This window comes from Streptomyces sp. NPDC006487 (genome assembly GCF_042870555.1).
In the GTDB taxonomy this organism is placed as follows: domain Bacteria; phylum Actinomycetota; class Actinomycetes; order Streptomycetales; family Streptomycetaceae; genus Streptomyces.
The window spans coordinates 56,872-114,206 of the sequence record NZ_JBIAHN010000019.1; the positions used below are offsets into that span (position 1 = coordinate 56,872).

Consider the following 57,335-nt stretch of genomic DNA (forward strand, 5'->3'; position numbering starts at 1 on the left):
TTTCTGATATCACGACCAATATTATTCGCGGACCATTGATTGTGTATACGCAACAGATGGCGTCTGTCTTTGGGGTCGACCTAGAAGAAGGTGTGGCCAGCGGTGCAGTATGGAACCCCCATTCGCTTGAATGGGAACATGGCAATGCGCGCCTGCCAATTGCAGGCGGCCGAAAGCTGCTCCTTGTTCCCAAAGTGATTGTTCGCCGGGACATGTACCTGTCTCGGGCAGAGTATTACTTGAATCACCTGGCTCCAGCGCTCCAGGCGGAAGAGTTGGATGACCCGAGCAGTAACCTCGTGCGTACCCTCAAAGATGGTAGTAAGAGGGTTGCCAAGAAGGACATCGGAAGTCGTTACGGCACAACTAAGGGCGACGTGACGCGCGAATCGTTGCTGCGTCCCGATATCTACGCTAACTACAGGCAGCTGAAGAAGGCTGTAGCGCCCGCTCCCATTTCACACGAGGAGCTCAGTGAGGCTGCCGCTACTCCGCTGCCAAATTACTCTAAGCTCCTCTCTGATGTGGTGGATACTCCTGTCGGCCAGGAGCACGCTAACGACTATCATCGGCGAATTGAGGCGCTCTTCACCTCGCTTTTCTATCCCTCTCTTGCGATGCCCGAGATTGAGGATGAGATCCACGAGGGACGCAAGCGGATCGACATCTCCTACACGAATGTGGCGAGCGGCGGATTCTTTTCTTTCTTGAGGCGCAGTAAAATCAATTCCACCTACATTAAGGTCGAGTGTAAAAATTACGGGAAGGAGGTGGGTAATCCTGAGATTGATCAGCTGTCTTCTCGATTCTCACCTCTTCGCGGCCAAGTTGGAATTCTTACCTGCCGATCCTTCCTCGACAAGGATCGCTTCCTCAAGCGCTGTCGGGATACTGCTCTTGACTACCGAGGTCACGTGATCGCCCTGGACGATGACGATCTGCGCGTGCTCGTGGAGGATGCAACCGCGGCCGCTAACTGGGTTCCCGCTGACCCTCCTCCGGTTGAGCCAGAGGTACGGCCGCGAGTTGAGGGCTATCCCCTTCTTTATGCAAAGTTCAAGGCGCTGGTGCACTAGCGTTGAAACACAGGTCGTTGGAGCGGGTTGGCCGGCATCATGCCCGGTTTGGGGCCGAGCATTTTCAGCCCACGTAGCCACCGCAGAGCTCGGTGGCGGCAACGTTCGGGGCTGGCGCTCCACTGTTTGCTCCAGCTGTTCGCCAACGTTCCCCTCGCCCAGGCGAGGGCGCCGCCGCCGGCGGTATCGGCTTAATCGCACGGCCCGTCAGCATGACGACGATCAGCAGGGAGGCGGCCCCACGCCCCGAACCCCCTCGAAGTAGGGTCCCAAACGTCGCGCTCGGTGTCGTGATCCTTGACGCGGCCAGCACATGCGATTTGAAGGTTTCAGGCTCTTGTCCGGGGTCTTCGGGTGGCTCTGCACTCGGCAGGATTCGAACCTGCGACCTTCTGATTCGTAGCTGTAGCCAGAGAGGTCATCGACGGTCATCCCGGCCGCCACGGGGCCTGAGGAAGACGCTAACCAGCGAAGCCTGTCAGTGGGGTTGCGGTACTCGGCTGTGTACCGATGTTCCTGCTGCGTCACTCACCGGCGACTACGACGGTGAGGCATCATCGCCCGACTGCGACGGCAGCGCTCCCCACCAGCAGGGCTGGCACGGGAGACGGTGCAGGCGTCTAATCCCGCCGCATCGCCGGCAAGTAACCCCCATCTAGAGGCCCGGTGAAACCAACCCGCGACGCTAGAGTGGGGCGTGCAGCGTCCAATCAGTCGCGCACGGGTACCCACGGCGCCCGAAAACCCTGAACGAATAACCCAGGGGGGGAATTGTTCGAGACAGTAATTATCTCGGCAGATCAGGCAGCTACGCTCCTTGAGCGGCAAGAGGGACATTTCCTCGACTTCAAGGACAAGAGAATCGCGCCAGCAAAAGTGGCCCGCGCTGTATCTGCTTTCTGCAACGCAGATGGCGGAGATCTCTACGTTGGCGTAGGCGAGCGATCATCAAGCTTCCAATGGGATGGTTTCAGCGATCCCGAAGAAGCAAATCAGCTAATCCATGCGCTTGAGGACGTCTCCCCTTTCGGGACGGACCTTGATGCAGAGTTTCTCCTTGCGGACCAGCTGCCGGGATACGTTCTGCACATCAATGCGAGAAAATCTCGCGCCATCCGAAAGACAGCCGACGGAAAAATATACAAGCGCCTTAGCGCTCAGAACACCCCCGTAACCTCCGAGGAAGCACTTACCGCTCTACGTAGACAAAAAGGCCTCGAATCTTTCGAATCAGAGACTCTGCCAATCGATGTAGACGTCGTAACGAACTCGGAAGCAATTATCGAGTACCTGCTTAGCGCTGTCCCTGTCGCAGAGCCTGAGACTTACCTCAGGAAGCAGCATCTCCTGGTATCAGGGAAACCGGTCGTAGCTGCTGCTCTTCTCTTCGCCGATGAACCCCAGGCGTGCCTCCCGAAGCGATGCGGCATCAAGATTTACAGGTACAGCAGCGAGGAACAGTCACGGGACAGGCTGGTTGAAGACCCGGTCACCGTCGAGGGAGCCCTCTACAAGCAGATCTATGACGCCGTCGACAAGACCGTCGAGATCGTGGCTGCGGCAGCCTATCTTGACGAGGATGGCCTTCGAAGCGTCAAGTACCCGCACGAAGCCTTGCATGAGATCATCACAAATGCTGTCCTGCATCGAGACTACTCAGTAACGGACGACATTCACATTCGAATCTTTGAGAATCGAATCGAGATCCAGAGCCCTGGGCGACTGCCTGGCCACATCACAACCAGCAACATCCTCGACGAGCGCCTCAGTAGGAATCCCTACCTGGTTCGCCATCTAAACCGCTTCCCGAATCCTCCAAACAAAGATGTCGGCGAAGGCCTCAACACCGCCTTCGAATCGATGAAGAAACTGAACCTTCGGTCTCCCATCATCGAAGAAGGCGAAAACTCGGTCCTTGTAGTCGTTCGGCATGAGAGTCTAGCTTCCCCCGCCCAGCAGGTCGTTGAATATCTAAACGGCAGCGAGTCAATCAGAAATGAACAGGCCCGCAAAATGACCGGCATCGGAAGCGAAAGCAAAATGAAGAAGATCTTCGAGAGTTTGATCGAGGCGGGCGAAATCGAGCATAAGCCTGGAACAGCTGGTCGTGGGTACGCGTACCAGTTGAAGCAGAAACGCAGCGATTCGGCCTAGGAAGTGGGGGCACCTTGGCAGGGCCGTCAGAGTCTGGCGGCCCGCTATCGTCGACCACCACCTACCCCAACTCCCCGCCCGGTGCCGTGTCTGCTCGGCTTGTCCTGGGTCGATGGCGGATGGGATGGGAGTTCCCCGCCTCAACCCCCACGGGCCGGCACACGCCAGCGGCGCCCCCGCCATCCCGGAGCCGGAGGCCCCCGCCGGAGGCATGTCGGTGAGTGATGGCGCCGTGGGCCCGTAGGGGACTGCCTCATGCCTTTGGGCCTATCCCGCCTTGCAGGGGCGGGCGTCGGCGCAGCGGGGGCGGAGCGGGCCGCAGGCAGGAGCGTCGCCCCGAGCGCAGCCGGGTGCTTGATGAGGTAGAGAAACCTGTAACAGCTTGCTCTGCCCCCGCGGTCTTGCCGACCTGGCCGCTAGCTGCTGGCATAAGTATGGGGACGGCATGCATGGGGGGCTGCTGATGAGCGATCTGACGGTGCATTCGTGGAAGCGGCATGGCAAGGATCGGCTCTATGTGAATCTGCCGGACGGAACGGCCGTTGCCTGGGCGGATCGCGCGACCAAGGCCGTGACGATCAAGTTACGGCAGTACGAGGGCGAGTCCCTGGCTCTGCTTCGGCGTCACCTTGGGGAAGGGCTTGTCGTCAACGCCCCTCCTCCGCCGGCGCGCCTACCTCGTCCCTCAGCGGCTCCCCCTCGGCAGCCAACACCCCCCATTCACGCAGCCCCGAAACCCCGATCCGAACGGTCGGCGTCTCTCCCACCCCTCAGCCCCAGTGAGGACCTGGCGAGGAATCGTCCCGGCTCCCGAGTCGTAGGGTTGATCGCCGAACGAGGTCCGTCGAAGGTGCAGCGGCTGACGGCGAAGTTATTGCGGCAGTCCTCGGAGTGGGACAGCTGGTACGCGGGCCTGGAAGGCGAGCGTCGGGTAGGTCGTGAGCTGGAGCGTCTTTCCCCACTCGGCTGGCGAGTGCTCCACGGCATCGAGAAGGGGAACGGCGGCGACATCGACCACGTGCTGATCGGCCCTGGCGGCGTGTTCAGCATCAACACCAAGAATCATCGAGGCGCCTCGGTGTGGGTCGGCGACTCCATGGCCAAGATCAACGGCGGAAAGCCGCGTCCCTACGCCGCGGCAAGCCAGGCCGAGGCCGACTTCGTACGGAAGGTTCTGGGTCGGTACTGCGCCTTCGACGTACCCGTCGAACCGGTTCTGGTCTTCGTCGGCATCTCGTCATTGGACCGGGCAGCAACGCAGTATGCCGTCCGCGTCTATCAGGAACGGGAGGTGTCGGTCTTGGGGCCGCTCGCCGGGAAGCTCACGCCCGAGCAGGTGGAGCACGTGTATGGCGTCGCCCGTCACCGGCGCGTCTGGCTCCGTGCCTGACCGGTCGTGTCTCGCAAGAGGCGACTCGTGAAGCCCTGCCGGCACAGTCGTTCGTAAGCCTCGGTCACGTCGTGCGGGACCTGCTGCTCTGTGCGGTCTCCTACATCGGCGGCTATCGCAGAGCACGTGGCAGGCGCCTGGTGGGGCTTTTCGCGGGCATGTACTTCGGGGGCTTCCGGCCGGCGGAAGCCGTGGGCCTGGCTCTGCCGGACCTCACGCTCCCGTCTTCCGGATTGGGCGAGGCGCTGCTTCACCGGTCGCGCCCCAGCGTCGGCAAGCAGTGGACCGATTCCGGCGAGAGCCATGATGACCGCGGGCTCAAAAAACGGCCGGCCGAGGAGGTCCGCCGGGTGCCGATCCCGCCGCAGCTGGTCGCCGCGCTCCAGGACCACGTCGCCACCTTCGGGACTGCCGAAGACGGCCGGCTGTTCTTCAGCGAGGGAGGGGGAGTGGTGTCGTCCTCCACGTACTACCGGGCCTGGAAGGAGGCGCGGGTGCTCGCCCTGCCGCCGGCCGTGGTCGCCTCGCCGTTGGCACGGCGTCCGTACGACCTGAGGCACTCGGCTCTCTCCACGTGGCTCAACGCCGGCGTCGACCCGACCGAGGTCGCGGCACGAGCGGGCAACAGCGTGGAGGTTCTGCTCGGCCGGTACGCCAAGTGCCTGGACGGCAGACAAGAGGTTGGCAACCGCCGCATCGAGGAGCTGCTGCGCGAGTACGAGTAGGAGACGAGTAGCCGCGGTCCGAGGCCCCTGGGCGAATCCCGGGGGCCTTCGCGTTGTCCGGCTGACCTGCGAAGTTCCGATAGGAGCCAGGCCGCGAATAGGCCGCAGAGGCTGTCATACGGCTGCGCAGCACGGCAGTTGACTGAACAAACGCGAAGACCCCGTCTCAGCGAACTCGCTGATGGCGGGGTCTTTGGGCACTTCTTGCGAAGTGCCCCCGGCAGGATTCGAACCTGCGCACACGGCTCCGGAGGCCGTTGCTCTATCCCCTGAGCTACGGGGGCGCTGTCGCTGGTGTTGCGGCGACGGGTTGAACACTACCAGCTTCCCGGCGGTGATCAGGAACGGATTCGGGGGGATCGGGGCGTGGGTCGCTCGGACGGGGTGGAAGTGGCAAAAACCCGGACGCGGGGGCCGGGGCGGACCTACTCTCGAGTTGTGTCAGGCGCCTCGGGCCGGGTGCTTGTTGTCGACGACAACAAGGTCATCCGGCAGCTGATCAAGGTCAATCTCGAGCTGGAGGGCTTCGAGGTCGTGACCGCGAACGATGGTGCCGAATGCCTGGACGTTGTTCATCACGTACTGCCCGATGTGATCACACTTGATGTGGTCATGCCTCGCCTGGACGGGTTCGGGGCTGCCGCGCAGTTGCGGGCCGATCCCAGGACGCGGCATCTGCCCGTTGCGATCGTGAGCGCCTGTACGCAGAACGAGGTCGAGGCCGGGATCGCCGCCGGCGTGGATGCCTTCCTCGCCAAGCCCTTCGAGCCCGCGGAGCTGGTGCGCGTCGTGCGCCGCCTCATCGAGCGCCGGGACCGGAGGGAGAGGAAGGGCGCTCCCGCAGGGAGAGGGAGGGGATGACCACCCCGCAGGGAGAGTAGGAGGGGATAGGGGGATAGCCCTTTCGGTTCTTCAGGTCCCTGAGGGGCTTCCGGGTCTTCCAGGTTCTCCGGGGCTTTTTTCGGGTCGGTTGTTCACATGGCGAAACCGTTCGCGTGACGTGGGGGCTTCTCCCCTAGGCTGGTCACGTGACCCCCGTCGACCTCTCCCGTTCCGTCGTGCGCGCCCTGCGCCGCGCCGTTGAGGACGGGGAGCTGCCCGCCGGTGTGGTCGTGCCCGAGCGGGTCGTCGTCGAACGGACGCGGCCCGGGGGAGTGGGGGACTACGCCTCGCCCGTCGCGTTCGGGGTGGCGAAGGGTGCCGGAGTTCCGCCCCGTGGAGTGGCCGAGGTACTGGCCCCGCGGCTGGCGGGTCTGCCCGGGGTCGAGCGTGTGGAGATCACCGGCGCCGGGTTCCTGAATTTCGTACTCGCCGAGACTTCGGTCGGAGAGCTGGTACGGGGCATTCGAGCCGGTGGGGCGTCGTACGGACTTGCCTCCGGGGGATACGAGACCCCCGAGCCCGGCGGCGTTCCCCGCACCGGACTGCGTGAGCGCGTCGTGTGCGCGGCCGTGCAGCGGATTGCGGGCGGTCGCGGTCAGGGAGTGGCGGCGGGGAGTGCCGTCGCCCGGGTGGCTCCCGTCGCCCCCGTCGCCAAGCGCGACGGGGACGTCGTGGCTCAGTACGGGGTCGGCGCCGCCGTCTGGGCGATGCTCTGTGTTCCCGCCGCCGAGACCCCCGTGTTTTCCGCGGCGCTGCTCGTCCAGGACGAGTCCAGCGAGTTCTTCCGGGTGCGGTACGCCCACTCCCGGGCGCGGGCGCTGACCCGCAACGCCGGGCAGTTGGGGTTCCGTGCGGAACCGGGGGAGGTGGACGGCGCCGACGTCCTGCTCGGGGTTCTTCGCGATCACCCCCTCGTGCTCGAAGCCGCCGCGCACCACCGTGCGCCCGAGCGGCTCGTCCGGCAGCTCGTCGCGATCGCGGACGCGCTGCTCGACTTCCAGTACCACGTCCTGCCCAAGGGGGACGAGAAACCCTCGGCCGCCCACCGTGCCCGGCTGGCCCTTGCCGAAGCCGCCGGGACGGTGCTGGCCGGCGGCCTGGCCCTGCTCGGCATAGACGTGCCCGACCACCACTGCCTGTGATGCCGCGAACCGTATGTGATCCGACGAGACTCATTGTGGTCCGATGTGATGCGCCTGCGTTCCGGATGATTTGCGAAGAGAGAATGCCGAGATGAGCCGTTCCGCACACCCCGCCGGGCCCCGCCACGCCGACGTCATGCCCGAGGGCCACTACGCTCCGCCGGCCGCCGACCTCAACGCGCTCGAGGAGAAGATCTGGGCGCGCACGGTCGGCCGGAACGGCGACGGGGTCGTCACCGTCGGCGGGATCGAAGTGACCCGTCTCGCCGAGGAGTTCGGGACGCCTGCCTACTTCCTCGACGAGGAGGACTTCCGGGCGCGCTGCCGTGCCTGGGCGCACGCCTTCGGGCCGGACGCCGACGTCTTCTACGCCGGCAAGGCGTTCCTCTCCAAGGCCGTCGTGAAGTGGCTCAAGGAGGAGGGGCTCAACCTCGACGTGTGCTCCGGCGGGGAGCTGGCCACCGCGCTCGCCGCCGAGATGCCGGCCGCGCGGATCGCCTTCCACGGCAACAACAAGTCCACGGCGGAGATCACCCGCGCCATCGAGGCCGGCGTCGGCCGGATCGTGCTCGACTCCTTCCAGGAGATCGCCCGCGTCGCGCACATCGCCCGCGAGCTCGGCGTGCGCCAGCCCGTGCAGATCCGCGTCACCGTGGGCGTGGAGGCGCACACCCACGAGTTCATCGCCACCGCGCACGAGGACCAGAAGTTCGGGATCGCCGTCGCCGACGGGTCGGCCGCCGAAGCCGTACGGCGCGCGCTCGGGCACGACAGCCTGGAGCTGCTCGGCGTCCACTCCCACATCGGCTCGCAGATCTTCGACATGGCCGGCTTCGAGGTGTCCGCCAAGCGCGTCGTACGCCTCCTCGCCGCCGTGCGCGACGAGCACGGGGTGGAGCTGCCCGAGATCGACCTCGGCGGCGGGCTGGGCATCGCCTACACCTCCGCCGACGACCCGCGCGAGCCGCACGAGATCGCCAAGGCCCTGCACGAGATCGTCGCCCGCGAGTGCGAGGCGGCCGGCCTGCGCGCCCCGCGGATCTCCGTCGAACCCGGACGGGCGATCGTGGGGCCGACGGCATTCACCCTCTACGAGGTCGGGACGATCAAGCCGCTGGAGGGCCTGCGGACGTACGTCTCCGTCGACGGCGGGATGTCCGACAACATCCGGACGGCGCTCTACGACGCCGAGTACACGGTCACCCTCGTCTCCCGGACCTCCGACGCCGAGCCCATGCTCGTGCGCGTCGTGGGCAAGCACTGCGAGAGCGGCGACATCGTGGTCAAGGACGCGTTCCTGCCCGCCGACCTCGCCCCCGGGGACCTCCTCGCGGTCCCGGCCACCGGCGCGTACTGCCGTTCGATGGCGAGCAACTACAACCACGTGCTCCGCCCGCCGGTCGTCGCCGTGCGCGACGGCCGGGCGCGTGTCATCGTCCGCCGGGAGACGGAGGAGGATCTCCTGCGTCTCGACGTCGGCTGACGCATTCTTCTGGGGGAAGTCCACGGACCCCGGAATAGGTGTCTCACTCAATGGACCGAGGGTGGAAACTGTTGTCCATTGAGTGAGACTGGTTCACACCTGGGGCGCAAACCGCGCAACAGGTACTGATGTGAAGATCGAAAGGCGTAGGTCGAATGATGCGTACGCGTCCGCTGAAGGTGGCGCTGCTGGGCTGTGGAGTGGTCGGCTCGGAAGTTGCCCGCATCATGACGACGCACGCCGACGATCTGACGGCCAGGATCGGCGCGCCCGTCGAGCTCGCCGGCGTGGCCGTGCGCCGCCCCTCCAAGGTGCGCGAGGGCATCGACCCGGCCCTGGTCACCACCGATGCGACCGCGCTGCTCAAACGCGGCGACATCGACGTCGCGATCGAGGTCATCGGCGGCATCGAGCCGGCCCGCACCCTGATCACCACCGCCTTCGAGCACGGCATCTCCGTCGTCTCGGCGAACAAGGCGCTGCTCGCCCAGGACGGCGCCGCGCTGCACGCCGCCGCCGAGGCGGCCGGGCTGGACCTCTATTACGAGGCCGCCGTCGCCGGTGCCATCCCGCTGGTCCGCCCCATGCGCGAGTCCCTCGCGGGCGACAAGATCAACCGGGTGATGGGCATCGTCAACGGCACGACGAACTTCATCCTCGACAAGATGGACTCCACCGGCGCCGGGTACCAGGAGGCCCTCGACGAGGCCACCGCCCTCGGGTACGCCGAGGCCGACCCCACCGCCGACGTGGAGGGCTACGACGCCGCCGCCAAGGCCGCGATCCTGGCCGGCATCGCCTTCCACACCCGGGTCCGCCTCGACGACGTCTACCGCGAGGGCATGACCGAGGTCAGCGCCGCCGACTTCGCGTCCGCCAAGCGCATGGGCTGCACCATCAAGCTCCTCGCCATCCTGGAGCGCGCCGCCGACGGGGAGTCCGTCACCGCCCGCGTCCACCCGGCGATGATCCCGCTGACCCACCCGCTCGCCTCCGTCCGCGAGGCCTACAACGCGGTGTTCGTCGAGGCGGAGGCCGCCGGGCGGCTCATGTTCTACGGCCCGGGCGCGGGCGGCGCGCCGACCGCGTCCGCGGTCCTCGGCGACCTCGTCGCCGTCTGCCGCAACAAGCTCGCCGAGGCAAAGGGGCCGGGCGAGTCGGCGTACACCCAGCTGCCGGTCAGCCCCATGGGGGATGTCGTCACCCGCTACCACATCAGCCTCGATGTGGCGGACAAGCCGGGCGTACTCGCCCAGGTGGCGACCACCTTCGCGGAGCACGGTGTCTCCATCGACACGGTCCGCCAGCAGGGCAAGGACGGCGAGGCCTCCCTCGTCGTCGTCACTCACCGTGCGCCCGACGCCGCCCTCTCCGGGACCGTCGAGGCGCTGCGGAAGCTGGACACCGTCCGCGGTGTCGCCAGCATCATGCGTGTTGAAGGGGAGTAAGGACCCATGAGCAGCAATCGCACCCACCAGTGGCGCGGCATCATCGAGGAGTACCGGGACCGCCTGCCGGTCACGGCCACGACCCCGGTGGTGACGCTCCGCGAGGGCGGCACTCCCCTCGTCCCCGCCCAGGTGCTCTCCGAGCGCACCGGCTGCGAGGTACACCTCAAGGTCGAGGGGGCCAACCCCACCGGGTCCTTCAAGGACCGCGGCATGACCATGGCGATCACCAAGGCCAAGGAGGACGGCGCCAAGGCCGTCATCTGCGCCTCCACGGGCAACACCTCGGCCTCCGCCGCCGCCTACGCGGTGCGCGCCGGGATGGTCTGCGCCGTCCTCGTGCCCCGCGGCAAGATCGCGCTCGGCAAGATGGGCCAGGCCCTGGTCCACGGCGCCAAGATCCTTCAGGTCGACGGCAACTTCGACGACTGTCTGGATCTGGCCCGCGCGCTGTCCGACAACTACCCGGTGGCGCTGGTCAATTCGGTCAACCCGGTACGCATCGAGGGCCAGAAGACGGCGGCCTTCGAGATCGTGGACGCGCTCGGCGACGCCCCCGACATCCACGTGCTGCCCGTCGGCAACGCCGGCAACATCACCGCGTACTGGAAGGGCTTCAAGGAGTACAAGGCCGACGGCCTGTCCTCCCGTACGCCCCGCGTGTGGGGTTTCCAGGCTTCCGGCTCGGCGCCGATCGTGCGCGGCGAGGTCGTCAAGGAGCCGCACACCATCGCCACCGCGATCCGCATCGGCAACCCGGCCTCGTGGGACTACGCCCTGCAGGCCCGGGACGAGTCGGGCGGCTTCATCGATGAGGTGACGGACCGCCAGATCCTGTCCGCCTACCGCCTGTTGGCCGCCCAGGAGGGCGTCTTCGTCGAGCCCGCCTCGGCTGCGTCGGTGGCTGGTCTGCTCAAGGCCGTCGACCTCGGTCTGGTCGACCCCGGCCAGAAGATCGTCTGCACCGTCACCGGCAACGGCCTGAAGGACCCCGACTGGGCGGTCGCGGGTGCTCCGCAGCCGATCACCATTCCGGTCGACGCCGAGGCCGCCGCCATCCGTCTGGGTCTCGTCTGACCGGGCCGCCGGCCGGCCGCCCCGGAAGGGCGGTCGGCCGGCGGCCCCGGCAGTACCGCAGTAACCGAGTTGCCGGATTCCGGAAGTCTTTCGAAGGCTGAGGAATCCGGCAACTCGGGCCGTACGGCACGAAAACCGACGGAAACCCGCCAGATATCGCGGCGGAAACCCGACCGGACCGGCGGGAGCCGGCGACACGCATCGTGCGCCTGCTGTGCGCCCTATGTCGGAGAAGAACCTTCCTTCGATAGGCTGTACTTACATCCGCCGCCGCGCATATGACCGCGGTGCTGCCCACAGGGCCTTCGGGTGTCGTACGTTCTCCAGTACATTCACAGCGAGCCAGCGAAGATTCCGTCTCGCACAGTCACAAGGAGTGTCATCGGAAGATGGCCGGTCCAGCGTTCCGCGCCGCCGCCGTACGGGTGCGCGTTCCCGCCAGCAGTGCCAACCTCGGCCCGGGCTTCGACGCCTTCGGGCTGGCCTTGGGGCTCTATGACGATGTCGTCGTACGCGTGGCCGATTCCGGCCTGAACATCGACATCGCGGGCGAAGGTGCCGACACCCTGCCGCGGGACGAGAGCCACCTCCTCGTACGGTCCATGCGCACCGCCTTCGACCTGCTGGGCGGCCAGCCGCGCGGCCTCGAGGTCGTCTGTGCCAACCGCATCCCGCACGGCCGTGGCCTCGGCTCCTCCTCCGCGGCGATCTGCGCGGGCATCGTGGCCGCCCGCGCCGTGACCATAGGCGGAGAGGCCAAGATCGACGACACGGCGCTGCTTGAGCTCGCCACCGAGATCGAGGGCCACCCCGACAACGTCGCCGCCTGTCTGCTCGGCGGTTTCACCCTCGCGTGGATGGACGGCGGCAGCGCCAAGGCGATCCGTATGGAGCCCGCCGATTCCATCGTTCCGGTGGTCTTCGTTCCCTCCAAGCCGGTCCTGACGGAGACGGCGCGCGGCCTGCTGCCGCGCACCGTCCCGCACGTGGACGCGGCCGTCAACGCGGGCCGCGCGGGTCTGCTCGTAGAGGCCCTGACCAGGCGTCCCGAGTTCCTGCTGCCGGCCACCGAGGACCGTCTCCACCAGGAGTACCGGTCCCCGGCGATGCCCGAGAGCGTGGCGCTCGTGGCCCGGCTGCGGGCGGACGGCATCCCCGCAGTGATCTCCGGCGCGGGCCCCACGGTCCTCGCGCTGGTCGACAACGGTGCGGCCGACAAGGTCGCACGGCTCGCAGGCGAGGGGTGGGCGGCGAACCGCCTCGCACTCGACGCCGCGGGCGCGAGCGTACTTCCGCTGGGAACCCAGGGCGGCTGATCCGCGCAGGAGAGGACACAGCCGGCCAGGGGCGGGCGGCCGGGGCAGGCCGCCCGCGCGGAGCCCGCGCGAAACCCGCGCGGATGGGCTCGAAAGCCGGTGATGGAGAGGGGGAATGTCTGTTGGATCCGGTAGTGTTAGTCTCAAGTGCGCATCCGAAGCCGCCATGGCTTGGTGCTCAGTGTCCCTATCAGGGACCACCTTTCTTCCGGGAGCCTCCCCGACTGCTTTGATCGCTGCCAGCAGTTTCGAGCACGCTCCGGAATCGGCGTGACATTCCCACGCTTTCAGCTCGGGGGCTTCTCGCCGGAACCACCCACGCACATGCACGTTTCTCTCCGCCGTATCTCTATCGGCGGACCACCGCCCCGGCAGCAGTTCGCGGCTCATCGAGTCGTGGCTTGCTGTCGGACAGCACAACCGGTCGCCGAGCCAGACAGGCCGACGTCCGCTCCAGGGAAGGACCCTTCGTGAGCGACACCACCGATCTGATGGGCGCTGCCGACACCAACGTCGACACCAGTGCCCCCGCCGAGGGCGCCGCGCCGACCAAGCGCCGCCGCTCCGGCACCGGCCTTGACGGCATGGTCCTGGCCGAGCTCCAGCAGGTCGCGTCGGGCCTCGGTATCAGGGGCACCGCGCGGATGCGCAAGGGCCAGCTGATCGAGGTCATCAAGGAGGCGCAGGCGGGAAGCAGCGCCCCCAAGGCCGCGGCCTCCGCGCCCGCCGCCGCCCCGGCCTCCGACGCCGGCGAGACCAAGCCGAAGCGCCGTGCCACCAGCAAGGCCCGCACGGGCGAGGCCGCCGCCGAGGCGCCCGCCGAGAAGACCGCCGCGCAGGCCCAGATCGACATCCCGGGCCAGCCGGCCAGCGAGGACGCCCCGGTCGGCGAGCGTCGCCGCCGGCGTGCCACCGCCCCCTCCGGCAGCCCCGAGGGTTCGGCCCCCGCTGCCGCCGTGCAGGTGGAGCAGAAGTCCGAGACCGTCGCTCCGGCCGCACAGGCCGAAGCGAAGGCCGAGGCCGCCACCGCCCCCGCCGGCCAGGCTCAGGGCCAGGAAGGCGAGGGCCGCGGCCGTCGCGACCGCCGCGAGCGCGGCAACGACCGTGCCGACGGCCGCCGCGAGCGCCGTGAGCGCGGTGCCAAGGTCGACGACCAGGGCCAGGGCGCCCAGGGCCAGGCCGGCCAGGGCCAGGGTCAGAACCAGGGCCAGGGCCAGGGTCAGGGCCAGCAGGGCGGCCGTCAGGACCGGACCGACCGTCAGGACCGCCAGCAGGGCGGCCGCGGCCAGGGCCAGGGCCAGGGTCAGCAGGGCGGCCGTCAGGACCGGGACCGTCAGGACAACGGCCCGCAGGACGACTTCGACGAGGACGGCCGTCGCGGCCGTCGCGGCCGCTACCGCGACCGCCGTGGCCGTCGCGGCCGCGACGAGTTCGCGCCGGCCGAGACTCCGGTCGCCGACGACGACGTCCTGATCCCCGTGGCGGGCATCCTCGACATCCTCGACAACTACGCGTTCATCCGGACCTCGGGCTACCTGCCCGGCCCGAACGACGTGTACGTCTCCCTCGCCCAGGTCCGCAAGGCCGGTCTGCGCAAGGGCGACCACACCACCGGCGCCGTCCGGCAGCCCAAGGACGGCGAGCGCCGCGAGAAGTTCAACGCGCTCGTGCGCCTGGACTCCGTCAACGGCATGGCGCCCGAATCCGGCCGCGGCCGCCCGGAGTTCCAGAAGCTGACCCCCCTGTACCCCCAGGACCGGCTCCGCCTGGAGACCGACCCGGGCGTGCTGACCACCCGCATCATCGACCTCGTGTCGCCGATCGGTAAGGGCCAGCGCGGTCTGATCGTGGCCCCGCCGAAGACCGGCAAGACCATGATCATGCAGGCGATCGCCAACGCGATCACGGTCAACAACCCCGAGTGCCACCTGATGGTCGTCCTGGTCGACGAGCGTCCGGAAGAGGTCACCGACATGCAGCGGTCGGTGAAGGGCGAGGTCATCTCCTCGACCTTCGACCGCCCGGCCGAGGACCACACCACCGTCGCCGAGCTGGCCATCGAGCGCGCCAAGCGTCTCGTCGAGCTCGGCCACGACGTGGTCGTCCTGCTGGACTCCATCACCCGTCTGGGACGCGCGTACAACCTCGCCGCCCCCGCCTCCGGCCGCATCCTGTCCGGTGGTGTCGACTCGACCGCGCTGTACCCGCCGAAGCGCTTCTTCGGTGCCGCGCGCAACATCGAGGACGGCGGCTCGCTGACCATCCTGGCCACCGCGCTGGTCGACACCGGCTCGCGCATGGACGAGGTGATCTTCGAGGAGTTCAAGGGCACCGGCAACATGGAGCTCAAGCTCGACCGGAAGCTCGCCGACAAGCGCATCTTCCCGGCCGTGGACGTGGACCCCTCGGGCACCCGCAAGGAGGAGATCCTCCTCAACAGCGAGGAGCTCGCCATCGTCTGGAAGCTGCGCCGGGTACTGCACGCGCTCGACTCGCAGCAGGCCATCGAGCTGCTCCTCGACAAGATGAAGCAGACGAAGTCGAACGCCGAGTTCCTCATGCAGATCGCGAAGACGACCCCGTCGGGCAAGAACGACGACTGACGTCTCCTCGTAGCACCACCTGCGTGACCGCCGACCGCCCCCGCCGCACCCGCGACGGGGGCGGTCGCGTCATGCCCGGGGCTTTCCGGCCTACGGGGCCCAGGGGGCTGTGGGTCCTGTGAGGCTCGTGGGACCTCTGGGACCTCTGGGATCTCTGGGGCCTGTGGGATCTTTGGGATCCATGGGATCTGAGCGGTCTTGTGTGGTCTACGGTGCTTCGCGCGCAGATGCGACCTTTGCCACACCCCGTACACCACGCGACCCCGGGCGGTGGCCCCGCGCGCCCGGTGGAAACCGCAGGTGGGTATGGGGTCACGGGGCGTTCGCGGGGTACCCGTCCCGGCCGGGCGCGGGGGTTCTGCGGGCCGGGACGCACACGGGACGCACAGGCGGCCGTGGAACCCTGGGGGGCGTCCGACCGTCTCTGTCAGAGGGAAACGGGGAACCGGGCCGAACACAGACGGGCAGAGCAGAGCATGAGCCAGGACAACAGGGGCCGCGGCCGCAGGGCCGCCGCGGGCAGACGCCGACGGAAGCCGGCCGCGGGCCGCAGGGCCGTCGTCATCGCCGCGTGGACCGCCGCAGGCGTGCTCCTCCTGGGCGGGGCGGGGCTCGGCTACTTCTACTTCAAGTTCAACGGCAACCTCAAGACGGTCGACATCGACGCCGCCCTCGGCAAGGACCGCCCGCAGAACGTGGACAACGGCTCGATGGACATCCTCGTCCTCGGCTCGGACTCCCGCGGCGGCGCCAACGGGGAGTACGGCCAGGACGACGGCGGCTCCGCGCGCTCCGACACGGCGATGATCGTCCACCTCAACGAGGGCCACACCAAGGCCACCGTCGTATCGATACCCCGCGACACCCTCGTGACCCGGCCCGTCTGCAAGCTCCCGAACGGCAAGAGCGACCTGGGCGGCCCGCGCAAGATGTTCAACGAGTCCTTCACCGTCGGCGGGGCCGCCTGCGCCGTCGCGACCGTGGAGAAGATGTCGGGGATCCGCATGGATCACTACCTCGAAGTCGACTTCACCGGCTTCAAGGAGATCATCGACAAGCTCGGCGGCGTCGAGGTGACGACCACCAAGCCGATCAAGGACGCCTACAGCCACCTCGACCTGCCCGCCGGGACGAACAGGCTGAACGGCGAGCAGGCCCTCGGCCTCGTCCGTACCCGCCACGGCGTCGGCGACGGCGGCGACCTGGGCCGAATACAGCTCCAGCAGGCCTTCATCAAGGCGCTGATCAAGCAGGTCAAGACCATCGGCGTCTTCGACAACCCGAAGAAGCTGCTCGACCTCGCCGACACCGCCACCAAGGCCATCACCACGGACAAGGCGCTCGGCGACGTGAAGTCCCTCATGGGGTTCGCCCAGGGCCTGGAGGGCATCAGCCCCGAGAACATGCAGATGATCACCCTGCCGGTGACCGGAGACACCCGTGACCCCAACCGGGTCGTCCCGCTCACCAAGGAGTCCGCGATGGTCTGGGACGCCCTGCTGGCCGACCAGCCGGTTCCCGCCGCGGCCACCGCGAACTCGGCCGGCGACAAGGGCACGGCCGGTACGGTCGTCCGGTAGCCGGAGGGGCGGACCGCCCGCCCGGACCGCCCGCCCGGAAGGTTCCGCCGGGCCGCGGAATAGATGCCGGACCCCTGCCGTTGAGGGAGGCGGTCCTCAGAATTTTGACAGGCAGCCCGGTCCTGGCAGACTGGTCTGTCGGCCCCGGTTCACGCAGCGCGCAATTCGGCTCCTGCGACCCGGCGCCCTCCCGAATCTAGGAGACACCTTGAAGCGCGATGTTCACCCCCAGTACGTCGAGACCCAGGTCAGCTGCACCTGTGGCGCGTCGTTCACCACCCGTAGCACCCTGACCGAGGGCTCCATCCGAGCCGAGGTCTGCTCCGAGTGCCACCCGTTCTACACGGGCAAGCAGAAGATCCTCGACACCGGTGGCCGCGTGGCCCGCTTCGAGGCCCGCTTCGGCAAGGCTGCACAGAAGTAGCGAGCCTCAGGCGCCGGTCCCCGGCTGCACCCTGTTCGCACGGGGGCAGCCGGACCGGCGCCTTTCTCGTCCCGCAGCCCTTTTCTTCACATTCACCATCTTCAGGAGCCCCCGATGTTCGAGGCGGTCGAGGAACTGATCGGCGAGCACGCCGATCTTGAGAAGAAGCTCGCCGACCCTTCGGTCCACTCGGATCAGGCCAACGCGCGCAAGCTGAACAAGCGCTACGCGGAGCTGACCCCGATCGTCGCGACCTTCCGTGCCTGGAAGCAGTCCGCCGAGGACATCGAGACGGCGAAGGAGTTCGCGGCCGACGACCCGGACTTCGTGGCAGAGGTCAAGGAACTGACCGCACAGCGCGAAGAGCTCACCGAGAAGCTCCGCCTGCTGCTCGTTCCGCGCGACCCCAGCGACGACAAGGACGTGCTCCTGGAGGTCAAGGCGGGTGCGGGCGGTGACGAGTCGGCCCTGTTCGCCGGCGACCTGCTGCGCATGTACCTGCGCTACGCCGAGCGCGTGGGCTGGAAGACCGAGATCATCGATGCCACCGAGTCCGAGCTCGGCGGCTACAAGGACGTCCAGGTCTCCGTCCGCACCAAGGGCGGCAACGGCGCCACCGAGCCCGGCCAGGGCGTCTGGGCCCGCCTGAAGTACGAGGGCGGCGTGCACCGCGTCCAGCGCGTGCCGGCCACCGAGTCCCAGGGCCGCATCCACACCTCCGCCGCCGGCGTGCTCGTCACCCCGGAAGCCGAGGAGGTGGAGGTCGAGGTCAACATGAACGACCTCCGCATCGACGTGTACCGCTCCTCGGGCCCCGGCGGCCAGTCCGTCAACACCACCGACTCGGCCGTGCGCATCACGCACATCCCGACCGGTGTGGTCGCCTCCTGCCAGAACGAGAAGAGCCAGCTCCAGAACAAGGAGCAGGCGATGCGCATCCTGCGCTCGCGCCTGCTGGCCGCCGCCCAGGAAGCCGCCGAGCAGGAGGCCTCCGACGTGCGCCGCAGCCAGGTGCGCTCCGTGGACCGCTCCGAGAAGATCCGTACGTACAACTACCCGGAAAACCGGATCTCGGACCACCGGACGGGCTTCAAGGCGTACAACTTGGACCAGGTGCTCGACGGAGACCTCGACCCGGTCATCCAGGCCTGCGTCGACACGGACTCCGCCGCCAAGCTCGCGTCCGCGCACTGAGTCCCCGCGCAGGACCCCCGCACCACCCCGCAGGACCCCGCACCACCCCCCGTACGACAGCAGCCCGGAGGACCAGCGTGAACTTGCTGCTTGCCGAGGTGGCCCAGGCCACCCAGCGGCTGGCCGCCGCCGGCGTGCCCTCACCGCGTTTCGACGCGGAGGAGCTCGCGGCCTTCGTGCACGGCGTCAAGCGGGGGGAACTCCACCACGTCAAGGACGCGGACTTCGATGCCCGCTACTGGGAGGCCGTCGCCCGCCGCGAGGCGCGCGAGCCGCTCCAGCACATCACCGGCCGCGCCTTCTTCCGCTACCTGGAGCTCCAGGTCGGGCCCGGGGTCTTCGTGCCCCGGCCCGAGACCGAGTCGGTCGTGGACTGGGCCATACAGGCCGTCCGGGCGATGGACGTCGTCGAACCGCTGATCGTGGACCTCTGCACCGGCTCGGGCGCCATCGCGCTCGCCATGGCGCAGGAGGTGCCGCGCTCGCGCGTGCACGCCGTCGAGCTGTCCGAGGACGCCCTCCAGTGGACCCGTAAGAACGCCGAGGGCTCCCGGGTCACCGTCCACCAGGGCAACGCGCTGAGCGCCCTGCCCGAGCTGGACGGCCAGGTCGACCTGGTCATCTCCAATCCGCCGTACATCCCGCTCACCGAGTGGGAGTACGTGGCACCGGAGGCCCGCGACCACGACCCCGAGATGGCGCTGTTCTCCGGCGAAGACGGCCTGGACACCATCCGCGGCATCGAGCGCACCGCCCACCGGCTGCTGCGGCCCGGCGGCATCGTCGTCATCGAGCACGCCGACACCCAGGGCGGACAGGTCCCGTGGATCTTCGCAGAGGAGCGGGGCTGGGCCGACGCCGCCGACCACCCCGACCTCAACAAGCGCCCGCGCTTCGCGACCGCCCGCAAGGCCCTGCCGTGACCGGCCCCGTCATGATCGGCTCGGTCACCGCGCGCATTCCCGCCACCCCCCTGCTGCACGAGGAGGCCCGCTGATGGCCCGGCGATACGACTGCAACGACGCGACGGACCGCAAGACGGGCCTGCGTGAAGCCGCCTCCGCCGTACGCCGCGGCGAGCTCGTCGTGCTGCCCACCGACACCCTGTACGGGATCGGCGCGGACGCCTTCAGCGCCGAGGCCGTCGGCGACCTGCTCGCCGCCAAGGGGCGCGGCCGCAACATGCCCACCCCCGTCCTCATCGGGTCCCCGAACACCCTGCACGGCCTGGTCACCGACTTCTCCGAGCAGGCGTGGGAGCTCGTCGACGCCTTCTGGCCGGGCGCGCTGACGCTGGTCGCCAAGCACCAGCCCTCGCTGGCGTGGGACCTGGGCGAGACCGGCGGGACCGTGGCCGTACGCATGCCCCTGCACCCCGTCGCGATCGAGCTGCTGACCGAGGTCGGCCCGATGGCGGTGTCCTCGGCGAACCTGACCGGACACCCCGCGCCGGAGGACTGCGACGCGGCGCGCGAAATGCTCGGCGACTCCGTGTCCGTGTACCTGGACGGCGGCCCGACCCCGGGCATGCAGCCCTCGTCGATCGTCGACGTCACCGGGAAGGTTCCCGTCCTCCTGCGCGAGGGGGCACTGACCGCCGAGCAGCTGCGGGAGGTCGTGCCCGACCTCGAGGTGGCTCCGTGAGCCCTCAGGGGCGTGGCATAGCCGGGGACAGCACCTTCCGCATACTCCACGTCAGCACCGGCAACGTGTGCCGCTCGCCCATCACCGAGCGGCTGACGCGGCACGCGCTGTCCCACCGGCTCGGGGGCCCCGTCACCGGGGACCTGATCGTGGAGAGCGCGGGCACCTGGGGCCACGAGGGCGCGCCCATGGAGGCCAACGCGGCCGCCGTGCTGGCCGACTTCGGGGCCGACGCCTCCGGCTTCACCGGCCGGGAGCTCCTGGACGAGCACGTCATACGCGCGGACCTGGTCCTGACCGCCACCCGCGACCACCGCGCCCAGGTGATCTCCATGGGGCACTCGGCGGGGCTGCGCACCTTCACCCTGAAGGAGTTCACCCGGCTGGTCCGGGCGATAGACCCGGCGACCCTGCCGCCGCTGGAGGACGGGATGGTGGAGCGGGCCCGCGCGCTGGTCCGTGCCGCCGCCGCTCTACGCGGGTGGCTCCTGGCGCCTTCCCCCGACGCGGACGAGGTGTACGACCCGTACGGGGCGCCGATCACCTTCTTCCGGTCGATCGGCGACGAGATCAACCAGGCGCTGGACCCCGTGGTCACGGCCCTGACGGGCGTCACCGCTTCCCGCTGACCCCCGCGCCCCACATGCCGGCCGGGCCGGACGGGCGCCGCAGGGCGGGATGGGCAGGGGCGGCCTACAGTGGCTGGTACCCGGTACGCGGTACCCCCCTGGAGTCGCGCCATGAGCGTCATCACCCAGCCCCTGGACCTGCTGCGGCAGCAGGATCCGCAGATGGCCGACGTCCTCGACGGGGAACGGCAGCGCCAGGCGACGGGGCTGCAGCTGATCGCCGCCGAGAACTTCACCTCCGCCGCCGTGCTCACCGCACTGGGATCGGTGCTCGCCAACAAGTACGCCGAGGGCTACCCCGGCGCCCGGCACCACGGCGGCTGCGAGTACGCCGACCTCGCCGAGCAGATCGCCGTCGAGCGGGCCCGCGCCCTCTTCGGCGCCGAGCACGCGAACGTGCAGCCGCACTCCGGATCCGCCGCCGTGCTCGCCGCGTACGCCGCGCTGCTGCGGCCGGGGGACACCGTGCTGGCCATGGCGCTCACCTCCGGGGGGCACCTCACCCACGGCTCGCCCGCCAACTTCTCCGGGCGGTGGTTCGACTTCGTCGGGTACGGAGTGGACGCCGCGACCGGGCTCATCGACTACGCCCAGGTGCAGCGGCTCGCGCACGAGCACCGGCCCAAGGCCATCGTGTGCGGGTCCATCTCCTACCCGAGGCACCCCGAGTACTCCGCGTTCCGGGAGATCGCCGACGAGGTCGGGGCCTTCCTGATCGCCGACGCCGCCCACCCCATCGGGCTCGTGGCAGGCGGGGCCGCGCCCAGCCCCGTGCCCTACGCCGACATCGTCGTCGCCACCACCCACAAGGTGCTCCGGGGGCCGCGCGGCGGGATGATCCTGTGCGGGGCCGAGTTCGCGGAGCGGATCGACCGGGCGGTGTTCCCCTTCACTCAGGGCGGCCCGCAGATGCACAGCATCGCCGCCAAGGCCGTGGCCTTCGGCGAGGCCGCCGGGCCCGCCTTCACCTCGTACGCGCACCGGGTGGTCGCCAACGGCCGCGCCCTGGCCGACGCGCTCGCCGCCCGCGGGTTCGCGATCACGACCGGGGGCACCGACACCCACCTGATCACCGCCGACCCCGCACCGCTGGGCCTCGACGGCGCGGCAGCCCGGGGCAGGCTGGCGGCCGCCGGGATCGTGCTGGACACCTGCGCCCTTCCCTACGGTGACCAGCGCGGGATCCGCCTCGGCACCGCGGCCGTGACCACGCAGGGCATGGGGGAGGGGGAGATGGACCGGATCGCCGCGCTGTTCACGGCCGCGCTGGCCGGCGGGGAGCCCGCGCAGATCCGCAGGGACGTCAACGAGCTCGTGGTCAGTTTTCCACCGTATGGGGTTTAAGCCGGGCAAGAGCGACGTACCGCAACCGGGATACCGCCCCTGCGCGTCCCCGACAGTGAGTACTTCGCAGCTAGTGTGTGGGGCTGAGATGGCCGGCGATACATCTGGGGCAGCCCGTGCGTGAATATCTGCTGACGCTTTGCGTCACGGTCGCGGTGACTTATCTACTCACCGGGCCCGTGCGGAAGTTCGCGATCGCCGTGGGCGCGATGCCAGAGATCCGTGCCCGCGACGTGCACCGGGAGCCCACTCCCCGGCTCGGCGGCATCGCGATGTTCGGCGGACTGTGCGCCGGCCTGCTCGTCGCGGACCACCTGCAGAACCTCAACGGGGTCTTCGAGCTGTCGAACGAGCCGCGGGCCCTGCTCTCCGGGGCGGCCCTGATCTGGCTGGTCGGCGTACTGGACGACAAGTTCGAGCTCGACGCCCTGATCAAACTCGGCGCACAGATGATCTCCGCCGGTGTGATGTGCATGCAGGGCCTGACCATCCTGTGGATCCCGGTCCCGGGCGTCGGCTCGGTCTCGCTCACCCCCTGGCAGGGCAACCTGCTCACCGTGGCCCTCGTCGTGATCACCATCAACGCGGTGAACTTCGTGGACGGCCTCGACGGCCTCGCCGCCGGCATGGTCTGCATCGCGACCTGCGCGTTCTTCCTCTACGCGTATCGGATCTGGTTCGGCTACGGGATCGAGGCGGCCGCGCCCGCGACCCTCTTCGCCGCCATCCTGATGGGCATGTGCCTCGGCTTCCTGCCGCACAACATGCACCCCGCCCGGATCTTCATGGGCGACTCCGGCTCGATGCTCATCGGTCTGGTGCTGGCCGCCGCCGCCATCTCCATCACCGGACAGGTGGACCCGGACGCGATGGCGCTGTTCGTGGGCGGCGAGCGCAACGCGACCCACGCGATGCTGCCGGTCTTCATCCCGCTGATCCTGCCGCTCACGATCATCGCGATCCCGATGACGGACCTGGTGCTCGCCATCGTGCGGCGCACCTGGAAGGGCCAGTCGCCCTTCGCCGCGGACCGCGGGCACCTCCACCACCGGCTGCTGGAACTCGGGCATTCGCACAGCCGGGCGGTGCTCATCATGTACTTCTGGTCAGGCTTGATCGCCTTCGGCACCGTGGCGTATTCGGTGCATTCCGCCTCGATGTGGATCGTGCTGGCGATCGCCGCGCTGAGCGCCGTGGGCCTGCTCCTGCTCCTGCTGCCGCGCTTCACCCCGCGAGCCCCGCAGTGGGCGGAGCGGCTGGTCCCGCCGCGCTACCGGCACGCGGAACGGGCCGCGGAGGCAGCCCTGCTGGACGCGTCCGCCGCGGAGCCGGAACCGGCCCGGCCGATCGCGGCAGGTGTGTCCGGCGTCAACGGCGCGACCGCCATCGGCCCCCGTTCGCGCTTCCCCGACCGGCGTAAGGCCGGATCCTCGCGCTGACGCCCGGTGCGCATGTCCGACATGAACGCCCTTTACCAGACAAGACACTTGCCTGTCGCGCACACACGCGCAGGGTCACTCTCATGTGTGACAGTCCGCACACCCTCCGAGTAAAGCTCTCATCAAATACTTTGTGATACCGTTCACTAAACCCGGCGACAGAGCCGAAGGACCGTAGTGCGACGGTCCATTGGCCCGAGGTACTCACTCGGACCGGGCTTACGCTCGTCCTGTACGAGTCCCTGTGCCCCCACCACCACGCGGAGCAAACCGCCATGCGGTCAGATGACGTCCGATCCCTTCTGCAATCCGCCGTTCCCACGGCTGCCGCCGGCGCTCTCGCCGCCGTCATCAGTGGGATCGTCGCCGGTGGCAAGGGGGCGCTGGGCGCTGTCGTTGCGACGCTGTTGGTGATGCTGTTCATGGGCATCGGATTCCTCGTACTGCAACGCACGGCGAAATCGCTTCCGCACTTGTTCCAGGCCATGGGGCTGATGCTCTACACGGCCCAGATCCTGTTGCTCTTCGTCTTTCTCGCCGTGTTCAAGAACACGACGCTGTTTAACCCCCGGGCCTTCGCCATCACGCTCGTCGTCGCCACCCTGGTGTGGATCGGCGCACAGGCGCGTGCTCATATGAAGGCCAAGATCCTCTACGTCGAACCTGACTCGATGAAGGGCGACAAGCCCGGAAATTCGGGCCAGAAGCCGTGAGGGGTAGGGGCGGAATAAGTACGCGTTCGGGATGCTGCTATCGTCCGGTTTCAACTGTGGCAATGCTGGCGCGGGCATCTGAGCTGACGCCTGTCCCATCGCGAGGCTCGATGCCCGAACGCCGCCCCCACATCCGTTACACCAGTCCAGTGCCGAACAGCGGCTGTCCGCCGCGCCGACACAACGAGGTTGCCGTACCTATGCGCCACGCTGAAGGAGCCCGCGGTGAGTGCTGACCCGACGACGGTGCTCGCCTTCGAGACCGATTGCCACATCTTCGACGGTTGTGGATTCCCGGCTCCCGGCCTGCACTCGTTCCTGTTCGAGCCGATCTTCGGGGACGGTGACAGCAGCACGTACTTCAACAAGACGATGTTGCTCGCCCTGCTCGGCTCGGTCGTCATCGTCGCCTTCTTCTGGGCCGCCTTCCGCAAGCCGAAGGTCGTCCCGGGCAAGCTGCAGATGGTCGCCGAGGCCGGCTACGACTTCGTGCGCCGCGGCATCGTCTACGAGACGCTGGGCAAGAAGGAGGGCGAGAAGTACGTCCCCCTGATGGTCTCGCTGTTCTTCTTCGTCTGGATCATGAACCTCTGGTCGATCATTCCGCTCGCCCAGTTCCCGGTGACCGCGATCATCGCGTACCCGGCAGGCCTCGCGGCCATCGTGTATGTGATCTGGATGAGCGTGACCTTCAAGCGTCACGGCTTCGTCGGTGGCTTCAAGAACCTGACCGGCTACGACAAGTCGCTCGGCCCGGTTCTGCCGATGGTCATGGTCATCGAGTTCTTCTCGAACGTCCTGGTGCGCCCGTTCACCCATGCGGTCCGACTGTTTGCGAACATGTTCGCCGGTCACACCCTGCTGCTGCTCTTCACGATCGCCAGCTGGTACCTGCTGAACGGCATCGGGATCGCCTACGCGGGCGTCTCGTTCGTCATGGTCCTGGTGATGACCGCTTTCGAGCTCTTCATCCAGGCTGTCCAGGCGTACGTCTTCGTCCTCCTGGCTTGCAGCTTCATTCAGGGCGCGCTCGCAGAGCACCACTGAGTCAAGCCCTCCCCCAAACCACTATGTCGTCCGGTGGCCAACCCCCACCGGGTCCGTGAAAGAGAAGGAAGAACCGGCATGTCCGCTCTCCAGACCATCGCCGCCGAAGGCGTCACCGGCTCCCTCGGCTCCATCGGTTACGGCCTTGCGGCCATCGGCCCCGGCGTCGGCGTCGGCATCATCTTCGGTAACGGCACCCAGGCCCTCGCTCGTCAGCCTGAGGCTGCCGGCCTGATCCGCGCCAACCAGATCCTCGGCTTCGCCTTCTGTGAGGCGCTCGCCCTCATCGGTCTGGTCATGCCGTTCGTCTACGGCCCGTGATCCTCGGATCCACGACCACTCCCTAGACGAAAGGCACTGAAGTGAACCTCCTGGTTCTCGCGGCTGAGGTGGAGAACCCCCTCATCCCGCCGATCCCCGAGCTCGTCATCGGTCTGATCGCCTTCGTCATCGTCTTCGGTTTCCTCGCGAAGAAGCTCCTCCCGAACATCAACAAGGTTCTGGACGAGCGCCGCGAGGCCATCGAAGGCGGTATCGAAAAGGCTGAGGCCGCTCAGACCGAGGCTCAGAGCGTGCTGGAGCAGTACAAGGCCCAGCTCGCCGAAGCCCGGCACGAGGCCGCTCGCCTGCGCCAGGACGCTCTGGAGCAGGGCACTGCGCTCAAGGAAGAACTGCGCGCAGAGGGCCAGCGGCAGCGTGAGGAGATCATCGCTGCCGGTCACGCCCAGATCGCGGCTGACCGCAAGGCCGCCTCTTCCGCCCTCCGTCAGGACGTCGGCAAGCTGGCGACCGACCTGGCCGGAAAGCTTGTCGGCGAGTCCCTCGAGGACCACGCCCGGCAGAGCCGCACGATCGACCGCTTCCTCAGCGAGCTTGAGGAGAAGGCCGAGGCCGCCCGATGAACGGAGCGAGCCGCGACGCGCTGGCCACCGCCCGCGAGCGTCTCGACGCGCTGACGGACAACACGTCCGTCGACGCGGCGAAGCTCGCCGGCGAGCTGGCGTCCGTCACCGCGCTGCTCGACCGTGAGGTCTCGCTGCGTCGGGTCATCACGGACCCGGCGCAGTCCGGCGAGGCCAAGGCCGAGCTGGCAAACCGCCTGCTGGGCGGCCAGGTGGGCGGGGAAACCCTCGACCTGGTGTCCGGCATGGTCCGGTCCCGCTGGTCGCAGTCCCGTGACCTGGTGGATTCGCTCGAGGTCCTGGCGGCCACCGCCGACCTCACGGCGGCCCAGACCGGCGGAGGCCTCGACGACGTCGAGGACGAGCTGTTCCGGTTCGGCCGGATCGTCTCCTCGAACACCGAGCTGCGCGCAGCACTGACCGACCGGTCGGCCACCGCCGCCGCCAAGAGCCAGCTGCTCCGCAGCCTGCTCGGCGGCAAGGCGAACGCCGTCACCGAGCGGCTGGTCACGCGTCTCGTCACGCACCCGCGTGGACGTAGCCTGGAAGCGGGCCTCGAGTCCCTTTCGAAGGTCGCCGCCGAGCGTCGTGGCCGCATGGTCGCCACCGTGACCACCGCGGTTCCGCTCAGCGACGTCCAGAAGCAGCGTCTCGGCGCGGTGCTGGCCAAGCTGTACGGCCGCCCGATGCACCTGAACCTCGACGTGGACCCCACGGTCCTCGGCGGGATCTCGGTGCGGGTCGGCGACGAGGTCATCGACGGCACCATCGCGGACCGCATCGCCGAGGCGTCGCGCCGCATGGCCGGCTGACCAGCCACACATTAGAAAAAAGTATTGCCAGCGGCCCGGTTGGGCCGTGCAGAACTTGCAGAAGATTCCTGGGGGTCGCCCCCAGACCCCTAAGAAGCTTCAGGCCCAACAAGGAGAGCAGGGAACCCAGATGGCGGAGCTCACGATCCGGCCGGAGGAGATCCGGGACGCACTGGAGAACTTTGTCCAGTCGTACCAGCCGGACGCGGCCTCGCGCGAGGAGGTCGGAACGGTCAGCGTTGCCGGCGACGGCATCGCGAAGGTGGAGGGCCTGCCCTCCGCCATGGCGAACGAACTGCTGAAGTTCGAGGACGGAACCCTCGGTCTCGCCCTGAACCTCGACGAGCGCGAGATCGGTGCGGTCGTCCTCGGCGAGTTCAGCGGTATCGAGGAGGGCCAGCCGGTGCAGCGCACCGGTGAGGTGCTCTCCGTCGGCGTCGGCGAGGGTTACCTCGGCCGCGTTGTCGACCCGCTCGGCAACCCGATCGACGGCCTCGGCGAGATCGCGACCGAGGGCCGCCGCGCCCTCGAGCTGCAGGCCCCCGGCGTCATGGTCCGCAAGTCGGTCCACGAGCCGATGCAGACCGGCTACAAGGCCATCGACGCGATGGTGCCGGTCGGCCGTGGTCAGCGTCAGCTGATCATCGGTGACCGTCAGACCGGCAAGACCGCTCTTGCCGTCGACACGATCATCAACCAGCGCGACAACTGGCGCTCGGGCGACGTGAACAAGCAGGTTCGCTGCATCTACGTCGCCATCGGCCAGAAGGGCTCGACCATCGCGTCCGTTCGCGGCGCCCTGGAAGACGCCGGTGCGCTCGAGTACACAACGATCGTCGCCGCCCCGGCGTCCGACCCGGCCGGCTTCAAGTACCTGGCGCCGTACACCGGTTCGGCCATCGGCCAGCACTGGATGTACGCCGGCAAGCACGTCCTGATCATCTTCGACGACCTGTCGAAGCAGGCCGACGCCTACCGCGCCGTGTCGCTGCTGCTGCGCCGTCCGCCGGGCCGCGAGGCCTACCCGGGCGACGTCTTCTACTTGCACTCCCGTCTGCTGGAGCGTTGCGCCAAGCTCTCGGACGACATGGGTGCCGGTTCGATGACCGGTCTGCCGATCGTCGAGACCAAGGCGAACGACGTGTCGGCGTTCATCCCGACCAACGTCATCTCCATCACCGACGGCCAGTGCTTCCTTGAGTCCGACCTGTTCAACGCGGGCCAGCGCCCGGCGCTGAACGTCGGTATCTCGGTCTCCCGCGTCGGTGGCTCGGCCCAGCACAAGGCCATGAAGCAGGTTTCCGGCCGTCTGCGCCTGGACCTCGCCCAGTACCGTGAGCTGGAGGCGTTCGCCGCCTTCGGTTCCGACCTGGACGCCGCGTCGAAGGCCTCGCTGGAGCGCGGCAAGCGTCTGGTCGAGCTGCTGAAGCAGGGCCAGTACCAGCCGATGCCCGTCGAGGAGCAGGTCGTCTCCGTCTGGGCCGGCACCACCGGCAAGATGGACGACGTCCCGGTCAACGACATCCGTCGCTTCGAGTCGGAGCTGCTGGACCACCTGCGCCTCGAGCGCAAGGAGCTCCTCACCTCCATCGCGGACGGCGGCAAGATGTCGGACGACACTCTGACGTCCATCGCCGACGCCATCGCCAACTTCAAGCGGCAGTTCGAGACCTCGGACGGCAAGCTCCTGGGCGAGGACGTACCGGCCGTCAACGTCTCCAAGTGACGACGGAAGGGACCTGACTCATGGGAGCGCAGCTCCGGGTCTACAAGCGTCGCATCCGTGCCATCACGGCGACCAAGAAGATCACCAAGGCGATGGAGATGATCGCCGCCTCGCGCATCGTCAAGGCGCAGCGCAAGGTGGCGGCGTCGATGCCGTACGCGACCGAGCTCACCCGTGCGGTGACCGCGGTGGCGACCGGTTCGAACACCAAGCACGCCCTGACCACGGAGGTCGAGGCGCCGGTGCGCGCCGCGATCGTGCTCATCACGAGCGACCGCGGTCTGGCCGGCGGCTACTCCTCGAACGCCATCAAGCAGGCGGAGCGGCTCACCGAGCGGCTGCGCGGCGAGGGCAAGGAGGTCGACACCTACATCGTCGGCCGCAAGGGTGTCGCCTACTACGGGTTCCGTGAGCGCAAGGTCACGGAGTCGTGGACGGGCTTCACCGACAGCCCGGCCTACGCCGACGCCAAGCGCGTCGCGGCGCCGCTGATCGAGGCCATCCAGACGGTTACGGCCGAGGGTGGCGTCGACGAGCTGCACATCGTCTACACGGAATTCGTGTCGATGATGACGCAGAACGCGGTGGACGGCCGGATGCTGCCGCTCAGCCTCGACCAGGCTGCGGAGGAGAGCGGTACGAAGGGCGAGATCCTTCCGCTGTTCGACTTCGAGCCGTCGGCGGAGGACGTCCTCGACGCCCTTCTGCCGCGCTACGTCGAGAGCCGCATCTACAACGCACTGCTGCAGTCGGCCGCTTCCGAGCACGCCGCCCGCCGCCGCGCGATGAAGTCGGCTACCGACAACGCCGGGGATCTCATCAAGAGCCTCTCCCGGCTTGCCAACGCGGCCCGCCAGGCCGAAATCACCCAGGAAATCAGCGAGATCGTCGGTGGCGCGAGCGCCATGGCTGACGCGACCGCGGGGAGTGACAAGTAATGACGACCACTGTTGAGACGGCCGCCGCCACGGGCCGCGTCGCCCGGGTCATCGGCCCGGTCGTCGACGTGGAGTTCCCCGTCGACGCCATGCCCGAGATCTACAACGCCCTCAAGGTCCAGGTCGCCGACCCGGCCGAGGACGGCAAGCTCAAGACCCTGACCCTCGAGGTCGCGCAGCACCTGGGTGACGGCCTCGTCCGTACCATCTCGATGCAGCCGACCGACGGTCTGGTCCGCCAGGCCCCGGTGACCGACACGGGCGAGGGCATCACCGTCCCCGTCGGTGACTTCACCAAGGGCAAGGTGTTCAACACCCTCGGTGAGGTGCTGAACTACCCGGAGGAGAACGCCAACGTCACCGAGCGCTGGCCGATCCACCGCAAGGCCCCTCGCTTCGACGAGCTCGAGTCGAAGACCGAGATGTTCGAGACCGGCGTCAAGGTCATCGACCTTCTCACCCCGTACGTCAAGGGTGGAAAGATCGGTCTGTTCGGTGGTGCCGGTGTCGGCAAGACCGTTCTGATCCAGGAAATGATCTACCGCGTCGCCAACAACCACGACGGTGTGTCGGTCTTCGCGGGCGTCGGTGAGCGTACCCGTGAGGGCAACGACCTCATCGAGGAAATGGCCGACTCGGGCGTCATCGACAAGACGGCGCTTGTCTTCGGCCAGATGGACGAGCCCCCGGGCACCCGTCTTCGCGTCGCGCTTGCCGGTCTGACCATGGCGGAGTACTTCCGCGATGTGCAGAAGCAGGACGTGCTCTTCTTCATCGACAACATCTTCCGTTACACCCAGGCCGGTTCGGAGGTGTCGACCCTTCTGGGCCGCATGCCGTCCGCCGTGGGTTACCAGCCGAACCTGGCTGACGAGATGGGTCTGCTGCAGGAGCGCATCACCTCGACCCGCGGTCACTCGATCACCTCGATGCAGGCGATCTACGTCCCCGCGGACGACCTGACCGACCCGGCGCCGGCCACCACCTTCGCCCACCTCGACGCGACGACGGTTCTTTCCCGTCCGATCTCCGAGAAGGGCATCTACCCGGCCGTGGACCCGCTGGACTCGACGTCCCGCATCCTCGACCCGCGGTACATCGCGGCGGACCACTACGCCACGGCGATGCGCGTCAAGGGGATCCTGCAGAAGTACAAGGACCTCCAGGACATCATCGCGATCCTCGGTATCGACGAGCTGGGCGAGGAGGACAAGCTCGTTGTCCACCGTGCCCGTCGCGTCGAGCGCTTCCTGTCGCAGAACACGCACGTCGCCAAGCAGTTCACCGGCGTCGACGGTTCGGACGTTCCGCTCGAGGAGTCCATCGTTGCCTTCAACGCGATCTGCGACGGAGACTACGACCACTTCCCCGAGCAGGCGTTCTTCCTGTGCGGTGGCATTGAGGACCTCAAGGCCAACGCCAAGGAGCTGGGCGTCTCCTGAAGCCGCGCTCATCCGTGAGCACAGCTGACTGACGGAGAGGGGCGGGTGTGTCCCGTCCCTCTCCCCACGCCCATTAGAATTTGACCCAACACCCGGCTTTCCCGCCGGGTGGTGACCCGAGGAGCCACCTTGGCTGCTGAGCTGCACGTCGAGCTGGTCGCGGCGGACCGGAGTGTCTGGTCCGGCGAGGCCACCCTGGTTGTCGCCCGCACCACGTCCGGCGACATCGGCGTCATGCCCGGTCACCAGCCGCTTCTCGGTGTGCTGGAATCGGGCCCGGTGACCATCCGTACCGTCGGGGGCAACACTGTTGTCGCCGCGGTGCACGGCGGATTCATCTCGTTCGCGGACAACAAGTTGTCGCTGCTGGCCGAGATCGCCGAGCTTGCCGACGAGATCGATGTCGAGCGGGCGGAGCGGGCACTGGAGCGCGCGAAGTCGGAGACCGATTCGGCCTCCGAGCGTCGCGCCGATGTCCGGCTGCGCGCGGTTTCGGGGCGCTGAGCCCCGGTACTGGTAAGAGTTTCAAACCTCAGCCGCGGCCTGTTCCGGAATTTTCCGGACCGGGTCGCGGCTGAGGCGATGCGGGTCCGGTTCAGACTCTGTCTGACAAGAACTCTGTCGTGTGGGTTATTCGATGAGCGAGGAGGTCGGTGAAAGATGCTCCTCGCTCTGCTTGTGAGCGGCCTGGTCGTAGTCGCCGTGGTGGTGATCGGGCTGTTTGTCTTCGGCCTGCGCCGCAGGCTGATCCAGCGCTCCGGCGGCACCTTCGACTGCAGCATGCGCTGGGGCGTGTCCGAGGAACCCGACGTCTCCGGCAAGGGCTGGGTGTACGGGGTCGCGCGCTACAGCGGTGACCGCATCGACTGGTTCCGTGTCTTCAGCTACTCCCCGCGGCCGCGCCGGCTGCTGGAGCGGTCCTCCATCGAGGTCATCGCCCGCCGTGCGCCCGAGGGCGAGGAGGAGCTGGCCCTGCTCTCCGACGCCGTCGTACTGTGCTGCGCGCACCGCGGCACCCGCCTGGAACTGGCGATGAGCGATGACGCGCTGACCGGTTTCCTGGCGTGGCTGGAAGCGGCCCCGCCCGGGCAACGGGTGAACGTGGCCTGAGGGCCGCCGTCGCCGGGTCGCCCCCGCCGGACGGAGTCCGGCGCAGCGCCGCGAAGCCGGGGAGGCCCGCCAGGGCCGAGCCGCGCGAGCGGCGCGTGAAGAAACAGAAGCCGGGGAGACGGGGGCGGACCCGTCTCCCCGGCTTCGTCTTTCACCGGGCCGAGCTGTCAGGGGTTACGAGAGGCCGGCGTGGACCGCGCTGGCCAGTTCGCCGTTCGCGGTGTCGCCGCTGAACTCCCAGTAGAAGGCTCCCTTGAGGCCCTGCTGCTTCGTCCAGGCCATCTTCGAGGCGATGGTGGCGGGGGTGTCGTAGCTCCACCAGTTGCTGCCGCACTTGGCGTAGGCCGTGCCGGCGATGGTGCCGGTCGAGGGGCAGGAGCTCTTGAGGACCTTGTAGTCCTCGATGCCCTGCTCGTAAGTGCCCGGGGCCGGGCCGGTGGCGGTGCCGCCGGGGGCGGCCTGGGTGACGCCGGTCCAGCCGCGGCCGTAGAAGCCGATGCCGAGGTTGAGCTTGGAGCCGGCGATGCCCTTGCCCTTGAGCTTGGTGATGGCCGCCTCGGAGTTGAAGCCGGCGATCGGGATGCCGGTGTACGAGGTGAGCGGGGAGTGCGGGGCGGTCGGGCCCTGGGCCGCCCACGCGCCGAAGAAGTCGTACGTCATGACGTTGTAGAAGTCGACGTACTGGGCGGCGCCCGCGTAGTCGGCCGCGTCGAGCTTGCCGCCGTTGGAGCCGTCGGCGGAGATGGCGGCGGTGACCAGGTTGCTGGTGCCGAACTTCGTGCGCAGGGCGGAGAGGACGTTCTTCAGGGAGGCGGCCCCGCTGGTGTCGCAGGACAGGCCGCAGGCGTTCGGGTACTCCCAGTCGATGTCGATGCCGTCGAAGACGTCGGCCCAGCGGGGGTCCTCGACCAGGTCGTAGCAGGACTGGGCGAAGGCGGCCGGGTTCGCGGCGGCCTGTCCGAAGCCGCCGGACCAGGTCCAGCCGCCGAAGGAGTAGAGGACCTTGATGTTCGGGTACTTCTTCTTCAGCTGGCGCAGCTGGTTGAAGTTGCCCGCGACCGGTTGGTCCCAGGTGTCGGCGACGCCCGAGACGCTGGAGGAGGCGTCGTAGGTCTTCTGGTAGTCGGCGTAGGCGTCACCGATCGTGCACTTGCCGCCCTGGACGTTGCCGAAGGCGTAGTTGATGTGCGTGATCTTCGCGGCGCTGCCGGAGGTGACCAGGTTCTTCACGTGGTAGTTGCGCTGGTAGACGCCCCAGTTCGTGAAGTAGCCGAGCTTGACCGGTCCGCCCACGGGCGGGGGATCGACGACTCCGCCGGTGGTGGTCACCGAGAGGGCGCCGGAGGAGGGCCCGGTCTGGTCGATGGTGTCGCGGGCGGTGACCGTGTAGCTGTAGGTCGTGCCCTTGGTCAGGCCCGAGTCGGTGTACGTGGGGCTGGTGACGGTGGCGATCTTGGCGCCGCCGCGGAAGACGTCGTAGTTCTTGACGCCCTTGTCGTCGGTGGCCGCGGCCCAGCCGAGGGTCAGCCCGGTGTCGGTGACGCCGCTGGCCGTGGGGGTGCCGGGGGCGCTGGGCGGGTTGTCGGTGGGGTTGGTGCCGCCGTCACAGCTGCCGCCGTTGATCTTGCAGCCGCTGGGGGCGCCGGAGCCCGTGCCGTTGAAGCCGAAGCTGACGGTGGCGCCCGGGGCGAGGGTGCCGTTCCAGCCGACGTTCTTGCCGGTCCAGTGGGTGCCCGAGCTGGTGACGGTGGCGTCCCAGGCGGAGGTGACGGCGGTGCCGGCCGGGTAGTCCCACTCCACGGTCCAGCTGCTGAGGGTGGTCGTGCCGGTGTTCTTCACCGTCCACTTGCCCTCGAAGCCGGAGCCCCAGTCGGAGACCTTGGTGTACGTCGCGGTGGCCGAGGCGGCCGCCTCGGCGGGACCGGCGATGGCCACCAGTCCGGCGAGGGGCAGGGTGAGGACGGCCAGTGCGGCCGCGACTCTTCGAAACAGCGGTGCGCGTCGTGGGGGTGCTGTGCTCAAGGGTGCTCCTCCGAGGTCCGCAGCGGCCGTGGGGACGGCCGCTGCATGGGGGTGGGACCTGCGCCGCCCGTGAGCGTGCCCGCATGACGCCTTGTCATGGCACGCTCACCACAGTTGTGCGTGAGAGTAGAAAGGTCTGGACCAACCGTCAAGAGGTCCAGACCTCCCGTAGCGACCCCGGAAATATTTCCGGCCGGATTCCGCTAGATCCCCAACTCCTGTGCCAGCACGGCCGCTTGGACCCGGCTGCGCAGCTCCAGCTTGGCCAGCACCCGGCTGACGTGGGTCTTCGCCGTCGCCTCCGCCATCTCCAGGCGCACCGCGATCTCCGCGTTCGACAGACCCCCGCCCAGGCACCCCAGAACCTCCCGCTCGCGCGGGGTCAGCGATTGCACCGTCGCCGGCACGGGGACCCGTACCGGCCGCGGATCCGCGAACTCGGCGATCAGCCGCCGGGTCACCGCCGGGGCGATCAGGCCCTCCCCGCGTGCGACGGTCCGTACCGCCCCGATCAGCTCCGCCGCGTCCGCGTCCTTGAGCAGGAAGCCCGACGCGCCCGCGCGCAGCGCGCCGAAGACGTACTCGTCCAGGTCGAAGGTGGTGAGCACGAGGACGTCGGCCAAGCCCTCCGCGACCACCCGGCGTGTCGCCGACACCCCGTCCAGGCGCGGCATCTGCACGTCCATGAGCACCAGGTCGGGCCGCAGTTCACGGGCCAGGCGCACGGCCTCCTCCCCGTCCGCGGCCTCGCCCGCCACCTCGATGTCGCCGGCACTGCGCAGGATCAGGACCAGCCCGGCCCGTACCGCGCTCTGGTCCTCCGCCACCACGACCCTGATCGTCATGCCCGTACCGCCTCTTCTTCCACGGGCAGCGACGCCCGGACCCGCCAGACCGCGTCCGTGCGGCCCGCTTCGAATGCTCCACCGAGCAGTTCCGTCCGCTCGCGCATGCCGATCAGGCCGGCGCCGGAGCCGGGTGCGCGGGGGCCGGGGCGCTCGCCGTAGGGGGAGTCGACCGCGACGTGCAGCGCGCCGCCCCCGGCCCGGCCACCGCCCGCGGGGCGCTCGCGGGCCAGGCGGACGGTGACCATGCCGGGGGCGGCGTGCTTGAGCGCGTTGGTCAGGGACTCCTGGACGATCCGGTACGCCGCCAGCTCCACCGGGGCGGGCAGCGGCTCCCCGGACGGCCGGTCGTCGAGGAGCGCGAAGTCCAGCCCGCTCGCGGCCCCGTTCGTACGGGCCTGCTCCAGCAGGGCGTCCAGTCCGTCGAGGGAGGGTGTGGCGACGGCTTCCTGCCCGCCGCCCGCGTCCCGCAGCAGGCCGATCAGGCGGCGCATCTCGGCCAGCCCCTGCACGCTGTTCTCCCGGATCACCCCGAGCGCCTCCCGGCTGGTGGCGGGGGAGTCGATGGAGAGCGCGGCGGTGGAATGGATGGCGATGGCGGAGAGGTGGTTGGCCACCATGTCGTGCAGCTCGCGGGCCATCCGCGCCCGCTCGGCCACGACCGCCTGCGACCGGTCCATCTCGGCCAGCAGCGCGGTCTGCTCGGCGCGCAGCCGGGCGGCGATGGCGGCCTCACGGTGGTTGCGCAGCGTGGCCCCGGTCAGCGCGGGGCCGAAGCTCACGATGCCGGTGATCACACCGATCAGCAGGGCCTGCGGGGTGCGCAGCCAGGCCACGGAGGCAATGGTGACGGCGATGGTGATCAGGCCGGTCTGGACCGGGAGGCGGCGGGCCATGGCCGGCGTGCCGTAGACGACGGCCGCGTACATCAGGTCGGTGAAGATCAGGACCGTGGCCAGGTTCCCCACGGTGAACTGGTCGGCGATCACCCCCGCGGTGCCGACCGCCAGAGTCACCCGGGGCAGGCTGCGGCGCAGCAGCTCCATCGCGCCGAGGGCGAGGAGCGGGACCAGGGCGGCCCAGGCCGGGAACAGGTCCCGGGTGGGGGAGCTGTACACCCCGAGCGACCACAGGAGCAGGCCGGCGGCCACGCTGACCACGGCGAGCAGGACGTCGTCGCGGTGCGGTGGCGGGATGCGGAGGGTCACGAGCCCATCCAACAGGGTGCGGCGGGGACGGGCGTCGCCATCACGGCCGAGGCGCCGTACATCGAAGGATGCAGGGCGGCCCCGCGGCATTCGTCATCGGCGACGAGGAACCGGTGCGAACCGGGCGGGAAGCTGGAGGCATCCCCCCACCGCAGGAACGGAGACTCCCGTGCTCGTCACCCTGATCATCGCCTGTGAAGTCGGCTTCTGGGTCCTGCTGACCGGCGGCCTGGCCCTGCGCTACCTCGCGAAGATGCCGAAGACGGGCGCGGCCGTCCTGCTGTGCGAGCCGCTCCTGGAGCTGGTGCTGCTGGTGGCCACAGCCGTGGACCTGCGCGGCGGCGCCGAGCCGGACTGGAAGCACGGGCTCGCCGCGCTGTACCTCGGCTACACCGTGGCCTACGGGCACTACACCGTGCGCTGGCTCGACGGCCACGCCGCGTACCGGCTGGCCGGGGGCCCGAAGCCGGCCGGCGCCGGTTCCGGCGGGGCGCGGGCCGTCCACGAGTGGAAGCTGGTCGCGCGGACCGTCCTCGCGGCGGCCGTCGCGGCCGGCCTGCTGCAGGCCGCGATCTGGTACGTCGGCACGTCGGGCGACACCGCGGTGCTGCGCGGATGGCAGCTCACGTCCCTGCGAGTGGTCGGCATCCACGCCCTGATCGCCGTCACCTACACGCTGTGGCCGAAGCGGGCACCGGCGGAGGCAGCGCTGCGCGACTCCGCCGACGCGCCCTAGGGGCTGTCGTCACCCGCGCTGCGGCAGGCGGCTGGTTCGCGGCCGACTCGGTGGCGCGGGCCGGGACGCCGCGGGCAGGAGCTGATAGGCCATCACCTGTCACCCTCCCGTCGCTCACCGAAAAGGGGCTGGTCCATGCCGGGCAAGCCGATGATCCGCCGACGACTCGACCGCCTGCTCACCGCGTCCCTGGGCGCGCTGCTCGCGGTCGCGGTGCAGGCCGCTCCGGCCCGGGCCGACGTGGGGGACCTGACGGAGTATCCGGTCACGACGCCCGCGAGCTCGCCCACGGGGATCACGGCGGGACCGGACCGGGCGCTGTGGTTCACCGAGTTCGACGGCAACAAGATCGGACGCATCACGACCGGCGGCGCCGTCACCGAGTTCGCCGTACCCACCGAGTCGAGCCTCCCCTACGACATCGCGCAGGGCCCCGACCGTGCCCTGTGGTTCACCGAGAGCGCCGCCGACAAGATCGGGCGGATCACGACCGCGGGTGCGGTCACGGAGTACCCCCTGCCCGTGGCGGGCAGCTTCCCCACGGGCATCGCGCTCGGCGCCGACCGCGCCCTGTGGTTCACCGAGAGCGGTACGAACAAGATCGGGCGGATGCGGCTCGACGGAACCGTCACCGAGTTCGCCGTCCCCACGCCGGACAGCGTCGTCTACCACATCGCGGCCGGGCCCGGCGGAGTGTGGTTCACGGAGCTGCTCGCGGGCAAGATCGGCCGCGTCGATCACTCCGGCAACGTGACCGAGTACCCGCTGCCCACCGGCTTCGAGTTCCCGTCCGACATCGCGGCCGGCCCCGGCGGGATGTGGTTCACCGCGTCCGACAAGATCGGGCGGATCACCGCCTCGGGCACCATCACGCTCTTCCCGCGGCCGAACCCGGGCGGATCCGCCGACGGCATCACCCGCGGCCCCGACGGGAACATGTGGTACGCCGACCAGCTCGGCGTCATCGGGCGGATCACCCCGAAGGGGGAGATCACCGAGTTCCCGGTGCCGGACGGCGGGGACAAGGTGCCCTTCAACATCGCGACGGGGCCCGACCGGAACGTCTGGTTCACCGAGCTCCTCGGCAACGCCATCGGCCGCGTCGACGCTCTCCCTGGCCGGGCGCACGGCCCCCACGCCGGCGCCGCGCAGCCGGGTCCGCGCCGCGAGCGGTCGCGTCACGAGGACTCGCGTCACGAGCGCCCGCGCCACCTGCTGCCCTGCGGCCCCGGGACACCCCCGGGGCCGCCCCCGCTCTGCCGCTGACGACGCATCCGGTGCCCCGCGGCCGCGGGGGCGTTTCGCACCGGTTCGCCCGGTCGGAACGTCCTAGCGGTCGCCGCCCGGGACCCACAGGACGTCGCCGACCTCCTTGTTGGCCGTGCGGGCCAGGATGAACAGGAGGTCGGAGAGGCGGTTGAGGTAGGTGGCGGTCAGCGGGTTCATGACCTCGCCGTGTGCCTCCAGGGCCGCCCACGTGGAGCGCTCGGCGCGCCGGACCACCGTGCAGGCCTGGTGCAGGAGGGCCGCGCCGGGGGTGCCGCCGGGGAGGATGAAGCTGCGGAGCTTCTCCAGCTCACCGTTGAAGAGGTCGCAGTCGGCCTCCAGCTTGTCCACGTAGAACTGCTCGACGCGCAGCGGCGGGTACTCGGGGTTCTCGGCGACCGGAGTGCAGAGGTCGGCGCCCACGTCGAACAGGTCGTTCTGCACCCGGACCAGGACCTTCACGACATCGGCGGACAGCGAGCCGAGCGCGATCGCCGTCCCGATGGCCGCGTTGGCCTCGTTGGCGTCGGCGTACGCCGAGATCCGCAGATCGGTCTTGGCCGTGCGGCTCATGTCGCCCAGTGCGGTCGTGCCCTTGTCGCCGGTGCGGGTGTAGATGCGCGTGAGGTTCACCATGCCGCCAGCCTAGTGCGGGCCAACTGCGGGCCCCTGTCGCACTGCTGGGCCGTCCCGGTGTGATGTCCGTCATCTGAGACGTGACGCGTGTTACTTCGCGGTCACTGCGCCCCTCTCGGACGCTAGTCTCCGCCGGAGAACGAACGAGGCTGTGCCGTATCTGAGGCCGTGTCCTATTGAAGGCCGTGTCCTATTTTTTAGAACGTGGGGTGTGCAGTGGCTGGGAAGCTCGCCGTCATCGGTGCCGGACTGATGGGTTCCGGAATCGCGCAGGTCTCCGCTCAGGCGGGTTGGGACGTCGTGCTGCGTGATGTGACCGATGCCGCTCTGACGCGCGGTACCGACGGGATCAAGGCCTCGTACGACAGGTTCGTCTCCAAGGGCAAGCTGACGGCCGAGGATGCCGAGGCGGCGCTCGCCCGCATCACCACGACCACCGAGCTCGAAGCGGTCGCCGACGCCGACATCGTCGTCGAGGCCGTCTTCGAGAAGCTGGAGGTCAAGCACGAGATCTTCCGCGCGCTCGACAAGCTCGTCCGCGAGGACGCGATCCTGGCCTCCAACACCTCCGCCATCCCGATCACCAAGATCGCGGCCGTGACGGAGCGTCCGGAGCGGGTCGTCGGCGCGCACTTCTTCTCGCCGGTCCCGATGATGCAGCTGTGCGAGCTCGTGCGCGGCTACAAGACGAGCGACGAAACCCTCGCCACCACCCGGGCGTTCGCCGAGTCGGTCGGCAAGACCTGCATCGTCGTCAACCGCGACGTTGCCGGATTCGTGACGACCCGTCTCATTTCGGCACTGGTCGTCGAAGCGGCGAAACTGTACGAATCGGGCGTCGCCTCGGCCGAGGACATCGACATCGCCTGCAAGCTCGGCTTCGGGCACGCGATGGGCCCGCTGGCCACCGCGGACCTCACCGGCGTCGACATCCTGCTGCACGCCACCAGCAACATCTACACGGAGTCCCAGGACGAGAAGTTCGCGCCGCCGGAGCTGATGCGCCGCATGGTGGACGCGGGCGACATCGGCCGCAAGAGCGGTCAGGGCTTCTACAAGCACTGAGCACCAGTTCGAATGCCTGCACCCCACAGGGTGAATTAGGTATCGGTTCGCTCACGGTCGGCAACTTCCCCGCCCCCCGGGCAGTCAGTTGCAGTGAGAGTTGCCGACCACGGACCAGTCGGACCATACGCAATCAGTACCGCTCTGCCGGGAGTACACATGCACATCAGGGGCGACCACGCCGAACTCGCTGTCGGGGGTCGCCTCGACGTGCGCAGCGCGGCGGACGCCCGTACGGTCCTGCACACCGCCCTGGACGACGGTCACGGCGACCTCGTGCTGGACCTCACCGGGCTCGACTCCTGGGACGCGACGGGCCTCGGCGTGATCATGGGAGCCCACCGCCGGGCCGGCCGGACCGGCCGCCGGCTCGTCCTGCGCGGGGTCCCGCCGCAGATGCAGCGGCTGCTCGTGGCCACCCGGCTGCACCGGATCCTCGCGATCGAGGGCGGGCTGGAAGCGGAGTCGCTGCCGCGCGCGTGACGCCCGTACGCGGTTCGCGTGCGCGGGGTCCGCGGAGTCTGCCGTGCGGGCCGTGCGGGTCCCGTGGGGCCCGCTCCAGAGGGCCTGCACAAACGTAACGGTCCGGTGGTGAAGGCACCCCTGCGGTACCGGCCCCGTCGAGCACGGTCTAGGGTTCGGGCGGAAACCGGACCAGTAGCGACAGCGGCGTGTGCGAAGGCCGGGCGGACGACGGCGCACGGCGCGATCGGGGGACTTGGTCATGGACCGCAGCAGCACACAGGGGCAGGCCGATCCGGCGGAGCCGCCGGCGCGGGTGGTGACGCTGACGTCCGGGGACCTCACCCTCACCGTGAACCCCGTCGACGGCAGCGAGATCGTCCGGACGCACCGCCCCGGAGGCGTGCCCGCCCCCACCCCGGTCAAGCGCACCCCCGCCGCCCGCGCCTCCGCCGCGGCCGCCGTACGGCCCCCCGTACCGCCGGGCGCCCCGGGCTCCTCGCGGCCCCTGCTGGGCCGCGAAGAGGAACTCGAACGCCTCGTACGGCTCCTCACGCGCGGCCGCTCCGTACGGCTGACCGGGCCGCCCGGATCCGGGCGCACGGCGCTGCTCGACGCGGTCGCCGACGCCTGCGCGGACCTCGCCCCCGACGGGGTCGTACGGCTCTGCGGGTACGGACACCAGCAGCCCGGCGAGCTGCTCCAGGCGCTGTACGCCACCGTGTACGAGGCTCCGGCCGAACGCCCCGACCGCGCCGGGCTCCTCGCCCGGGTGGCCGAGATAGGCGCCGTCGTCCTCGTCGACGACCTCGACATGGGCGGCACCGCCCTCGACGAACTGCTGCGGGCCACGCCGGAGTGCGCGTACCTGCTGACCGCCACCCCCGACACCCGGGCCCCCTCCGACGACTCGCACCTCGAAGAGGTCTTCCTCGGCGGACTGGCCCGCGCCGACTGCGTGGCCCTGCTCGAAGCGGGCACCGGACGGGCGCTGACGGACGCGGAAACGGCCTGGGCCGGGGACCTGAGCTTCGCCTCCGAAGGACTGCCTCTGCGCTTCGTACAGGGCGCCGCGCTCCTGCGCCAGCGCGACGAGCTCAACCGGACCGGCGACGACGAGGACGACGAGGACGAGGAGCCCGGCGTCTTCCAGGAGAAGCCGCGCGACACCGTCTTCGTGCCGCTGCCGACGCTGGCCGAGGGCGCCGCCCCGGCGGAGCTGCTCGCCTCGCGGGTCAGCGAGTCGGCGCGGGCCGCGCTGCGGATCGCCTGCGCGCTCGGCGGGGAGCTGCCGCACCACGCGCACCTGCCCGCGCTGGTGGGCGACACGCACGCCGACACCGCCGTCGCGGAGCTGCTCGACTGCGGGCTGCTGAGCCCCGTCGGGACGCGCCACCGGCTGGCCGCGGGGGTCGCGCGACAGCTCGAGGAGATCGGCTACGGAGACACCGCGGCCGAGGAGGCCCGTACGGCCGCCCGCCACTACGCCTGGTGGACCGGGCACGCCTCGGTCAACCCCGCGCGGGTCGCGGCGGAGGCCGACGCGGTGCTCGCGGCGCTGGCCGGAGCAGATGTCGTGGCCGCGGTCCTGCTCGCGCGGACGGCGGCACCGGCGTTCGCGGCCTCGCTGCACTGGGAGGCCTGGGAGCGGGTGCTGCGCGCGGGCGCGGAGGCCGCGCGGAAGGCCGGCGAGGTCGCGGAGCAGGCGTACTTCCACCACGAGCTGGGCGTACTGGCCCTGTGCGAGGGCCGGCTCGACCGGGCGCGGGCCGAACTGGAGGCCTCGATCGGGCTGCGCGGCGCGCTGGCCGACAAGCGGGGGACCGTCGCGGGACGGCGCGCTCTGGCCCTGGTCACCGACCGCGAGGCGGCGGGGGTCCAGATATCACCGCCGCTGCGACTGGCTCCGCCGACCGCGTCCGAGTCTGCGTCTGCGGCGGGGGCCGGGGGAGCGGCGAAGCCGGCCGGCCCCGGTCAGCCGGCGGCGGGGGCACCGGGTGATCCGGGTCTGCCGGTCCGGGCCCTGCTCGGCCTGCCGCCGGGGCCGGGGGCTGCGGGTGCTCCGCTGCTTCCTGGCGCTGCTGGTGCTGGTGCTGGTGGTGCCGCCGGGGCTGCTGCACTGACTCCCGGGCTTCCGGCCCTTCCGGCGCCTCCCGGGCTTCCCCGGGCTGCCGGGGCCCCGCCGCTTCCTGCGGTTCCCGGGACTGAGGGGGCTCCGCTCGCTGCTGGAGCTGCTGGAGCTGCCGGTGCTGCCGGTGCTGCTGGGGCTCCGCTCGCTGCTGGAGCTGCCGGTGCTGCCGGGGTTGCCCGGGTCGCGCGGACTACGCCGTTTCCTGAGGTTCGCCAGGGGCCGGGCGTTCCCGGTGCCGTAGGGACTTCGTTCGCTGCGGGTGCGGGTGCGGGTGCGGGTGCGGGTGCGGGTGCTGCTGCTGCCGGTGCCGGTGCCGGTGCCAGGACTCCGTCCGCCCCCGTGGCCCCCTCGGCTCCCGTGACTCCGGCGACCCTGTCGAAGGCCCTCGCCGCCCTGCCCGGGGCGGGTACCGGGGCCACTCCCGTAGCCGAGCACGCGGCGACGCGGGTTCCGGACGGCTTCACGACGGTGGTGCCCGCTGTGGCGCCGCCGGGCTCCGTCGCGCCCGCGACCCTGGCCGAGGTGTTCGAGGACGCCTTCCCGCTCACCCCCGAGCCGGCTCCGGCACCCAGGACGATGCCCCAGCCGAAGCCGGGGCCCCGCCGCAAGCCGATGCTGCTGGCCGCCGCCGGGGCGGTGACCGTCGTGGTCCTGGGCACGGTGGTCGCCCTGGCGATGACCACCGAGGACGAGAAGCCGCCCGCGCAGGCGCCGGCGGTCTCCACGGCCCCGAGCTCGGAGGAGGGGCAGCCGCAGCCCACCACTCCGGATCCGGGCGGAAGCGATCCCTCGCCGGCGCCGGAGCCCTCGTCCCCCACCTCGCAGGCGCCGGGTACGACCCCGCCGCCGCGCAAGTCCCCGACGCCGACGCCGACACCCACGCCGACCCGGTCTTCGTCGAGCCCGGTGACCCCGCCTTCGCCGCCGGTGACGAGCTCGGCCCCGCCGGTCAGCAGTCCGCCGGCTTCCCCGACTCCGACTCCGACCCCGACCACGTCCGTGACGCCGAGTCCCACGAACACGACGTCGCCGGTAGTACCGGAGCCCCCCGCGGACGCCGAAGGCCAGCCGGAGACCGTAGCCCCCTGACGGCCCGTCCGAGCCGCCGGGGCGGTCGGCAGTCGCCGCCCCGCGCGGACAGGTCTCAGAACAGGCGGAGCTTGTCGTCCTCGATGCCGCGCATCGCGTTGTAGTCGAGGACGACGCAGTCCATGCCGCGGTCGTTCGCCAGGACGCGGGCCTGGGGCTTGATCTCCTGGGCCGCGAAGATGCCCTTCACGGGCGACAGGTGCGGGTCCCGGTTCAGGAGCTCCAGGTACCGGGTGAGCTGTTCGACGCCGTCGATCTCGCCGCGGCGCTTGATCTCCACCGCCACCGTCGCGCCGGAGGCGTCCCGGCACAGGATGTCGACCGGTCCGATCGCGGTCATGTACTCGCGGCGGATCAGCGTGTAGCCCTCGCCGAGGGTCTCGATCCGGTCGGCCAGGAGCTCCTGCAGGTGGGCCTCGACCCCGTCCTTGATCAGGCCCGGGTCCGTGCCCAGCTCGTGCGAGGAGTCGTGGAGGACTTCCTCCATGGTGATGATGAGCTTCTCGCCCGCCTTGTTGACGACGGTCCAGACGCCGGCGTCGTCGCCGCTCCCCTCCTTGAGGGTGCACGGCGGCGACATCCAGTTGAGCGGTTTGTACGCTCGGTCGTCCGCGTGGATCGAGACACTGCCGTCGGCCTTCACGAGGATCAGACGGGGTGCCGAGGGCAGATGGGCGGTGAGCCGGCCCGCGTAATCGACGGAGCAGCGGGCAATGACGAGACGCATGGTCGGCAACGCTACTCGACGACAAGGCCTGCACGCGATTCGCCCCTGAAAGCCCCGTTCGAGGATGGCGCGTTGTATGCGCATTCTCCTGGTGCGGTACCCACGGGGCGCCTACCGTGGTGAGCGGGAGGTTGCGACTCGTGCACGCTGCGTCGCGATCTCCTTCCCTGCCCGTAAGGCTCCGGCAACCCAATCGGCCGGAGTCGCGAGAGGAGAACCCATGTCGCTCGACGTCTCACCGGCCCTACTCGAACAGGCCGAGCGAGGCGAGGTCGACGAAGCCGCTTTCGTCGACTGCGTCCGGACCTCCCTGCCCTACGCATGGGAGATGATCAGCTCGCTGGTGGCCCAGCTCAAGGTGGACGGCGGACAGTTCGCCGACAATCAGACGCCGCCGCCGGACGAGCAGGCGCGTGGCCAGCTGCTGCGCGCTCTCGCGAGTGACGCGATACGGGGTGCGCTGCAGCGCCACTTCGGAGTGCGCCTGGCATTCCAGAACTGCCACCGGGTAGCGGTGTTCCCGCTGGACTCCGCGGTGGACGACCGGCTGGCCAAGTTCACTTCGATCCGTGGCCAGCTGCTCAACCAGTCGCCCGAAATGCGTGACTGTTAGCAGGAAGACCGCACGAACCGTACGACCGCACCTCCGCACGACCAGCACGACCGCACCTCCGTACGACCGCACTCCGCACCGCCGTACGACCGTATCGCCGCACGACCGGTACCTCGCTGCCGCTCCGGTGCCAACGGAGCGGCAGCCCTGGTCTCAGCCGAGCCGGGGCAGCACCTCGGCGCCGAGGCGCCGGAGGTTATCCTCGGTCGCGGCGAGGTCACCCGACCCCTCCGTCAGCAGGGCGAACCGCGTGATCCCCGTACGTTCCGAGGTGGCCGCCAGCCGGTCGGCCGCCAGCTCCGGTGTTCCCACGGGGTGGAGATCGCACAGCAGCTCGGTGTACGCGACCGGGTCCCGCATCGCCCGCTGCCGTCCGTCCACCGTGACGTGCGCGTCCAGGCCCTGCTTGAGCCAGCCCGGCATCGCCTTCAGCAGCGTTTCGCGGGCGTCCGCCGTCCGGTCCGCCAGCTGGCAGACCCCGGCCGACACGTGGCCGGCCTCGGGCGAATGCCCCGCGGCCCGCGCCGTACGCCGCCACAGCTCGACCATGGCGGCCTTGTCCTCGTCCCCGCAGTGCATTCCCAGCAGCATCGGCAGTCCGCGCTCCGCGGCCATCCGTACCGAGCCGGGAGAGGTGCAGGCGACGATCAGTTCCGGCCCTGTCCCGTCCCCGTGCAGCGCCTCCGACGCACGCGGTACGACGGCCACTTCGCGGAAGCCGTACCGGCCGCCGCCCGCCGCCCCGGGCGTCCCCACGCGCGGCTCGGCCAGCCAGCGCCGCAACAGGTCCAAATCCTCCGGGAAGCGGTTCTCGTACGCGTCGAGCCCGCCGCCGAAGACCTCCAGGTCCACCCAGGGACCGCCCCGGCCCACCCCCAGGGTGAAGCGCCCCTCCGAGGTCAGGTGCAGCAGGGCCGCCTGCTCGCCCAGGGCCACCGGGTGGGTGCTCGGCAGTACGCTCACGGCCGTGCCCACGCGCAGCCGTCGGGTCCGGCCCAGCATCAGGGCCGCCAGGGTCACCGCGGACGGGCACACCCCGTACGGGACGAAATGGTGCTCGGCGAGCCAGACCGAGTCGAGCCCGGCCTCCTCGGCCACCTCGGCGGTCCGTACCGCCCGGTGCAGTGCCTCGCCCTGTCCCTGTCCCGGGAACTGGGCCGCCAGTACAAATGCTCCTACGCGCATCGCCTTTAGCCTCCTCGCGGCTGACGCGGCCTCCCCCAGGCGGACCGTTTTCCTCATCGGCAACAACGTCTGACACGTGCCAAAGGCACGGCCTGACCGGAAAGTTATTGGGATTGTCAGGCCAGTCGCACCAACCGGCGGCCCGCTCCTACGGTCGTCTTCGGACACCCTGCGGGTACCCGGGCTCGCTGCGCGTAGTCTGGGAGAAAGTCACTGCCGTCCGCCCATCCGTGAGGTATACGTGTCACCGCGCCACAACCGCCCCAGGGGCGGCGAGAATCCAGCCGATCGTTCGGACCAGGGCTCGGGCCCGGGCAGTCTGGACCGGTACGGCCTGGAGCGCACGGAGGAGTACCAGGGCGAGGAGTGGAAGGTCCGGCACGTCGCGGGCGCGAGCGCCGCGGGCAAGCGCTACCGCTGCCCCGGCTGCGACCAGGAGATCCCCTCCGGCACCCCGCACCTGGTGGCCTGGCCCGAGTACGGCGGGGTCGACGACCGCCGGCACTGGCACAAGGCCTGCTGGAACGCGAAGGACCGCCGCACCACCAAGGTGCAGCGGTCCCGCAACGCTCCCAAGCATTAGAGGGGGCGGGGCCTAGACGTCCCGGCGGCCGACCACCACGTACGAGCCGGCGACCGCGGCGCCCGTCACCAGCAGGATCACCGTCATGTGGCTCAGGCTGCCCGGGACGGCCATCTCGCCGGCCGCCGGGTCCGAGGCGTTGGTCGGCATCCCGAACAGCTCCATCATCGCCACCGGAGCGTTGTACTGGAGCAGCACCTGGCCGACCGGGGCGACGGCCTCCCAGATGCTCAGCACTCCGCCTATCACCGGCGGCAGCGTGACGACGCCGAGCATCACGGCGATCCCCCCGGCCGAGTGCCGCACCAGCGCCCCGACCGCCAGGGCCAGTACGCCGAGCAGGGTGACGTACAGGCTGCCCACGAGTCCGGACGCCCACTCGGAAGGCGGGTGGTGCCCGGCGCCGGGGCCGTCGCGCAGGATCGACGCGGCCAGTCCGACCAGGCAGACCGACCCGGCCGTGGTGAGGAACGCGGTGATGCCGAAGACGAGGTACTTCGCGGTGAGCACCCGGTACCGGTCGGGGGCCGCCGTGAAGGTGGTGCGGACCAGGCCGGTGCCGTACTCGGAGGTGATCGTCAGCACCCCGAGCACCATCACCGCCAGCTGACCGACCAGCAGCCCGAACAGGGCGGGGGCGATGAACGGCATCTGCTCGTAGTCCAGCGACCGGGTCTGCACGATGACCGTGCCGCCGATGCCGACGACGAGCAGTACCAGCGCGCCGAGCGTCCACATCGTGGAGCGCACCGAGGTCAGCTTCGTCCACTCCGAGGCCAGCGCGTGCCCCAGGTGCGGCCGGGGGGTCGGCAGCGGCGAGGTGTAGCCCGCCGGGCCCCGGTCCCCGGTGGTCGCGGTCGTCGGGGCGGTCATCGGGTGTCCTCGGGCTTCCGGGCGGGGGTGCGTACGGGATCGGGAGCGTGCACGGGATCGGGGGAGGGCGTGGTGCCGGGGGAGGGCTCGGTCCCGGAGGAAGAGGTCCCGGGGCCGGCGAGCTCGCCGGGGCTGCCGGGCATCAGGAACGGCCGGCCGCCGGTCCCGGGCGGCGGGGGCGCGAAGAAGCCCGCCTGCGGGACCGGGAGGGCCTCGGCCGCCTCGTCTTCCTCCCACTTCGGGACGCTCAGCGGTTCGGGCTCCCAGAGCTCGGCACGCGGGTCCTCGGTGGAGGTGTACTCGACGGAGGACTGGGTCATCCGCATGTACGCCTCCTCGAGCGAGGCCCGGTGCGGCGACAGTTCCCACAGCCGTACGCCCGCCGCGTGCGCGAGGTCGGAGATCCGCGGCAGCTCCAGCCCGGTCACCCGCAGCGCCCCGTCGGGCTCCCGCAGGACCCGGCCGCCCGCCCGGGTGAGGACGGAGCCGAGGGTGTCCCAGCCGCCCGGGTCGGTGTCGGCCGTGCGGACCCGGGCGAATCCGGCCGAATTGTGGGTGATGAAGTCCTGGGTGCTCATGTCGGCGAGCAGCCGGCCCCGGCCGATCACGATCAGGTGGTCGGCGGTCAGCGCCATCTCGCTCATGAGGTGCGAGGAGACGAAGACCGTTCGGCCCTCGGAGGCGAGCCGGCGCATCAGGTTGCGGACCCAGAGGATGCCTTCGGGGTCGAGGCCGTTGACCGGCTCGTCGAAGAGCAGCACCTGGGGGTCGCCGAGCAGGGCGGTCGCGATGCCGAGGCGCTGGCCCATGCCGAGCGAGAAGCCCTTGGCGCGCTGCCGGGCCACGTCCTGCAGGCCGACGACCCCCAGCACCTCGTCCACCCGCTTCTCGGGGATCCCGGAGAGCTGGGCGATCGACAGCAGGTGGGTACGGGCCCGGCGGCCGCCGTGGACGGCCTTGGCGTCGAGCAGGGCCCCGACGTGCCGCTGGGCGTTCGGGAGCTCCCGGAAGGGCAGGCCGTTGATCGTGACCCGGCCGGCGGTGGGCCGGTCCAGGCCGACGATCATGCGCATGGTGGTGGACTTCCCGGAGCCGTTGGGCCCCAGGAATCCCGTCACGTGACCTGGCTTGACCTGGAAAGAAAGGTCGTCGACAGCGGTCTTCGCGCCGAAGCGCTTGGTCAGGCCGACTGCCTCGATCATCTTGCTGCCCCTTGCCAGGCCGGGACGACTCTCGCCCGCGTAAGGGTTAAGAGGATATCCAGTCCCTTGCGGTTCCACGTCGCCCCGGACCCTGAGCTACCCCTGAGAACCGACCCGGGGATCCCCCGTACGACCCGGGGGCCCGCGTCGTACCTCAGGCGTCCCTCTTCTTGAGGACCAGGTAGCCGCCGATGACCGAGGCGGCCACCCACAGGAGCATGATCCCGAGGCCGCCCCAGGGGCCGTAGGGGGTCACCGAGCTGCCCATGGCGTCCGGTACGACCTGCATGACCTTGGAGCCGGCCTTGTCGGGCAGGTACTGGCCGTACTTGCGGGTCGCCTCGAAACCGCTGAGGAGGTTCGAGACGATCAGGAAGAACGGGATCAGGATGCTGATGGAGGCGACCGAGCTGCGCAGCATGGTGGCCACACCCATGGAGAACAGGGCGAGCAGGGCCATGTAGAGGCCGGCGCCGGTGACCGCCCGCAGGACGTTCTCCTCGCCGATGCCGATGCCGCGGTCACCCAGGATCGCCTGGCCGAGGAAGAACGCCACGAAGCTGGTCAGCAGCCCGACCACCAGGGCCAGCGCCGTGGCCACGGCGAACTTCCCCGCGAGGAAGCCGCCCCGTCGGGGCACGGCGGCCAGCGAGGTGCGGATCATGCCCGAGCTGTACTCGGTGCTGACGACCATCACACCGAAGACGATGATGGCCAGCTGACCGAACCCCATGCCGGTGAAGCTCAGCAGGGTGGGGTCGAAGGTCGCCCGTTCCACCTCGCTCAGGTCGCCGTAGGTCGCGTTGACCAGGGCGCAGAATCCGGCACCGAACCCGACGGTGACGAGGAAGGCGAGGGCGAGGGTCCAGATGGTGGAGGCGACCGTGCGGATCTTGGTCCACTCGGACTGGAGGACGGCGGAGAAAGCCATGGTTACTTGCCGCCCTTGCGCTGCGTCTCGAAGCCGGCGCCCCACGCGGGTACGTCGGCCGGCCGGGCCGGGTTGTCGAGCGACCCGGCGCCGGCGGCCGCGCCGGGTCCGGCCGGGAATCCCGCCGCCCCCGGTGCGTGGGCGTGGTACTCGACGGAGTCCGCCGTCATGCGCATGAACGCTTCCTCCAGTGAAGCCCGCTGCGGGCTGAGTTCGTGCAGGACGATCTGGTGCTGGGCGGCCAGTTCGCCGAGCCGCTCCGACTCCACGCCGTCGATCTCCAGTGCGCCGGTGGCCGGGACGCTGATCGCGTCGATCCCGGCTTCGTGCAGGACGTCCTTCAGCCGTTCCTGCTGCGGGGTGCGGACGCGCACGTAGCTGCGGGAGTTCTGCTGGATGAAATCGGCCATGGACAGGTCGGCGAGGAGTTTTCCCTGTCCGATGACGACCAAATGTTCTGCGGTCAGGGCCATTTCGCTCATCAGATGGGAAGAAACGAAGATCGTCCTTCCCTCCGCCGCGAGCCCCTTCATCAGATTGCGGATCCAGAGAATTCCCTCCGGGTCCAGACCATTGACGGGTTCGTCGAACATCAGGATCTCCGGGTCGCCGAGCAGCGCGGAGGCGATGCCGAGCCGCTGGCCCATACCCAGCGAGAATCCCTTCGACTTCTTCTTCGCCACGGCCGTCAGGCCGACCAGGTCCAGCACTTCGGAAACCCGGCTGCGCGGGATCCGGTTCGACTGGGCGAGGCAGAGCAGGTTGTTGTACGCGCTGCGGCCGCCGTTCATCGCCTTCGCGTCCAGCAGTGCCCCGATGTACTTCAGCGGCTCCGGCAGGTCCCGGTAGTGCTTCCCGTCGATCCGGACCGTGCCGCTGGTCGGATTGTCGAGGTCGAGCATCATGCGCATGGTCGTGGACTTGCCCGCCCCGTTGGGGCCGAGGAAGCCGGTGACCACCCCCGGTCTGACCTGGAAGCTGAGGTTGTCCACGGCGGTCTTCGCGCCGAATCGTTTCGTAAGGCCCTCAAGCTCGATCATTCCGCCACGCTAGAACGCCGAAGGGCCCTGCGCCACCTCTCACGGGTGACGAAGGGCCCTCGGTGTCGAAGCGGATTGTTGGCTTCCGTGTACTGGTGCGGGAAACCTTCCGGCGACCGGCGAGACGACCGGCGACTAGCGGCTCTGCTGCGCCGGAACGCCGCGGGTGACCGGCTCGTCGTCGATCGGCGCGGAGGCGGCGGCGACCGCGGCACCCGTCAGCGTCGCCAGCATCTCGCGGACGTTGGTGAGCTGCGCGTTGATCGAGTCGCGGCGGTTGGTGAGCGCCGCCAGCTCGCGCTCGGACTCGCTGCGGATCCGGTCGGCCTTGGCGTTCGCGTCGGCCACGATGTCCTCGGCCTGGCGCTGCGCGGTCTCCACGGTCTGGCGGGCGCGACGCTCGGCGTCCGTACGGAGCTTCTCGGCCTCCAGGCGCAGCTGCTCCGCACGGTGCTCGATCTCCGCGAGACGCTTCTCGGCCTTGGCCTGACGGCCGGCCAGGTCACGCTCGGACTGCTCGCGGCGCTTGGCCAGGTTGGTCTCGAAGTCCGCGGCGGCCTGGGCGGCCTTGGCGCGGGTCTCCTCGAAGAGCGCGTCGGCCTCCTCACGCTTGGAGGCGGCGTCCTTCTGGGCCTCGGTGCGCAGGGAAGCGGCGTCGCCCTTGGCCTTCTCGACGATCCGGACGCCCTCGTCCTCGGCGGTCGACTTCCGGTCGGCGGCGAACGACTCGGCGTCGTTGCGCACCTGCTGGGCGGCCGACTCGGCGAGCTCGCGGTGCTGCTCGGCCGCGCGACGGGCCTCCTCACGGAGGTCCTTCGCCTCCTCCTCGGCCAGGCGCAGGATCTTCTCGACCCGGGCGCCGAGACCGGCGTACGACGGCTCGGCGTCGCTCACCTGAGCCTGGGCGTTCTGCGTCTCGAGGTGCAACTCCTCGATCCGCTTTTCCAGAGAGTTGATACGTCCTAGGGCGCTGTCGCGGTCGGAGACCAGCTTGGTGATGCGGTCGTCCACCTGACCGCGGTCGTAACCACGCCGCACGAGCTCGAAGCCGAAGGGGGAGGATGTGTCGCTCATGGGGTTCCTGTCGAATGAGACCGATGAGGTGCTACGCGGGGTGTTAGGTGTTAAGGGGAATCCTAGGCGCCAAGACGGCGTGTCATCGAGTCAATCCGCGTTTGATCTGGACAATGACACCCCTTTTGAGTGGCAAGGCGACAGAATGCTTGTCACTCGTTCGCCTGAACCTCCATCAGGAGCACAGCATTGAGCGTGCTGACTAGCCCTCTGACGTCTTGCCACCCGAACGAGTGGAACCCGCTGTCGCACCGGCCTTCACGCCCCCCGCGCCCTGGCCGCCGACCCCGGGCTTCGCGCCACCCGAAGGTGCCTCGAATGATTCCAACGCCTCAAGAACGTCCTGGACACGGGAGATCTCCGCCTGAATGTCCTCGCGCCTGCGCACGAGGACCTCCAGCTCGCGCCGGCCCTCGTCGACGAGCCGTTCGGCCTCGGCCTTCGCCTCCGCGAGAGCCCCCTCGGCAGCCCGGACCAGCTCGGCCTTCTTCTGCTCGGCCTCCTTGAGCAGCGCCTCCGCCTTGCGGACCGCGGCGATGCGGACCTTGCTCGCCTCGCTGCTCGCGTCCGACACCAGCGCCTTGGCCTTCGCGTCCGCCTCGACGCTCTGCTCGGTCGCCGCCCGCACCAGCTTGTCCACGCGCTCGCCGGCCGACTTCATCTGCTCGGCAGACTCGCGGCGGGCCCGCTCGTGCAGCTCCTCGACCTCCGCCTCGACGCGGCCGCGCAGCTCCTCCGCCCGATCCCTTATGGCCGACGCGTCGCTGCGCGCCCCGACCAGCAGCTCGTCGGCGTCCGTACGGGCCTTCTCCACCAGGGAGTTGCCCTCCACCGTCGCCTCGGAGGAGATCCTCGCCGCTTCCTTGCGCGCCGCGTCGACCATCGCGTCCGCCTGCTCCTCGGCCGCCGTCGTGGCGGCCAGGGCCTGCTTCTGCGCGTCCCCGGTGAGCTTCTCGGCCTCCGAGGAGGCCTCCGTGATGAGCCGGTCGACCTGGGTCGCGGCTTCGCTGCGGCGCTTGTTGGCCTCTTCGCGGGCCTCGTCCAGCACCCGCTCCGACGCGGTGCGCGCCTCGCCCCGGATCCGCTCCGCCTCGGTGGCGGCCTCGGCCTTGACCCGCTCGGCCTCGGACCGGGTGCGGGTCGCGTGCTCCTGCGCCGAGGACAGTGCCTCGGAGGCCTCGGCCCGCAGCCGCTCGGCCTCGTTCGCCGCCTCGCCGACCGTGCGCTCGGTGTCCTTGCGGGTCTGCTCGGTGAGCCGGTCCGCCTCCGCGATGGCCTCGCCGACCAGGTGGTCCGCCTGCTCGGCGGCCTCGGTACGGATCCGGCCCGCCTCGGCGCGCGCCTCGTCCAGGGTCCGCTCGGACTCCCGCTCGGCGCCCGCCAGCGTCTCGTTGGCCGCGACCGTGACCCGGTCCGCCTCCGCGGTGGCCTCGCCGATGATCCGGCCGCCCTCCGCGCGGGCGTCGTCCAGGGTGCGTGCCGCCTCGGCGCGCAGCCGGTCGGCCTCCGCCGCGGCCTCGCCGACGGTGGCCTCGTTGGCCGTGCGCGTCTCCTCGACGAGCCGGTCGCCCTCGTTGCGCGCGTCGACGAGGATCCCCGTCGCGTCCCGCTCGGCCCCGGCCAGCGTCTGCGCGGCCTGCGCCGTGAGCTGCTCGGCCTTGGCCTTCGCCGCGTCCAGGGCGGCGGCCGCCTCGGCGCGCAGCGCCTCGGCCGCGGCCTCGGCCTCACCGACCGTCAGCGCATTGGCCGCGCGGGTCTCCTCGGTGAGCCGCTCCGCCTCCGCAGCGGCTTCGGAGATCAGGCGGTCCGCCTGCTCGGCAGCCTCCGTACGCAGCCGGTTCGCCTCGGAACGGGCCTCGTCCAGCGTGCCCGCGGCCTCGGTACGGGTCGCCTCCGCGGCGGCCTCGGCCTCGGCCGTGAGCCGCGCCGCCTCCGCCTGGGCCTCGCCGATCGTGGCCTCGTTGGCCGCGCGGGTCTCCTCGGTGCGGCGCTCGGCCTCGGCCGTGGCCTCCGCGACGAGCCGGCCGCCCTCGGTACGAGCGGCCTCCAGGACCTCCGCGGCCTCGCCGCGGATCCGGTTGGCATCGTCCCGGGCGTCGGCCTTCGTGCGGGCCGCGTCGCGTTCGGAGGCGGCCAGCGCGTCGGTGGCCTCCGTACGCACCCGCTGCGCGTACTCCGCCGTGTCCGTGCGCAGCTGCTCGACCTCGGCCGCGGTGTCCGTACGCAGCCGCTCCGCCTCGGCGATCGCGTCGCCGACCGTGCGCGCCGCCAGCTCCTTCGCCGCGTCCGTCTCGGTGCGCGCCTCGCTGCGGATCCGGTTGGCGTCCTCGGTGGCCCGCTCCCGCTCCGCGTACGCGTCGGCGCGGACCCGGCCGGACTCCTCCTCGGCCTCCGTCCTCGTACGCTCCGCCGCGTGCTCGGCGGCGCTGCGCAGCCCCGCGACCTCTTCCTCGGCCTGCTCGTGCAGCCCGGCCACCGCGTCGCGCACCTGCTGGGCGGTGGCCTCGGCCGCAGCGACCACCTCGGACGCGCGCCGCTCGGCCTCCTCGGTGAGCCAGACCGCCTCGGCCGTGGCCTCCTCGGAACGCTTGCGGGCCTGGGCGAGGAGCTCCTCGCTCTCCTCCCGGGCCTGCGCCCGCTCGCTCTCCGCGTCCGTACGCGCCGAAGCCAGCGTCTCCTCGGACTCCCGGCGGCGCCTCGCGGCCTCCTCCTGGGCGGCGGCCAGTGCCTCGGCCGCCTCCTGCGCGACCCGCTCGGCGGCGGCCTTGGCCTCCGCGCGCAGCCGGTCCGCGGTCTCCTGCGCCTCGGAGCGCAGGCGCTCCGCCTCGGCCTCGGCCTCGCCGGTCAGCCGTACCGCGTTCTGCTCGGCCTCGGCGCGGACCCGGCCGGCGTCCTCGGCGGCGTCGGTCCGCAGCTGGTCGGCCTCCGCCTCCGACTGCGCCTGCAGCGTGCGGATCCGCTCCGCCGACTCCGCGCGGAGCCGGTCGCTCTCCTCGGTGGTCTCCTTGCGGATGTTCTCCGCGGCCGTCCGGGCGTCGCGCAGCGTCTGCTCGGCGGTCGAGAGGCGTCCCTCGGCATCGGTGTGCAGCCGGACGAGCTCCTCGTCGGCCTCCGCCCGCTTCGCCGACAGCGCCCGCTCGGTCTCCTCGCGCCGTACGGCCGCCGCGGCGTCCGCCTCGGCCCGTACGGACTCCGCCTGCTCCTCGGCCTCGGCGCGCAGCCGCTCGGCCTCGGCGCGGGTCCGCTCCAGGGTCTCCTCGGCCTGCTTGCGCAGGGTGGTGGCCCGCTCGACGGCCTCGCCGCGGACCCGCTCGCTCTCGGCGTTCGCTCCGGAGCGCACCTCGTCGGCGTCGGCCCGGGACTTGCCCAGCAGCTCCTCGGCGGTGCGGGCCGCCTCCTCGATCTGCTGGACCGCCTCGCGGCGGGCCTCGCCGCGGATCCGCTCGCCCTCGGCGACGGCCTCCGCACGCAGCTGCTCGGCCTCGCCGCGCAGCCGGCGGGCCTCCTCCTGGAGCTCGACCGTACGGGCCCGGTACTCCTCCGTGTCGTCCTTCGCGGCGCCCTTGAGCTCATCGGCCGTGGCCGCGGCCTGGGCACGCAGCCGCTCGGCCTCCGCCTCGGCCTCGCCGCGGATCCGCTCGGCCTCCTCGGACGCCGCACGGGTGGTGGCGCGGGCGTCCTCCGAGGCCTTGTTCAGGACCTCCTCGGCGGTGCGGGCCGCCTTCGCCAGCTGGGCCGCCGTGTCCTCGGCCGCCGCGGTACGGGCCTGCTCGCCGGCCTCGGCGCGCAGGCGCTCGGTCTGCGCGCGGGCATCGGCGAGCGCCTGCTCGGCCTCGGCCTTGAGGGTCTCGGCCTCCTTGTTGGCCTCGCCCACCAGGCGGGCCACCTGCTCCTTGGCCGTACGGGTGCGCTGCTCGTTGACGGATTCCGCCGAGGCGAGCTGCCGCGCGGCGCTCTCCTTGGCCTCCGCCAGCAGCTTCTCCGCGGCCGCGCGTGCCTCCCGTAGGGCACCGTCGGCCTCCTGGGCGCGCTGCTCCGCGACCCGGCCCAGGTCCATCGTCTGCTGGCGGGTCTGCTCGGCCTCGGCGGAGGTGGTGGAGCGCAGCCGCTCCGCGTGCTCGGTGGCCTCCTGGGCCTGCGCGGAGGCGGCGGTCAGCAGCCGCTCGGCCTCCTTGCGGGCACGCAGCAGCGTCGACTCGGCCTCGGCGCGGGCGGCTTCGTTCTCGGAGGCGAGCCGGCGGGTGGCCTCGGAGGCGACCCGGGCGGCTTCGGCGCGGGCGGTGTTGAGGGTCTGCTCGGCCTCGACGCGGGACTCGTCCATGAGCCGGCGGGCCTGCGCTTCGGTGCGGGCGCGCAACTGCTCGGCCCAGGCCACGTTCTCGTTGACGTGGGCTTCCACCGTCTGGCGGCGCTCGCTCAGCTCCTGGTCCAGGCGCTGGCGGCGGTTGACGGCCTCGGCGTGCAGTTCGGCCTGGAGGCGCGCCTGGTGCTCGGCGTGCTCCTGGAGGATGCGCTGGGTCTGCGCCCGTACGTCGCGCAGTTCGCGCTCGGCGTCGGAACGCATCTGGTCGGCCTGGATCTGGGCATTACGGAGCAGCTGCTCCGCCTGGTAGCCCATGTCCGCGCCGTCGTAGGCGGGGCGGGACGCCAGATTGCGGCGTACCTCGTGGAGCTTGGCGCGCAGCACCTCGACCTGGTACCCCAGGTCATCGGCGTGCTGGACGGCCTTCCCGCGTTCCTTCTTCAGCCGCTCCATCTCGGCTTCGAAGCGCGAGAGATGGTCGGCCTCGGCCTGATGGCTCTCCTGGCTTTCGTAGCCCCGCACAGCGCGGTCCCATCCGTCCCCTGGTCGCAAGCCCGATCCCAAACGAGCGCCGTCCGCCCGCTGAACGACGCCCCCGGGGAATGGTGTCAGATACCGGGTCGGGCGATACAGGCCCCGACCCCGTCCCCGCACCGAACCCCGGCCGAGCCAAAGCCACTCTACCGGCCGGGGAAACGGGACATCAGTGGTCGGGGTTGCTCGTGACCAGTTCGGTGAGGACGCCGTGGCAGTCCTTGGGGTGCAGGAAGGTGATGGAGGAGCCCATCGAGCCGGTGCGGGGCTGGTCGTAGAGGACGCGGACGCCCTTGCCGCGGATGGCTTCCGAGTCGCCCTGGACGTCCTCGGTGCCGAAGGCGATGTGGTGGACGCCCTCGCCGTTCTTGGCCAGCCACTTGCCGACCGCGGAGTCCTCGCGGGTGGGTTCGAGGAGCTGGAGGTAGGAGGCTCCGCCGTCGGAGGTCTCGTTGATCTTCAGCATGGCCTCGCGGACGCCCTGCTCCTCGTTGACCTCGGAGTGGAACACCTCGAAGCCGTACGTGGCACGGTAGAACTCAACCGTCTTGTCCAGGTCGAAGCAGGCGA

General features: G+C 70.0%; 48 protein-coding genes, 1 tRNA gene and 1 pseudogene (2 of these 50 only partly in view). 36 read left to right on the forward strand and 14 right to left on the reverse strand.

The window, feature by feature from the left end; translation table 11 throughout:
• The 4 genes and pseudogenes from ACFYM0_RS30515 to ACFYM0_RS30530 all read left to right on the forward strand — a co-directional run.
• Window positions 1-1,076, forward strand: the 3' portion of a protein-coding gene (locus tag ACFYM0_RS30515) for a hypothetical protein (protein ID WP_388506916.1). It extends 412 nt beyond the left edge of the window; 1,076 of the gene's 1,488 nt are visible here — the last part of the coding sequence; its start codon lies beyond the left edge, outside the window; its stop codon occupies window positions 1,074-1,076.
• A 771-nt stretch (window positions 1,077-1,847) separates the two neighbouring features.
• Complete coding sequence (locus ACFYM0_RS30520) at window positions 1,848-3,230, forward strand: ATP-binding protein (protein WP_388506918.1); 1,383 nt, start codon at window positions 1,848-1,850, stop codon at window positions 3,228-3,230.
• Between the two features lie 823 nt (window positions 3,231-4,053).
• Entirely contained in the window at window positions 4,054-4,620 is a 567-nt protein-coding gene (locus ACFYM0_RS30525) for a nuclease-related domain-containing protein (protein ID WP_388506920.1), read from the forward strand.
• An 83-nt stretch (window positions 4,621-4,703) separates the two neighbouring features.
• Window positions 4,704-5,345 (forward strand): annotated as a pseudogene (locus tag ACFYM0_RS30530) (site-specific integrase); the annotation flags it as partial.
• 212 nt (window positions 5,346-5,557) lie between these two features.
• On the opposite strand, the gene ACFYM0_RS30535 reads toward ACFYM0_RS30530, so the two are convergent.
• Window positions 5,558-5,629, reverse strand: a tRNA-Arg gene (locus ACFYM0_RS30535).
• A 154-nt stretch (window positions 5,630-5,783) separates the two neighbouring features.
• Between ACFYM0_RS30535 and ACFYM0_RS30540 the strand changes: the two genes are divergently transcribed.
• The 25 genes from ACFYM0_RS30540 (at window position 5,784) to ACFYM0_RS30660 (ending at window position 32,240) form a co-directional block, all read left to right on the forward strand.
• Window positions 5,784-6,206 carry a response regulator gene (locus ACFYM0_RS30540; RefSeq protein ID WP_388506922.1) on the forward strand — a complete coding sequence of 141 codons (423 nt, stop codon included), beginning with the start codon at window positions 5,784-5,786 and terminating at the stop codon, window positions 6,204-6,206.
• Between the two features lie 167 nt (window positions 6,207-6,373).
• Entirely contained in the window at window positions 6,374-7,369 is a 996-nt protein-coding gene (gene nrtL, locus ACFYM0_RS30545) for an ArgS-related anticodon-binding protein NrtL (RefSeq protein ID WP_388506924.1), read from the forward strand.
• 91 nt (window positions 7,370-7,460) lie between these two features.
• On the forward strand, window positions 7,461-8,852 hold the full coding sequence (gene lysA, locus ACFYM0_RS30550) for a diaminopimelate decarboxylase (RefSeq protein WP_388506926.1): 1,392 nt from the start codon (window positions 7,461-7,463) through the stop codon (window positions 8,850-8,852).
• A gap of 158 nt (window positions 8,853-9,010) precedes the next feature.
• Window positions 9,011-10,300, forward strand: coding sequence for a homoserine dehydrogenase (locus tag ACFYM0_RS30555; protein ID WP_266912707.1), 1,290 nt, complete (start codon window positions 9,011-9,013; stop codon window positions 10,298-10,300).
• A gap of 6 nt (window positions 10,301-10,306) precedes the next feature.
• Window positions 10,307-11,377: a threonine synthase gene (thrC, locus tag ACFYM0_RS30560; protein ID WP_388506927.1), complete on the forward strand. Its 1,071-nt coding sequence runs from the start codon at window positions 10,307-10,309 to the stop codon at window positions 11,375-11,377.
• A gap of 389 nt (window positions 11,378-11,766) precedes the next feature.
• Window positions 11,767-12,693: a homoserine kinase gene (thrB, locus tag ACFYM0_RS30565; protein WP_388506928.1), complete on the forward strand. Its 927-nt coding sequence runs from the start codon at window positions 11,767-11,769 to the stop codon at window positions 12,691-12,693.
• A 470-nt stretch (window positions 12,694-13,163) separates the two neighbouring features.
• Window positions 13,164-15,296 (forward strand): transcription termination factor Rho, encoded by a 2,133-nt coding sequence (gene rho, locus ACFYM0_RS30570; RefSeq protein WP_388506930.1) that lies wholly within the window; start codon window positions 13,164-13,166, stop codon window positions 15,294-15,296.
• Window positions 15,297-15,772: 476 nt separating this feature from the next.
• On the forward strand, window positions 15,773-16,876 hold the full coding sequence (locus ACFYM0_RS30575; protein ID WP_388506932.1) for an LCP family protein: 1,104 nt from the start codon (window positions 15,773-15,775) through the stop codon (window positions 16,874-16,876).
• 208 nt (window positions 16,877-17,084) lie between these two features.
• Window positions 17,085-17,300 carry a 50S ribosomal protein L31 gene (rpmE, locus tag ACFYM0_RS30580; RefSeq protein WP_112448418.1) on the forward strand — a complete coding sequence of 72 codons (216 nt, stop codon included), beginning with the start codon at window positions 17,085-17,087 and terminating at the stop codon, window positions 17,298-17,300.
• Window positions 17,301-17,414: 114 nt separating this feature from the next.
• Entirely contained in the window at window positions 17,415-18,494 is a 1,080-nt protein-coding gene (prfA, locus tag ACFYM0_RS30585; RefSeq protein WP_266881142.1) for a peptide chain release factor 1, read from the forward strand.
• Window positions 18,495-18,571: 77 nt separating this feature from the next.
• Entirely contained in the window at window positions 18,572-19,417 is an 846-nt protein-coding gene (gene prmC, locus ACFYM0_RS30590) for a peptide chain release factor N(5)-glutamine methyltransferase (protein ID WP_327254959.1), read from the forward strand.
• A 73-nt stretch (window positions 19,418-19,490) separates the two neighbouring features.
• Window positions 19,491-20,138 carry an L-threonylcarbamoyladenylate synthase gene (locus ACFYM0_RS30595; RefSeq protein ID WP_266881144.1) on the forward strand — a complete coding sequence of 216 codons (648 nt, stop codon included), beginning with the start codon at window positions 19,491-19,493 and terminating at the stop codon, window positions 20,136-20,138.
• Window positions 20,135-20,767 carry a protein-tyrosine-phosphatase gene (locus tag ACFYM0_RS30600; RefSeq protein WP_388506936.1) on the forward strand — a complete coding sequence of 211 codons (633 nt, stop codon included), beginning with the start codon at window positions 20,135-20,137 and terminating at the stop codon, window positions 20,765-20,767. The genes ACFYM0_RS30595 and ACFYM0_RS30600 overlap by 4 nt, the downstream gene beginning before the upstream one ends.
• Window positions 20,768-20,878: 111 nt before the next feature.
• The gene (glyA, locus tag ACFYM0_RS30605) at window positions 20,879-22,111 is read left to right on the forward strand and encodes a serine hydroxymethyltransferase (protein ID WP_388506938.1); all 1,233 of its coding nucleotides are present in this window, start codon (window positions 20,879-20,881) and stop codon (window positions 22,109-22,111) included.
• A 104-nt stretch (window positions 22,112-22,215) separates the two neighbouring features.
• Window positions 22,216-23,550, forward strand: a complete 1,335-nt coding sequence (locus ACFYM0_RS30610) for an MraY family glycosyltransferase (protein ID WP_388507117.1) — start codon at window positions 22,216-22,218, stop codon at window positions 23,548-23,550.
• 275 nt (window positions 23,551-23,825) lie between these two features.
• Window positions 23,826-24,263 carry a hypothetical protein gene (locus ACFYM0_RS30615; RefSeq protein ID WP_388506940.1) on the forward strand — a complete coding sequence of 146 codons (438 nt, stop codon included), beginning with the start codon at window positions 23,826-23,828 and terminating at the stop codon, window positions 24,261-24,263.
• Between the two features lie 210 nt (window positions 24,264-24,473).
• Window positions 24,474-25,310 carry a F0F1 ATP synthase subunit A gene (gene atpB, locus ACFYM0_RS30620; RefSeq protein WP_388507119.1) on the forward strand — a complete coding sequence of 279 codons (837 nt, stop codon included), beginning with the start codon at window positions 24,474-24,476 and terminating at the stop codon, window positions 25,308-25,310.
• Between the two features lie 78 nt (window positions 25,311-25,388).
• Window positions 25,389-25,631 carry a F0F1 ATP synthase subunit C gene (locus tag ACFYM0_RS30625; RefSeq protein ID WP_328300823.1) on the forward strand — a complete coding sequence of 81 codons (243 nt, stop codon included), beginning with the start codon at window positions 25,389-25,391 and terminating at the stop codon, window positions 25,629-25,631.
• Between the two features lie 41 nt (window positions 25,632-25,672).
• On the forward strand, window positions 25,673-26,212 hold the full coding sequence (locus tag ACFYM0_RS30630) for a F0F1 ATP synthase subunit B (RefSeq protein ID WP_388506942.1): 540 nt from the start codon (window positions 25,673-25,675) through the stop codon (window positions 26,210-26,212).
• The gene (locus ACFYM0_RS30635; protein ID WP_388506944.1) at window positions 26,209-27,024 is read left to right on the forward strand and encodes a F0F1 ATP synthase subunit delta; all 816 of its coding nucleotides are present in this window, start codon (window positions 26,209-26,211) and stop codon (window positions 27,022-27,024) included. Before ACFYM0_RS30630 ends, ACFYM0_RS30635 begins: the two co-directional genes overlap by 4 nt.
• Window positions 27,025-27,154: 130 nt before the next feature.
• Entirely contained in the window at window positions 27,155-28,750 is a 1,596-nt protein-coding gene (gene atpA, locus ACFYM0_RS30640; protein WP_274549590.1) for a F0F1 ATP synthase subunit alpha, read from the forward strand.
• 20 nt (window positions 28,751-28,770) lie between these two features.
• Complete coding sequence (locus ACFYM0_RS30645; protein ID WP_274549591.1) at window positions 28,771-29,688, forward strand: F0F1 ATP synthase subunit gamma; 918 nt, start codon at window positions 28,771-28,773, stop codon at window positions 29,686-29,688.
• Complete coding sequence (atpD, locus tag ACFYM0_RS30650) at window positions 29,688-31,130, forward strand: F0F1 ATP synthase subunit beta (RefSeq protein WP_215148872.1); 1,443 nt, start codon at window positions 29,688-29,690, stop codon at window positions 31,128-31,130. The genes ACFYM0_RS30645 and atpD overlap by 1 nt, the downstream gene beginning before the upstream one ends.
• 129 nt (window positions 31,131-31,259) lie before the next feature.
• The gene (locus ACFYM0_RS30655) at window positions 31,260-31,634 is read left to right on the forward strand and encodes a F0F1 ATP synthase subunit epsilon (RefSeq protein WP_388506947.1); all 375 of its coding nucleotides are present in this window, start codon (window positions 31,260-31,262) and stop codon (window positions 31,632-31,634) included.
• A 156-nt stretch (window positions 31,635-31,790) separates the two neighbouring features.
• Entirely contained in the window at window positions 31,791-32,240 is a 450-nt protein-coding gene (locus ACFYM0_RS30660; protein ID WP_327254967.1) for a DUF2550 domain-containing protein, read from the forward strand.
• Window positions 32,241-32,414: 174 nt separating this feature from the next.
• Here the strand turns inward: ACFYM0_RS30660 and ACFYM0_RS30665 are convergent, their stop codons facing one another.
• The 3 genes from ACFYM0_RS30665 to ACFYM0_RS30675 form a co-directional block, all read right to left on the reverse strand.
• Entirely contained in the window at window positions 32,415-34,232 is a 1,818-nt protein-coding gene (locus ACFYM0_RS30665) for a glycosyl hydrolase family 18 protein (protein ID WP_388507120.1), read from the reverse strand.
• 233 nt (window positions 34,233-34,465) lie between these two features.
• The gene (locus ACFYM0_RS30670) at window positions 34,466-35,107 is read right to left on the reverse strand and encodes a response regulator (protein ID WP_388506949.1); all 642 of its coding nucleotides are present in this window, start codon (window positions 35,105-35,107) and stop codon (window positions 34,466-34,468) included.
• Window positions 35,104-36,315, reverse strand: coding sequence for a sensor histidine kinase (locus ACFYM0_RS30675; protein ID WP_388506951.1), 1,212 nt, complete (start codon window positions 36,313-36,315; stop codon window positions 35,104-35,106). The genes ACFYM0_RS30670 and ACFYM0_RS30675 overlap by 4 nt, the downstream gene beginning before the upstream one ends.
• Before the next feature lie 169 nt (window positions 36,316-36,484).
• Between ACFYM0_RS30675 and ACFYM0_RS30680 the strand changes: the two genes are divergently transcribed.
• Both ACFYM0_RS30680 and ACFYM0_RS30685 read left to right on the forward strand, forming a co-directional pair.
• A complete protein-coding gene (locus tag ACFYM0_RS30680) occupies window positions 36,485-37,051 on the forward strand; it encodes a hypothetical protein (RefSeq protein ID WP_388506953.1) in 567 nt (188 codons plus the stop codon).
• Window positions 37,052-37,186: 135 nt separating this feature from the next.
• Window positions 37,187-38,317 (forward strand): hypothetical protein, encoded by a 1,131-nt coding sequence (locus ACFYM0_RS30685; protein WP_388506955.1) that lies wholly within the window; start codon window positions 37,187-37,189, stop codon window positions 38,315-38,317.
• Between the two features lie 63 nt (window positions 38,318-38,380).
• Here ACFYM0_RS30685 and ACFYM0_RS30690 read toward each other — a convergent pair whose 3' ends face one another.
• Window positions 38,381-38,953: a cob(I)yrinic acid a,c-diamide adenosyltransferase gene (locus ACFYM0_RS30690; protein WP_388506957.1), complete on the reverse strand. Its 573-nt coding sequence runs from the start codon at window positions 38,951-38,953 to the stop codon at window positions 38,381-38,383.
• Between the two features lie 216 nt (window positions 38,954-39,169).
• Between ACFYM0_RS30690 and ACFYM0_RS30695 the strand changes: the two genes are divergently transcribed.
• The 3 genes from ACFYM0_RS30695 (at window position 39,170) to ACFYM0_RS30705 (ending at window position 43,700) form a co-directional block, all read left to right on the forward strand.
• The gene (locus ACFYM0_RS30695; protein WP_250744745.1) at window positions 39,170-40,018 is read left to right on the forward strand and encodes a 3-hydroxyacyl-CoA dehydrogenase family protein; all 849 of its coding nucleotides are present in this window, start codon (window positions 39,170-39,172) and stop codon (window positions 40,016-40,018) included.
• 159 nt (window positions 40,019-40,177) lie between these two features.
• Window positions 40,178-40,501, forward strand: coding sequence for an STAS domain-containing protein (locus tag ACFYM0_RS30700; protein ID WP_243336243.1), 324 nt, complete (start codon window positions 40,178-40,180; stop codon window positions 40,499-40,501).
• Between the two features lie 241 nt (window positions 40,502-40,742).
• Window positions 40,743-43,700, forward strand: coding sequence for an ATP-binding protein (locus ACFYM0_RS30705; RefSeq protein ID WP_388506960.1), 2,958 nt, complete (start codon window positions 40,743-40,745; stop codon window positions 43,698-43,700).
• Between the two features lie 55 nt (window positions 43,701-43,755).
• Here ACFYM0_RS30705 and nucS read toward each other — a convergent pair whose 3' ends face one another.
• Complete coding sequence (gene nucS / locus ACFYM0_RS30710) at window positions 43,756-44,427, reverse strand: endonuclease NucS (RefSeq protein WP_250744748.1); 672 nt, start codon at window positions 44,425-44,427, stop codon at window positions 43,756-43,758.
• 220 nt (window positions 44,428-44,647) lie between these two features.
• Here nucS and ACFYM0_RS30715 point away from each other — a divergent pair, with 220 nt between their 5' ends.
• On the forward strand, window positions 44,648-45,040 hold the full coding sequence (locus ACFYM0_RS30715; protein WP_327254974.1) for an SCO5389 family protein: 393 nt from the start codon (window positions 44,648-44,650) through the stop codon (window positions 45,038-45,040).
• Window positions 45,041-45,193: 153 nt separating this feature from the next.
• Here ACFYM0_RS30715 and ACFYM0_RS30720 read toward each other — a convergent pair whose 3' ends face one another.
• Window positions 45,194-46,225 carry an LLM class flavin-dependent oxidoreductase gene (locus ACFYM0_RS30720; RefSeq protein ID WP_388506963.1) on the reverse strand — a complete coding sequence of 344 codons (1,032 nt, stop codon included), beginning with the start codon at window positions 46,223-46,225 and terminating at the stop codon, window positions 45,194-45,196.
• A gap of 241 nt (window positions 46,226-46,466) precedes the next feature.
• Here ACFYM0_RS30720 and ACFYM0_RS30725 point away from each other — a divergent pair, with 241 nt between their 5' ends.
• Window positions 46,467-46,808: an ATP/GTP-binding protein gene (locus ACFYM0_RS30725; protein ID WP_388506965.1), complete on the forward strand. Its 342-nt coding sequence runs from the start codon at window positions 46,467-46,469 to the stop codon at window positions 46,806-46,808.
• Between the two features lie 12 nt (window positions 46,809-46,820).
• Here the strand turns inward: ACFYM0_RS30725 and ACFYM0_RS30730 are convergent, their stop codons facing one another.
• The 7 genes from ACFYM0_RS30730 to mce form a co-directional block, all read right to left on the reverse strand.
• Window positions 46,821-47,681, reverse strand: a complete 861-nt coding sequence (locus ACFYM0_RS30730) for an ABC transporter permease (RefSeq protein WP_388506967.1) — start codon at window positions 47,679-47,681, stop codon at window positions 46,821-46,823.
• Window positions 47,678-48,883: an ABC transporter ATP-binding protein gene (locus ACFYM0_RS30735; RefSeq protein WP_388506969.1), complete on the reverse strand. Its 1,206-nt coding sequence runs from the start codon at window positions 48,881-48,883 to the stop codon at window positions 47,678-47,680. The genes ACFYM0_RS30730 and ACFYM0_RS30735 overlap by 4 nt, the downstream gene beginning before the upstream one ends.
• 154 nt (window positions 48,884-49,037) lie before the next feature.
• The gene (locus tag ACFYM0_RS30740) at window positions 49,038-49,814 is read right to left on the reverse strand and encodes an ABC transporter permease (protein ID WP_388506971.1); all 777 of its coding nucleotides are present in this window, start codon (window positions 49,812-49,814) and stop codon (window positions 49,038-49,040) included.
• Between the two features lie 2 nt (window positions 49,815-49,816).
• A complete protein-coding gene (locus ACFYM0_RS30745) occupies window positions 49,817-50,854 on the reverse strand; it encodes an ATP-binding cassette domain-containing protein (RefSeq protein ID WP_388506972.1) in 1,038 nt (345 codons plus the stop codon).
• Between the two features lie 135 nt (window positions 50,855-50,989).
• Window positions 50,990-51,928, reverse strand: a complete 939-nt coding sequence (locus ACFYM0_RS30750) for a cellulose-binding protein (protein ID WP_327254980.1) — start codon at window positions 51,926-51,928, stop codon at window positions 50,990-50,992.
• A gap of 202 nt (window positions 51,929-52,130) precedes the next feature.
• Entirely contained in the window at window positions 52,131-56,753 is a 4,623-nt protein-coding gene (gene scy, locus ACFYM0_RS30755; protein ID WP_388506977.1) for a polarized growth protein Scy, read from the reverse strand.
• Between the two features lie 181 nt (window positions 56,754-56,934).
• A protein-coding gene (gene mce, locus ACFYM0_RS30760) for a methylmalonyl-CoA epimerase (protein WP_274549601.1) crosses the window boundary here: on the reverse strand, window positions 56,935-57,335 show its 3' portion. Its footprint extends 28 nt past the window's final position; 401 of the gene's 429 nt are visible here — the last part of the coding sequence; its start codon lies off the right edge, out of view; the stop codon is at window positions 56,935-56,937.

What these genes read in the sequence shown, in the direction of transcription:
- lysA (WP_388506926.1), top strand. Translation starts at nt 7,461, where the DNA reads ATGAGCCGTTCCGCACACCCCGCCGGGCCCCGCCACGCCGACGTCATG.
- ACFYM0_RS30555 (WP_266912707.1), top strand. Translation starts at nt 9,011, where the DNA reads ATGCGTACGCGTCCGCTGAAGGTGGCGCTGCTGGGCTGTGGAGTGGTC.
- thrC (WP_388506927.1), top strand. Translation starts at nt 10,307, where the DNA reads ATGAGCAGCAATCGCACCCACCAGTGGCGCGGCATCATCGAGGAGTAC.
- thrB (WP_388506928.1), top strand. Translation starts at nt 11,767, where the DNA reads ATGGCCGGTCCAGCGTTCCGCGCCGCCGCCGTACGGGTGCGCGTTCCC.
- ACFYM0_RS30575 (WP_388506932.1), top strand. Translation starts at nt 15,773, where the DNA reads ATGAGCCAGGACAACAGGGGCCGCGGCCGCAGGGCCGCCGCGGGCAGA.
- prfA (WP_266881142.1), top strand. Translation starts at nt 17,415, where the DNA reads ATGTTCGAGGCGGTCGAGGAACTGATCGGCGAGCACGCCGATCTTGAG.
- ACFYM0_RS30595 (WP_266881144.1), top strand. Translation starts at nt 19,491, where the DNA reads ATGGCCCGGCGATACGACTGCAACGACGCGACGGACCGCAAGACGGGC.
- glyA (WP_388506938.1), top strand. Translation starts at nt 20,879, where the DNA reads ATGAGCGTCATCACCCAGCCCCTGGACCTGCTGCGGCAGCAGGATCCG.
- ACFYM0_RS30615 (WP_388506940.1), top strand. Translation starts at nt 23,826, where the DNA reads ATGCGGTCAGATGACGTCCGATCCCTTCTGCAATCCGCCGTTCCCACG.
- ACFYM0_RS30625 (WP_328300823.1), top strand. Translation starts at nt 25,389, where the DNA reads ATGTCCGCTCTCCAGACCATCGCCGCCGAAGGCGTCACCGGCTCCCTC.
- ACFYM0_RS30635 (WP_388506944.1), top strand. Translation starts at nt 26,209, where the DNA reads ATGAACGGAGCGAGCCGCGACGCGCTGGCCACCGCCCGCGAGCGTCTC.
- atpA (WP_274549590.1), top strand. Translation starts at nt 27,155, where the DNA reads ATGGCGGAGCTCACGATCCGGCCGGAGGAGATCCGGGACGCACTGGAG.
- ACFYM0_RS30645 (WP_274549591.1), top strand. Translation starts at nt 28,771, where the DNA reads ATGGGAGCGCAGCTCCGGGTCTACAAGCGTCGCATCCGTGCCATCACG.
- atpD (WP_215148872.1), top strand. Translation starts at nt 29,688, where the DNA reads ATGACGACCACTGTTGAGACGGCCGCCGCCACGGGCCGCGTCGCCCGG.
- ACFYM0_RS30660 (WP_327254967.1), top strand. Translation starts at nt 31,791, where the DNA reads ATGCTCCTCGCTCTGCTTGTGAGCGGCCTGGTCGTAGTCGCCGTGGTG.
- ACFYM0_RS30670 (WP_388506949.1), bottom strand. Translation starts at nt 35,107, where the DNA reads ATGACGATCAGGGTCGTGGTGGCGGAGGACCAGAGCGCGGTACGGGCC.
- ACFYM0_RS30685 (WP_388506955.1), top strand. Translation starts at nt 37,187, where the DNA reads ATGCCGGGCAAGCCGATGATCCGCCGACGACTCGACCGCCTGCTCACC.
- ACFYM0_RS30690 (WP_388506957.1), bottom strand. Translation starts at nt 38,953, where the DNA reads ATGGTGAACCTCACGCGCATCTACACCCGCACCGGCGACAAGGGCACG.
- ACFYM0_RS30700 (WP_243336243.1), top strand. Translation starts at nt 40,178, where the DNA reads ATGCACATCAGGGGCGACCACGCCGAACTCGCTGTCGGGGGTCGCCTC.
- ACFYM0_RS30705 (WP_388506960.1), top strand. Translation starts at nt 40,743, where the DNA reads ATGGACCGCAGCAGCACACAGGGGCAGGCCGATCCGGCGGAGCCGCCG.
- nucS (WP_250744748.1), bottom strand. Translation starts at nt 44,427, where the DNA reads ATGCGTCTCGTCATTGCCCGCTGCTCCGTCGATTACGCGGGCCGGCTC.
- ACFYM0_RS30715 (WP_327254974.1), top strand. Translation starts at nt 44,648, where the DNA reads ATGTCGCTCGACGTCTCACCGGCCCTACTCGAACAGGCCGAGCGAGGC.
- ACFYM0_RS30720 (WP_388506963.1), bottom strand. Translation starts at nt 46,225, where the DNA reads ATGCGCGTAGGAGCATTTGTACTGGCGGCCCAGTTCCCGGGACAGGGA.
- ACFYM0_RS30730 (WP_388506967.1), bottom strand. Translation starts at nt 47,681, where the DNA reads ATGACCGCCCCGACGACCGCGACCACCGGGGACCGGGGCCCGGCGGGC.
- ACFYM0_RS30735 (WP_388506969.1), bottom strand. Translation starts at nt 48,883, where the DNA reads ATGATCGAGGCAGTCGGCCTGACCAAGCGCTTCGGCGCGAAGACCGCT.
- ACFYM0_RS30740 (WP_388506971.1), bottom strand. Translation starts at nt 49,814, where the DNA reads ATGGCTTTCTCCGCCGTCCTCCAGTCCGAGTGGACCAAGATCCGCACG.
- ACFYM0_RS30745 (WP_388506972.1), bottom strand. Translation starts at nt 50,854, where the DNA reads ATGATCGAGCTTGAGGGCCTTACGAAACGATTCGGCGCGAAGACCGCC.
- ACFYM0_RS30750 (WP_327254980.1), bottom strand. Translation starts at nt 51,928, where the DNA reads ATGAGCGACACATCCTCCCCCTTCGGCTTCGAGCTCGTGCGGCGTGGT.